Below are 54,627 nucleotides of genomic sequence, written 5' to 3' on the forward strand. Positions count from 1 at the left end.
GGCTGGAAGGTGGCGGCGGCCGGGGGAGGAGGTGGCAGGTGGGTGGGTGGGAAGGTCGCGCTGAACGCGCTCGTCCTCAAACGCCGGACGGGCTGGAGGGTGCCGGTCGGTGCTGAAGGTGCGGCGGGGTGGGTGGGAAGGCGGGGTGAACGCGCTTGTCCTCAAACGCCGGATGGGCTAAAAGGTGCCGGCCTGCGCTTGAGGAGTGGCGTCTGTGCTGTGGAAGTGGTGAGGGTGGGCTTGGGGTCAGGCTGCTGTTGGGCGTACGAGGCCTGACTCGTAGGCGAAGACCACCGCCTGTACGCGTGCGCGTGCGCCGATCTTGGCGAGGATGCGGCTGACGTGGGACTTGACCGTGGTCGGGGAGATCGACAGGCGGGTGGCGATCTCGGTGTTGGACCAACCGGCGGCGACCGCGGTGAGGACGTCGCGTTCGCGTCGGGTGAGGGCGTCGAGTTCCGTCTCGCGGTGGAGTGGGCCGGTGGTGTGTTCGTGGCGGACGGTGTCGATCAGGGCGCGGGTGAGGCTGGGGGTGGTGACGGCGTCTCCGGCGGCCACTATGCGGACGGCCGCCGCCAGTTCCTCGGGGGTGGCGTCCTGGGGGAGGAAACCGCCGGCTCCGGCGCGCAGGGCTGCGTAGGCGTGCCGCTCGTGGTCGGTGGGGGTCAGGAGCAGTACGCGCGGGCGGTGGTGCTTGGTGGTTCTGGCTGACTCCGTGATCGGGAGCAGGGTGGGAGGGCGGGTGATGCGGCTGATGACGTCGACCCCGTCCGTGTCGACCACCGAGGTGTCCATCAGGACGACATCGGGGCTGAGTGCGGCACTCATGCGTACCGCTTCGGCGCCGTTCCTCACCTCGCCCGCGACGGTCAGGTCGGGCTCGGCGGCGAGGAGCATGCGCAGGCCGAGACGCTGCAGGGACTGACGGTGGGCGACGAGTACGGAGGCCATGGCGGGCACTCTCCTTGTACGAAACCGTTTCGTTCACTTCGGTATTCGTCAGCCTAGCTCTCGGCGCTATCGAAACGGCTTCGTTTCGGGTGTGGTCTGGGTCACTTCTTTTTGGGGGTTGTCGTTCGCGCTGTTCCGATATATCGTTGACGCATCGCGACAGATCAACGACAAGACAACGAATGGAGTGGTTGCGATGCGTTCCCATGGAGAGGAATTCGGTCCGGGCTTCGGTTCCGGACGCGCACACGGTCATGGTGGTCCGGGGCGGCGAGCCGCCTTCGGTCCCTTCGGGCCCGGTTTCGGTGGTCCCGGGGGTCCTGGTGGTCCTGGCTTCGGCCCGGGTCCCTGGGGCGGGCGCGGCGGCCGGGGCGGACCGCGGGGCAGGGCGCGGCGCGGTGATGTCCGCGCGTCGATCCTGGCCCTGCTGAAGGACCGGCCCATGCACGGCTACGAGATGATCCAGGAGATCGCCGAGCGCAGCGGAGGGGCGTGGAAGCCCAGCCCCGGCTCGGTCTACCCCACCCTTCAGCTGCTGGAGGACGAGGGCCTGATCGTCAGCGAGACCGAGGGCGGCAAGAAGCTGTTCTCGCTCACCGAGGCCGGCCGTACGGCGGCCGACGAGGGTCCCGACGCACCCTGGGAAGAGGCCGGGCGCGGCGTCGACTGGGAGGCGCTGAACGACATCCGCCAGGCCGGCTTCGGTCTGATGGAGGCCTTCGGCCAGGTCTGGAAGACGGGCAGCAAGGAGCAGCGCGAGAAGGCGCTCACGGTCATCAACGAGGCCCGCAAGAAGCTGTATCTGATCCTCGCCGACGAGGACTGATGGGCCGCCCTCGGAGACATCTCCGCCGTCGGCGGCGTGTCCCCCTGGTGCGTACAGGCGCCCCGCGGAAGTGTCCGCGGGGCGTCTTTGTGCTGTCGTGCGGCGTGCATGGGCGGGCTCAGGACACCAGGCCGGCCAGTTTGCGCAGGGACTCGTTCAGTGCGGCCGTCCCCGAGTCCTTCAGCTTGCCGGCCATCAGGGAGACCGCCGCGCCGGTGAACTCGCCGTCGATCCGGACCGTCGTGGCGTCGCCGTCGGGCGTGAGGGTGTAGCGCGTGGCGACGGTCACGGCCATCGGGCCCTTGCCCCGGATCGACAGGGTGCGGGCGGGCTCCAACTCGTCGATGGTCCACTCGACCTCGGCCGGGAAGCCCATCAGCTTCATGTTCTCCTCGAAGGTGCCGCCGACCTCCAGTGCGGCGGGGCCGCCCTTCGGGAAGCTCGTGTGGGTCGCGTTCCACTCTCCGTACGCCGACCAGTCCGTCAGCTGCGCCCAGACCTTCTCCGCCGGTGCCTGGATGCGTGCCTCCGCGCTTATTTCGGCCATGCGACCACCTCTGTGTCTCGGGCTGCGGTGTCGCGGAACGTAGTCGTAAGGGCCTGAACATTCAATACTGATGAGGTGTCAGGTTCGCATCCGGGGGTCGGGCTCAGCTCACCCGCCGTATCACCGCCGCGTCGAACAGGTCCCACGCGCGCGGGAAGGGGCCTTCCTCGTGGCAGTGCCATGCCTCCCAGAACAGGTCGGCGAGCAGTGCGTCCGCCGGGGCGTAGACCCGGTAGACGTACTGTCTGCCGTCCGTGGCCGGCAGCGCCACCAGCCAGCACCCGCTCTCCATGTTGGAGTGGGACGTGCGAGGGAGTGCCCCGGTTGCGCCCGGGGCGTGCGGCAAGGGCCTGTGCGCCCCTTGCGTCGGCTTCGGGTCGGAGCGGCGTGATGTCATCCGTAAGGAGGAGATTCCGTCCCCGATGCCCACCTTCTGTGGGACGCGGAAATGGTGCGTCACGGGGATGACCGGATCGACTGGGACTGATGGGGTGGGGGATGTGCAACCCCGAATTCCCCGGCAGTCGACCACTGAGCACGGTGCGAACCGCGTGGACAACGATGCCAGGCTCACCGTAGAGCTGGCAGCGGTGGTGGCCGGTGCGCGCAGACGGGCGCTGCGGGACGGGGACCGGCAGATCGACACGGCCCATCTCCTGCACACCCTCCTGGAGTCCGATCCGGAGGTGCGCGCGGTGTTCGAGGGCGACGGCCCGCAGGTCGCGCGGCTGCTCGGCTATCTCGTGCAGCGCAGCATCGGGTACGGACTGCGCTGGCAGGGTTCCGTCGAGGATTCCGGGGCGCTGCCCGTACTCCCAGGGGCGGCGGGTACGGCCGTCGGCTGGTCGCCGGTCGCGGCGGGGGCGCTGGAGGAGGCGTGCGAGCGGGCCGGGCGGCGCGGTGACGCACGCGCGCGTGGCGTCGATCTGCTCGCGGCGATCGTCGGGGAGCCGGAGTCCCGGGCCGTCGAGGTGCTCGGGCGGGGCGGAGTCGACGCGGGGGAGCTGCTGGCCCGGCTGCGGCAGGCCGAATCGACGGTGGTGGTGTGGGAGGAGTACGTCTGGGGCGCTGACGGCGGTGGCTGAGGCGCGGGTGCGCTCGGCGGGCTCCGGCGGGCCGTCCAGCTCGTGAGACAGGTGTCATCGGGGATGACGGTCATGTCGTCGCCTGTCATCATGTGCCGGTGCGTACGTCAGGGAGCGGTGAGGTCGGTCGGGGCAGGGGTGTCGGGCTCGGGCTCGCACTGGTGTCGGCGGTCGCGTTCGGCGGTTCCGGGGTCGCGGCCAAGCCGCTGATCGAGGCGGGACTCGATCCCCTGCACATGGTGTGGCTGCGCGTGACGGGCGCCGCTCTAGTGATGCTGCCGCTGGCCGTGCGGCACCGCGCGCTGGTGCGCCGGCGGCCCGCGCTGCTCGCCGGGTTCGGACTGCTCGCGGTGGCCGGTGTCCAGGCCTTCTACTTCGCCTCGATCTCCCGCATCCCCGTAGGGGTCGCCCTGCTCGTCGAGTACCTCGCGCCCGCGCTCGTGCTCGGCTGGGTGCGGTTCGTGCAGCGGCGGCCCGTGACCCGCGCGGCCGCCCTCGGTGTCGTCCTCGCGGTCGGCGGGCTCGCCTGTGTCGTCGAGGTGTGGTCCGGGCTCAGCTTCGACGCGATGGGGCTGCTGCTCGCGCTCGCCGCCGCCTGCTGTCAGGTCGGCTACTTCGTCCTGTCCGACCAGGGCAGCGACGCGGGCGACGAGGCACCGGACCCGCTCGGCGTCATCGCGTACGGCCTCCTGGTCGGCGCCCTCGTGCTGACCGTCGTGGCGCGTCCGTGGGGCATGGACTGGTCCGTGCTCGGGGGCAGCGCGGACATGGACGGCACACCGGTCGCGGCCGGGCTGCTGCTGGGCTGGATCGTGCTCGTCGCCACCGTCGTCGCGTACGTCACCGGCGTGCTCTCCGTGCGGCGGCTCTCGCCGCAGGTCGCCGGTGTCGTGGCGTGTCTGGAGGCGGTCGTCGCGACCGTGCTGGCGTGGGTGCTGCTGGGCGAGCATCTGTCGGCGCCGCAGATCGTCGGGGGCGCGGTGGTGCTCGTGGGCGCGTTCATCGCGCAGTCGTCGGCGCCCGCCAAGGGGTCGGCCGAGCCCGTCGCCCGCGGACCCGAAAAGGATGTGGCGGCCCGTCGTACCGCCGCGTAGGGTCGCGATCATGCACGCGCGCGCACTCGTCCTTCCGCCTCCGGCCGCCTGAGGCGGGCTTCCCCGAGAACATGTCCGACGCATCGACTCGACGTCGGGCTGAACGGTTCTGCCCGCAGACGAAGTCCGAGGAACCCCGTCGAGCCGTCGCGCCTTGAGGGCCCGGGTCCTTTCGTCATCTTCCGCGCGGTCGTCGCCCTTCGGCCGGTCCCCGCGCGGCTGCGGAGAGACTCTCGTGTCGAACGTGTCGAACGCCGTTTCCGGCCTGCCCATCGGGCGAGGCCTGCTCTTTCTGATCGTCGCCGGTGCCGCCTGGGGCACCGCGGGCGCCGCCGCCTCCCTCGTCTACCGGGTGAGCGACATGGGCCCCGTCGCCCTCTCCTTCTGGCGCTGCGCGGGCGGCTTCGGGCTGCTGCTCATCGTCCGGTCGCTGCGCCGCCGCACGGCTGTCAGGCCCGGGCCGTGGCGCCGCAAGGCCCTGCGCGCCGGGGTCACCGGGCTCTCGCTCGCCGTGTTCCAGACCGCGTACTTCGCGTCCGTCCAAGCCACCGGCCTCGCGGTCGCCACTGTCGTCACCCTGGGCGCCGGGCCCGTCCTCATCGCGCTGGGCGCCCGGCTGACCATGGGCGAGCGGCTGGGCGCCGGCGGGACCGTCGCCGTCACCGGGGCGCTCACCGGGCTTGCCGTGCTGGTGCTGGGCAGTGGTGGCGCCGAGGTCCGGCCCTCGGGTGTCGCCTGGGCCACGCTGTCGGCGGCCGGGTACGCCCTGATGACCCTCCTCACCCGGTGGTGGGGGCGGGACGGAGCGACGGACGCCTTTGGTACGTCCGTCAGGGCCTTCGGCGTCACCACGCTGTGCCTGCTGCCGTTCGCGCTCGCCGAGGGACTCCTGCCGCACACCGGCGACGGCCTGCGGTTCATCGGGTTGGTGGTGTACGTCGCTGCCGTGCCGACCGCCCTCGCGTACGGGCTGTACTTCGCGGGGGCGGCCGTCGTCCGCTCGGCGACCGTTTCCGTGATCATGCTCCTGGAACCGGTGAGCGCGGCGGTCCTCGCCGTCACCCTGCTCGGTGAGCGGCTGACGGCGGCGACCGTCGTGGGCACCCTGCTGATGCTGGGCGCGGTGGCGGGGCTCGCGGTGGCGGAGACGCGCGGTGCCCGTGCCGGTGTGCTGGAGCGTGTGGAGCCCGGAGGGGTGTTCGACTGAGGCTCAGGCGTCCTGTGAGGCGCCCTTCGCGTCGCCGATCGCGTCCAGTTCCGCGATGGCGTCCGCCGGCAGCGTCAGATCCGCCGCCGCGATGTTCTCGCAGAGGTGGGTGCGTGAGGAGGTGCCCGGGATGAGGACGATGCTCGGCGAGCGCTGGAGCAGCCAGGCCAGGGCGACCTGCTGCGGCGAGGCGCCGAGACGGGCTGCGACCTCGGTCAGGGTCCGGGACTGGAGCGGAGTGAAGCCGCCGAGCGGGAAGAACGGCGCGAAGGCGATGTTCTCCGCCGCACACCGCTCGACCAGCGCGTCGTCCTCCCGGTTGGCCAGGTTGTAGAGGTTCTGCACGGTGACGACCGGGGCGATGGCCTGCGCCTCGGTCAACTGGGCGGCGCTGACCGCACTGACCCCGAGATGCCGGATCAGGCCTTCCTTCTGCAACTCGGCCAGGACCCCGAACTGCTCGCTGAGCGGCTGCTCACCGGCCATCTCGTCCGCACCGACCCGCAGGTTCACCACGTCGAGCACGTCCACGCCGAGGTTCCGGAGATTGTCGTGGACGGCCGACCTGAGGCTCTCGGGGTCCAGTGCGGGCAGCCAGCTGGCGTCGCTGCCGCGGCGGGCGCCAACCTTGGTGACGATGCGGAGATCGGCGGGGTAGGGGGACAGAGCCTTCCTGATGAGTTCGTTGACGACCGTGGGTCCGTAGAAGTCGCTGGTGTCGATGTGGGTGATGCCCCGGTCGACGGCCTCGCGCAGCACCGCCACGGCCTCGTCGGGGTCCTTGGGCGGCCCGAACACATGGGGGCCCGCCAGCTGCATGGCGCCGTACCCCATACGGGTCAGGGTCAGGCCCTCGGCCGGAGTGAGGGTTCCGCCGGAGACGGTGTCGGCCATGGTGATGCCTTTCGTCGCGTACCGCTGAAGTCGTCGTCGGACGCTGTGAGGCGTCGTGAGTCGTCGTCAGCCGTTGTCGTTCGTCGTTGTCCGGACCGACTCTGCCGCGATCCGTACCCGGGTGGCAGTACCCCGCTGTTCCTGGGGGCGACAGGGACACCCACATCCCGAGCCGTCCGAACTACGGTGGTGGGTATGGACGCCAACAACGTGCTCGGTGAGTTTCTGCGGGCCCGCCGGGAGCTGGTCCGGCCCGAGGACGTCGGGCTCAGCGGCGGCGGTCTGCGGCGGGTGCCCGGGCTGCGCCGGGAGGAGGTCGCGACCCTCGCCGGCATCAGCTCCGACTACTACCTGCGGCTTGAGCAGGGACGGGACCGCAATCCGTCCGTCCAGGTGCTCGAAGCGCTCGCCCGTGTGCTGCGCCTGGACCCCGACGCGACCCGCCACCTGGTCGGCCTGACGGGAACCGGGCGGCGGCCCGGACCGCGCGGGCGGGCGGCGAAGTCGGCTCAGGTGCCGGTGACCATCCGGAAGCTCATCGACGGCTGGACCACGAACCCCGCCTATGTGCAGAACCGGTACACCGACGTGGTCGTGGCGAACGCGCTGTGCCGCGCGCTGTCCCCGAACTACGTCCCCGGGGTGAACCTGCTGCGGACCGTGTTCCTGGACCCCACCGCGCGCGAACTGCACCGCGACTGGGAGGACCTGACCGCCGGGATCGTCGCGAGCGTGCGCGCGAGAGCCGGCGCCGACGTCGACGATCCGCGCCTGGTCGAACTGGTCGGGGAACTGTCCGTACGCAGCGAACGCTTCCGGGGGCTCTGGGGGCGTCACGACGTCGTCCCTATGCGCTCACGCGTCAGCAAACTGTCCCACCCTCAGGTCGGCGACCTCGACCTGTACTGCGACAAGCTCGACATCGGCGATTCGGACGGCCTCCTTCTCGTCGTATTCCACGCCGAGCCCGGCAGCCGTGACGCGGAGCTGCTGGGCCTGCTGGGGAGCCTCAACGCCCCGGAATTCGCAGGGCGTACGAAGGCCGACGAGCAGCAACCGCAGCAGCGGCGAGGCGATGCGCCGACCGCCGACGAGCCGAGCGCCGACGGGAGTTGAGGCCCGCTACAGCCCCCGCCTGCGTCGCTGAACCGCCAGCGCAGCCGCGTCCCGTGGCCCGCCCCGCGCCGCGAGGCCGGTCGCGATACGGTCCTGGACCTCCACCGGCTTCTTCTCGGCGTACTTGAACTTCGCCCGTACGTCCGTCACTTCGAGCCTGATGCCACGGATACCGGAGAGCATCCGCCCGTACGGCTCCTCGCCCGCCGCCACCCGTGCCGAGCCGCCCTCCGGCTGGAAGTGGCCCATCTGGCGGTTGAGCAGGGCGGTCTTCTCCGCCGGGTCGTCCACGACATGGGCGGTGCAGCGGAGTTGGACGGCCGCGTAGAAGCTCGTCGGGGTGCCGTGCTCGGGCGGGCCGTCCGGTGCGGCCTGCCACGGTCCGGGGATGAACGTGTAGTCGTCGACCACGCTGAGCAGGACGACCGGGTTCGCCTTCAGCGCGGGCCAGAGCGGGTTGGGGCGGGCCAGATGGGTGACCGCCTCGGCGCGCTCGGGGTCGTAGGCGAAGTGCAGCGGCTGGACGTACGGTGCTTCGCCCGGCAGGCCGTTGACCGCGAGCTGGCCGAAGTCGTGGACGGACAGCCACTGTTGCCACTCCGTGTCCTCGCGCGGAGCGTCCCAGGGATGGATCAGCATCGGGATCAGAGAGCCTTGAGATAGTCGGGGAGCTGGGTGCCGGGCGCCAACTCGGCGTCCGCGAGCGGGGTTTCGTATCCCTTGCGCAGCGGGACCACACCGGCCCAGTGGGGGAGGGCGAGGTCCTCGGGTTCGTCGTTCACCCCGCCCGTGCGCACCTTCGCGGAGACCTCGGCGAGGTCGATGCGGATCACGGCGGTGGCGGCCAGTTCCTTGGCGTTGGCGGGCCGTGAGTCCGCCGAGCGGCCGGCCACGACGTTGTCGACCAGGACGTCCAGGGCCAGCCGCTTCTCGTCCGGGTCCGTCACCTGGTGGGCGAGGCCGTGGACGACCACCGAGCGGTAGTTGATCGAGTGGTGGAAGGCGGACCGGGCCAGGATCAGCGCGTCCACGTGCGTGACCGTCAGACAGACCGGCAGCCCCGGGTCCGCCTTGCCCGTCATCCGCAGCGGGCGCGAGCCCGTCGATCCGTGCACGTAGAGGCGCTCGCCGATCCGCCCGTACAGCGTCGGCAGCACGACCGGCGCGCCGTCCCGGACGAAGCCGAGGTGGCAGACGTACCCCTCGTCGAGGATCGCGTGCACCGACTCCTTGTCGTACGAGGCCCGGTTCGCGGAGCGGGTGGGGACCGTGCGGTCGGTGGGGCCGTAGGTGTCGTCGGCCGTGTTCTGTGCTGTGTCCTCTGCGGTGGTCCCCGGCATCGCGGTCTCCTTGCGGTTCATATTGCACTAGTGCATAATCTATGTTGTGCTAGGAGAATATCTGATCGAAGGTCGGGGCGCAGCAGAGATTTCCGCGAGCGTCGAGCGCGCGGTGGGTGCGGGTGAGCTGGAACCCGGTCAACTGCTGCCGCCCATGCGGGAGTTGGCGGAGCGGCTCGGGGTGAATCCCAATACCGTCGCCGCCGCCTATCGCACGCTGCGTGAACGCGGGGTCATCGAGACCCATGGGCGGCGCGGCAGCCGGGTGCGCTCCAAGCCGGCCACCACCGGGCGTGAGTACATCCGGGTGGAGGTGCCGTCCGGTGTGCGGGACGTGGCGCACGGCAATCCCGATCCGGCGCTGCTGCCCTCACTGGCGGGGGCGTTCGCGGCGGCCGGCGAGCTGAGCGACCGGGTGCCGGTGCTCTACGGCGACGCCACCGTGGAACCGGAGCTGGCCCGGATCGCCCGCGCCGACCTCGCCGCCGACGGTGTGCCGGACGGGCCCCTCGCCGTCACCTCCGGTTCGCTGGACAGCATCGAGCGCGTCCTCGCCGTACACCTCAAGCCCGGTGACACCGTCGCCGTCGAGGACCCCGGGTGGGGCGGCCTGCTGGACCTCGTGCCGGCGCTCGGGCTGCGCATGGTCCCGGTGGGCGTCGACGACGAGGGGCCGCTCGCCGAGGACGTACGGCGGGCGCTGGCGGGCGGGGCCCGGGCGCTGATCGTCACGGACCGGGCGCAGAACCCGACCGGGGCCGTGGTGAGCGCCACGCGCGCGCGTGCCCTGCGTTCCGTGCTCCGGGAGCACCCGGAGACCCTGCTCATCGAGGACGACCACGGCTACCGGATCGTCGACCAGCCCCTCCACCCGCTGGCCGGGGTCACCCGGCACTGGGCGTTCGTCCGCTCGGTCGCCAAGGCGTACGGTCCAGATCTGCGCCTCGCCGTCCTCACCGGGGACCCCGTCACCGTCGACCGGGTCCTGGGGCGGCAGCGGCTCGGGCCGGGGTGGGTCAGCAGGCTGCTGCAACGGGCCGTCGTGCGGCTGTGGGCCGACGACGCGCTGGACGCGCGTGCGGTGGCCTCGGCGTACGGGCGGCGCAGGGACGCGCTGATCGACGCGCTCGCGCGGCGCGGGGTCGAGGCGCACGGGCGCAGCGGGCTGAACGTGTGGATCCCGGTCCCTGACGAGACCGGCGCGGTCGCCCGGCTGCTGCACGCCGGCTGGGCCGTCGCCCCCGGCGCCCGCTTCCGGATGAACGCGCCGCCCGGGATCCGGGTGACTGTCGCGACGCTGACGGAGGTGGAGACGGGGTCGTTGGCGGATGCGATTGCTTCGGCGGTGGGGCCGGTGGGGTCGGTGGGTGCGCGGACCTACGTCTAGGACTGGTCCGCTCGCTCGTGGTGGCTCGGCAGGCCGCGGTGCTCCGGTTGGGTGCCGGGTGCCGGGTGCCGGGTGCCGGTGGGCGGGTGGGCGGGTGTGGTGCGTCCGCCTGTCAGGCGGAGGTGGTGTTCGCATCAACCGGTGCCGAGGTTGCGGGCCCCCGGCCGGGCGAAGTCGCGAGTGGGGGAAGCGGCGCCACGGCAACACCGCTGGGCCCTCCTGGGGGAAGGCGCCCGCTGGAGCGGCCGAGGTTGTCGGCACCCGGCGTCTCCGGCGTGAGCCGCCGCAGGCTCCAGGGATCGGCGGCGAGCCGCTCAGGAGTCGGTCAGCGGGCAGGCCGCGCCCGGCGGCCGGTGCCGGCCTGGGTGAGGGCTGCTCCGGCCAGCACTATCACCGCGCCCACCGGTGTCGACCACGTCAGGGTCTCGCCGAGCAGGGTGACGCCCGCGACCGTGGCGATGACCGGGATGAAGTACGTGACCATCTGAGCGGTCGTCGGGCCCGTCTCGGCGACCAGGCCGTACTGCAGCAGCATCGCGAAGCCCGTGCCCAGTGCGCCCAGAGCGACGATCGCGAGCAGCGGGCCGACGGGGAGGCCGTCGGGTATGGAGGTGAACAGCGGTGTCACCACGGCCAGTTGGAGTGTGGCCAGCAGCAACTGGGCGCCGCTGAGTGACAGATGGGAGTGGCTCGAACCCGCCAGGGTGCGGCGGACGTAGATCCAGCCGATCGGGTAGCTGAGCGAGGCCAGCAGAGCCAGCGCCGTGCCCTTCGCGTCCAGGCCGTGGAAGCCCTGCCACGCGCCGAGAACGGTCAGCACACCTATGAAGCCCAGGCCGAGACCGGCCACCCGCACCCGTGTCGGACGGTCCTCGGAGAGCGCGACCAGGGACAGGGCCATGCCCCACAGCGGCGAGGTCGCGTTGCAGATGCCGGCCAGGGTGGACGGGATCGTCAGCTCCGCGTACGCGAACAGGGAGAACGGCAGTGCGTTCAGGAGGAACGCGGCCACCGCCAGGTGTCCCCACGTGCGTGTGCCCCGGGGGAGTCGCTCCCGCTTCACGGCCAGCGCCGCCGCCAGGACCGCCGTACCGAACAGCAGCCGGCCGAAGGTGACCTGGAACGGGGCGAATCCCTGTGTGCCGACCTTGATCAGCAGGAAGCTGAAGCCCCAGATCAGGGAGAGGACGCCGAAGCGGATGCGCCAGTCGAACGCGGGGTTGCGGCGGCGGGCCGCGGAGGTCGTGGGTGTGAGTGCTGGTGTCGTGGGGTTTGCGGTGGTGGGGCGGCTCATGCTCCTACGGTCCCCGAGTTGATCTCGTAGCACAAGCGAGCATTTGTTCGGCTCATCTCGTAGAATCGCTTACATGTTGAATCTGGAGCGCCTGCGTACGCTCGACGCCCTCGCCCGGCACGGCTCGGTCAGTGGGGCGGCCGAGGGGCTGCATGTGACGACGTCGGCCGTCTCTCAGCAGATGTCCAAGCTGGAGCGGGAGGTGGGGCAGCAGCTCCTCGCCAAGAACGGGCGGGGAGTGCGGCTCACCGACGCCGGGCGGCTGCTCGCCGACCATGCCGCGCGCATCCTGTCCCAGGTCGAGCTGGCGCAGTCCGATCTGGAGGCTCAGCGCGGGCAGGTGGTGGGCGAGCTGCGGTTGTCGGCGTTCCCTACCGCCGCGCGCGGGCTGTTCCCGGCCGCGCTCGCGGCCCTGCGGGCGGAGCATCCCGGGTTGCGGGTGCGGTCGTGCGAGCTTGAACCGGAGGCGGGGGTCGCCGGGGTGGTGCGGGGGGATCTCGACCTGGCGGTCGTGCTCGACTGGTACAACAAGCCGATGCCGTTGCCCGACGGGCTGGTGAAGGCGGCGATCCTGGACGATCCGGCGGATGTGGCGATGCCGGTCGGGCATCCGCTCGCGGGTCGGAGCGAGGTGGATCTCGGGGAGTTCGCCGAGGACGAGTGGATCACTTGGGCCGAGGGGGAGTTCTGTCATGAGTGGCTGATGTTCACGCTGCGGTCGAAGGGGGTCGAGCCGTGTATCGGGCATCGTGCGGCGGAGACGCATACGCAGTTGGGGTTGGTCGCGGCGGGGCTTGGTGTGTGCATCGCGCCGCTGCTCGGGCGGCATCCTGTGCCTGACGGGGTTGTCACCGTGCCGCTTCGGCAGCGGGTGCGGCGGCATGTGTACGTGGTGTGGCGGGCGGATGCTGATCGGCGGCCGTCGATTCGGGCGGCGGTGGATGCGTTGCGGGTGGCGGGGCGGGGGGTTGGGTAGGGTTTTCGCCCCCGCCGCCCTTACCCGTCCCATCCCTGGGGGCTGCGCCCCCAGACCCCCCTTTCGGCCTGAACGGCCTCGTCCTCAAACGCCGGACGGGCTGAAATGACTACTGCGCCGGCAGTTTGCGGAAGTCCCAGGAGACGATTTTTTCCGGGGTCAGGCGTATCCAGGCGTGTCTGCCGTCGTGGGGCATTTCGTCCAGGCGGAAGTTCTTGCGGGCGAACAGGGTCTCCGGGACGTCCAGTTCGGCGCGCAGCTCTCCCGTGCGGGGGGACTCGCCCACGAACTCGACCGCGCCTGACAGCTCGACGCCGCGCAGTTCGTCGTACTCCTCGCCCGTATCGACGACGATCGCGACCCGCGGGTCGCGGCACAGGTGGGTCCAGCGCTTGCTGCGGACCACCGAGTACAGCCACATCGAGGTGCCGTCCCAGGCGAACCACAGTGTGCTCACATGCGGAGCGCCCTCCGCCGAGACGGTGGCGACCCGGCAGGTGCGCTGGGTCGTCAGGAACTCGTCCAGCTCGCCCGGCGTCATCATGATCTTCCGGCCTCGGCGCTGAGTGACGGTCATGCGTTCCCCCCTCTTGTTCTCCCACGTCGTGTCAGAGGGGATCCTCTGACATCACGTCAGAAAAGAAAATGGGTCGTCTTCCGCCCATCCGTGACCAGCGTTACTCTCCATCGCCATGCCGTCGTACGAACAGCTCAGCGAACTCCTCGACCCCGCCACCACGGTCCTGCTCACCGTCGAGTGCCAGCAGGGCGTCGTCGGGCCGGACAGCGCCCTGCCCGAACTCGCCGCGGAGGCGCGGTCGTCGGGGGCGCTCGCCCGGGTCGCCCGGTTGGTCGCCGCCGCCCACGAGACCGGTGTCCAGGTCATCCACGCGGTCGCCGAGCGCCGGCCGGACGGGCGCGGCGCCAACCGCAACGCCCGGCTGTTCCGCGCCGCCGAACGGCTCCCCGTCCAGCAGCTCTCCGGTACCACCGCGGTGCGTGTCGCACCACCCATCGAGGTCGCCGACGAGGACTTCGTCGTACCGCGGCTGCACGGCCTGTCGCCGATCCAGGGCACCGACGTCGACGCCCTGCTGCGCAACCTCGGCTGCCGCACGCTGATCGTGACCGGGGTCTCGGCCAACGTCGCGATTCCCAACGCCGTGTTCGACGCCGTGAACCGCGGATACACCGTCGTCGTCCCCAGGGACGCCATCGCGGGGGTGCCCTCCGACTACACCCCCGCGATGATCCGCAACACCCTCGCGCTGGTCGCCACGGTCGCTACCACCGACGAGGTGCTGGCCTGTCTCAGGGGGAGGGTCAGGCGAGTGTGATCGAGTCCCCGGAGACGGTGATCTCCTCGGCGGCCAGCGCCTCGGTCGCGGGGCCCTTCTTCACGCTGCCGTCCGTGACCGAGAACTCGCTGTTGTGGCACGGACAGGTGATGACGCCGTTGGTGACCCCCGTCACCGCACAGCCCGCGTGCGTGCACTTGGAGGAGAAGGCCTTGTAGGTGCCCGCCGTCGGCTGGGTGATCACCACACCCTGGTCCTTGAAGATTTTGCCACCGCCCTCCGGGATGTCGGTGGTCTTCGCGAGGGCGGTGCCGGCGGCGGCGCCCTGTTCGGTGGCGGAGTCGGACGAGTCGTCCTCCGACCCGCAAGCGGTCAGCGCGACGGCGAGCCCCGCCGCGCCGGCCGCCGCCATGACCGTACGACGGGCCGGTCCCGATAGGGGCTGAAGCGAGGCGCTGCTCATGCTGGCGTTTCCTTCCGAAGGCGTTTTCAGGATCTGTGCGGAGATACGAACCCCGTGTGCGCGCCGTTCAGACGCGCGGGCATCCGGCCGGGAACAGCCCCAGTAACCTGGGGCGATGCTCAAGGAAGTCATCGCGACCCGCTACATCACGCCCCTGCGTGAGGGCGGTTCGCTGCCGGGACTCGTCGAGGCCGACGATCTCGGGACGTATGTGCTCAAGTTCAGGGGTGCGGGACAGGGGCGTAAGACGCTCGTCGCCGAAGTCGTGTGTGGCGAGCTGGGGCGGCGGTTGGGGCTGCGGGTGCCGGGGCTGGTTGCCGTCGAGCTCGATCCGGTGCTGGGGCTCGGTGAACCCGACGAACAGGTGCAGGGGCTGCTCAAGGCGAGCGGTGGCACCAATCTCGGCATGGACTTCCTGTCGGGGGCTCTCGGGTTCGATCCGCTCGCCTTCGGAGTGGGCGCCGAGGAGGCCGGGCGGGTGGTGTGGTTCGACGCGCTCGTCAACAACGTCGACCGGTCCTGGCGCAACCCCAACCTGCTCATGTGGCACGGCCGGTTGTGGCTCATCGACCATGGCGCCACGATGATCTGGCATCACCACTGGCCCGGCGCCCGGGCCTCCGCCGCCAAGCCGTACGACGTCTCCGAGCACGCCCTCGCGCGGTTCGGCCCCGACATCGCCTCGGCCGCCGCCGAACTGGCGCCGCTGGTCACCGAGGAACTGCTCGCCGAGGTGACAGCCGAGATCCCCGACGCCTGGCTCGCGGACGAACCCGGGTTCGACTCGCCGGACGCGCTCCGACGGGCCTACGCGGAGCCGCTCCTCGCGCGCGCGGCCGTCATCCACGAGCGGATCACCAATGGGGGGACCGCATGAGCGAGCGGGACGTCTTCGAGTACGCGCTGCTGCGGGTCGTGCCGCGGATCGAGCGCGGCGAATGTTTCAACGCGGGTGTGCTGGTGTACTGCCGCGCCAAGTCCTTCGTCGCCGCGCGAACGCATCTCGATGAGGGGAAGCTGCGGGCGCTGGACCCCGCCGCCGACATCGACGGCGTGCGGGCCGCACTGCGTGCCGTGGAAGGGGTCTGTGCGGGCGGTGACGCCGCGGGCCAGGCCGCACCCGACGATGCCGGGCGGCGCTTCCGCTGGCTGATCGCCCCGCGCTCCACGGTCGTACAGCCGGGGCCCGTGCACACCGGGCTCACCGCCGACCCGCGGGCCGAAGCGGAGCGACTGCTCGACCTGCTGGTCAGGTGATGACAAGCAATGACGGGTAATGGCTCACACCGGCCTGACATGCCGTTGACACGGGGTGCCAGGACTTCTAGCGTCACATGCACCGAAGGTACTAAGCGGTCGCTCACCTGAGGGCGTACCGTGGGCCGCAGGCTTTTCAAGGGCGAGGAGAACCAGCAATGTCCACCACTGAGCAGCGGGTCGCCGTGGTCACGGGCGGTGCGCGTGGCATCGGCGCCGCGACCGCCGTACGACTGGCGGCGGAGGGCCGCGCCGTCGCGGTGATCGACCTCGACGAGGCCGCCTGCAAGGACACCGTGGAGAAGATCACCGCCGCCGGTGGCAGGGCGATCGCCGTCGGCTGCGACGTCTCCGACGAGGCCCAGGTCGAGGCCGCGGTCACGCGTATCGCCGAGGAACTGGGCGGACCCACGATCCTCGTCAACAACGCGGGCGTCCTGCGCGACAACCTGCTCTTCAAGATGAGCGTGTCCGACTGGGACACGGTCATGAACGTGCATCTGCGCGGCGCCTTCCTGATGTCGAGGGCCTGTCAGAAGTACATGGTGGACGCCAAGTTCGGGCGGATCGTCAACCTGTCCTCGTCCTCCGCCCAAGGCAACCGCGGCCAGGTCAACTACTCCGCCGCCAAGGCCGGTCTCCAGGGCTTCACCAAGACCCTCGCCCTCGAACTCGGCAAGTTCGGCGTCACCGCGAACGCCGTCGCCCCCGGCTTCATCGCCACCGACATGACCGCCGCCACCGCCGAGCGTGTCGGTATGGGCTTCGAGGACTTCAAGGCCGCCGCCGCGACCCAGATCCCCGTCCAGCGCGTGGGCAACCCCGACGACATCTCCAACGCGATCGCCTTCTTCACGGGCGAGGCCGCCGGATTCGTCTCCGGCCAGGTGCTGTACGTCGCCGGCGGACCGCTCGACTAGGGCCGGGGGACACGAACATGAGCACTGTGGAACTCTCGGGCAAGGTCGCCCTCGTCACCGGCGCCAGCCGGGGCATCGGCTACGGCATCGCCGAGGCGCTCCTCGCGCGCGGTGACCGGGTCTGCATCACCGGACGCAACGAGGACGCCCTCAAGGAGGCCGTCGAGGCACTCGGTGCCGACCGGGTCATCGGTGTGGCCGGCAAGGCCCACGACGAGGCCCACCAGGCCGTCGCCGTCGAGCGCACCCTGGAGGCGTTCGGACGCGTCGACCACCTCGTCAACAACGCCGGTACGAACCCGGTGTTCGGGCCGATCGCCGACCTCGACCTCAATGTGGCGCGCAAGGTCTTCGAGACCAACGTCGTCTCCGCGCTCGGCTTCGCCCAGAAGACCTGGCACACCTGGCAGAAGGACAACGGCGGCTCGATCGTCAACATCACGTCCGTCGCCGGCCTCTCGGCCTCGCCGTTCATCGGCGCGTACGGCATCAGCAAGGCCGCGATGGACAACCTGACACGGCAACTGGCGCACGAGTACGCGCCGCGGGTGCGGGTCAACTCGATCGCGCCGGCCGTCGTGAAGACCAAGTTCGCGCAGGCGCTCTACGAGGGCCGCGAGGAGGAGGCGGCCGCCGCCTACCCGCTCGGCCGGCTCGGCGTACCCTCGGACATCGGCGGCGCCGCCGCGTTCCTGACCTCGTCGCAGGCCGACTGGATCACCGGCCAGACGCTCGTGGTCGACGGCGGCATCTTCCTGAAGGCCGGACACAGCTGACGTAACCGGATCGGTACGAAGTGGGGCGGGCGCTCGTCGGGAGACGGGCGCCCGCGTCGGTTCCCGGTTCACCCGGGCTCGGACGGGTGTTCGCCCACCGTCGATTTTTACGTCTGCTTTGCCATTTACCGGAAGATGAGCGGCCAAAAGTCCCTATGTCGACCGACGCAAACTTATGCGCCCCGACTGACAGAAAAAGCTTCTGTGTCGACGTGCGAGGTCACGCGGTCCGAGGGCGGCACTGTCCGATACGCGCTGATCAAGTGGCCTACCAGGAAGCTGGACCAGCTACTGGGGCACTGCGGTATGGTCTGCCGACCGTTGGCTTGGTATGGCAGATCGAGGAGCGTGCACGTGTTCAACCGGAACCGGGGCCTGCGGCAGGTTGCGGCAGCCGCGTCCATATCCATGGTCGCCGGATGCGGAGTCTTCTCCTCCGACTCCTCCGGCGACGGGAAGCCCATCGTGGTGGGGACGACCAGTGAGCCCAGCACACTGGATCCGGCGGCGTCCTGGGACAACTCGTGGGAGCTGTTCCGCAACGTCCACCAGACGCTGCTCAACTTCGACACCGGCGGGTCCGAGCCCAAGCCCGACGCCGCCAAGAGCTGCGAGTTCACCGACAGTTCGAGCACGGTGTACAGCTGCGAGCTGCGTGAGGGCCTCACCTTCTCGGACGGGCACAAGCTGGACGCGAAGGCGGTCAAGTACTCGATCGACCGGATCAAGGCGATCAACGTCAACGGTGGCCCCGCCGGTCTGCTTACCAGCCTCGACCGGATCGAGGTGAAGGGTGACCGCGGGCTCGTCTTCCATCTGAACCAGGCCGACGCGACCTTCCCCTTCGTGCTCTCCACGCCCGCCATGTCGATCGTGGACCCCGAGGACTACCCCGCGAAGGCGCTCCGCGAGGACGGCAAGGTCAGCGGCTCCGGGCCGTACACCCTGGAGTCCTACGACGAGGGCGACAAGGCCGTACTCGTCAGGAACGACAGCTACAAGGGCATCGCGGACCCCAAGAACGACGCCGTCACCATCCAGTACTTCCAGCAGTCGTCCGAGATAGCCGACGCGCTGCGGGAGAAGAAGATCGACGTCATCTACCGCGGTCTCGCCGCCGCGGACATCGTGGACATCCAGGACAACGAGAAGGAGGAGGGGCTCCAACTCGTCGAGAACGCCACCACCGAGATCAGCTACCTGGTGTTCAACCCCAAGGACCCGTGGTCCAACAAGCGCTCGGTCCGCAGGGCCATCGCCCAGATCGTCGACCGCCCGGCGCTCGCCCACAACATCTACAAGGACACCGTCGAGCCGCTGTACTCGATGATCCCCAAGGGCCTGGTCGGCCACACCACGGGCTTCTTCGACGACTTCGGCAACCCCAGTGCCGCCAAGGCCAAGCAGATCCTCGTCGCCGACGGCATCACCGAGCGCGTCCCGCTCACGCTCTGGTACACGAGCGACCGTTACGGCTCCCAGACCAAGCCGGCCTTCGAGGAACTGAAGCGGCAGCTGGAGGCCTCCGGCCTGTTCACCGTCACCCTCGAGAGCCGCCCCTGGAAGACCTACGTGGACGGCTACCAGAAGGGCGAGTACCCGGTGTTCGGGCGCGGCTGGTTCCCCGACTTCCCCGACGCCGACAACTTCATCGCACCCTTCGTGGGCGAGCAGAACGCGCTCGGTACGCCGTACACGTCGCCCGAGATCACCGGCCAGCTGCTCCCCGCGTCCCGCAAGGAGAGCGACCGCGGGGCCGTGGGCGAGGAGTTCGAGGAGGCCCAGCAGATCCTCCTGGACGACGCCCGGCTGCTGCCGCTGTGGCAGGGCAAGCAGCATGTGGCGGCGAACGAGGAGATCGGCGGCGCCGAGGTGTCCATCGACCCGGCGACGATGATGGTGATGTGGGAGCTGTACTGGAAGACCAGCTGGTAGCGGAGCCGACGGTTCGAGTACGGCGGACTTCGGGGCCCGTTGTCAGTGGGCGCCGGTAGGTTCTTCGGTGAGTGGAACACACCGCACATCGGAGGAAGTTCACGTGACCGACATCGCCATGCTGCCCGAGTCCTGGCGCGGCGTCCTGGGTGACGAGCTGCAGCAGCCCTACTTCAAGGAGCTGACCGAGTTCGTCGAGGAGGAGCGCGCACGCGGTCCTGTCTTTCCTCCGCGCGACGAGGTGTTCGCCGCGCTCGACGCGACGCCGTACGACAAGGTGAAGGTCCTGATCCTCGGTCAGGACCCCTACCACGGCGAGGGGCAGGGCCACGGCCTGTGCTTCTCCGTCCGGCCCGGGGTGAAGACCCCGCCCTCGCTCCGCAACATCTACAAGGAGATGAAGGAGGAGCTGGGCACGCCCGTCCCCGACAACGGCTATCTGCTGCCGTGGGCCGAGCAGGGCGTGCTGCTGCTCAACGCGGTGCTCACGGTCCGCTCCGGCGAGGCCAACTCGCACAAGGGGAAGGGCTGGGAGAAGTTCACGGACGCGGTGATCCGGTCCGTGGCCGACCGTCCCGACCCGGCGGTCTTCGTCCTGTGGGGCAACTACGCGCAGAAGAAGCTCCCGCTGATCGACGAGGAGCGGCACGTGGTGGTGAAGGGGGCGCACCCGTCGCCGCTGTCGGCCAAGAAGTTCTTCGGCTCGCGTCCGTTCACGCAGATCAACGAGGCGGTCGCCGGCCAGGGGCACGAGCCGATCGACTGGACGATCCCCGACCTGGGCTGATCCGGAAGAGGTGAGGCGGGTCGCCCGGCCGGTGCCGTACCGGCCCGCCTGACCGGGATTGTCAGTGCCTGCCGTTAGCGTCGCCAGGGACAGTGGGCAGCGGACAGGGTGGAGGGCGCGGTGACGGAACGGCAGGAACAGGTGGTGCCGGACGCCATGATGACCCGGATCGGGCAGGCCGTCATGTTGCACCACGGCGGTGACCGCGAGGAGGCCAGGGGGCGCTTCCTGGGGCTGTGGGCGGAGATCGGCGAGGACGGCGACCCGATGCACCGCTGCACCCTGGCGCACTACATGGCCGACACGCAGGACGACCCCTCGGACGAACTGGCGTGGGACCTGCGGGCGTTGTCGGCGGCCGAGGAGCTGTCGGACGAGCGGGTCGCGGAGGTCGTCCAGCACGAGGGGGCGCTCGCGGTGCGCGCCCTGTACCCCTCACTGCATCTGAACCTCGCCGCCGACTACGTCAAGCTGGACCGCCCCGAGGCCGCCCGCACCCACCTCCGCCGGGCCCGCGGCGCGGCCGACGCCCTGGGCGACGACAGCTACGGCGACGGGGTCAGGGCGGCCATCGGGCGGCTGGAGCTCCGGCTGGGGGAGGGGGGATCCTCCGGAGGGGCGGGCGGGGGAGGGGGCGGGGGTTCTGGAGGGGGTACGAGCGGCGGATCCGGAGGGAGACCGGGTGGCGGTTCGGGCGGGGACTCGTGGGGGCCGCCGCGACAGCGGCCCTAGGCGTCCCCGGAACTCCCCGGCCTGAGGTGTCCCGGCACCCCCCGCCCTGGGCGGCCCTGGCACATCCCCGTTCTGAGGCGCCCCCCCACGCCTCGCTGCCCCAGGCGTCCCCGGAACTCCCCGGCCTGAGGCGCCCTCGGCACCTCCCCGCCCTCGGGGCCCCGGACGCCTCAACGCCCGTACGCCTCCTTGCAGATGACCGTCTGGGGGCTGTCCTTGCCCCAGCCGCCGTACTTCCTGCCGAGGGCGCACACGTCCGTGTTCTCGCGTACCGGGCGGGACACGTCGGGGAGTTCGACGCGCGGCTGCGTGTGGCGGCGCTCCGGCTTGGGCGGGCGCTGCTTCGGCTTGGTCCGGCGGGGCGGGGGTGCCGGAGCGGCGGCCGGTGCGGGCGGAGGCGTCGCGGCGGCCGGGCGGTGCGGCTCTTCCGGGGCCCGCGGTGCCCGTACGGCCTGCGTGGGCGTGTGGTCGGGGCCGATGAGCTCCAGGGCTTCCCGGGCGGGCGCCTGCACGATCTGTGGTTCGGCCAGGACGGCCGGGCGGGGCACCGACGGCTGGGACGGCGCCGGGGGCGGGCCGGGAGCGATCGGGTGCTGGACCGTGACGCAGCCGGAGAGAGCCGTGACAGCCACGGTGACAAGGAGCGTTGCGGTGGTCGTCGTTCGATGCACCCGCGCAACTCTGCTGTGTCCGGCCCGATTCGGAACCCGTGGACCAGCGGAGGATGCCCCACACGGGTGATCTCCGGCCCCGTACGGAGGGTGCGGAGCGGCCCCGGCTGACGTCCGTCACCGTCCGGGGCGCGCCCGCCGCAGGCTCGGTTCAGTCGCCGGTCGCTCCGTCGAGCCGTTCGCGGATCAGGTCGGCGTGGCCGTTGTGGCGGGCGTACTCCTCGATCATGTGGGTGTAGAGCCAGCGCAAATTGAACGGCTCGCCGGTGTGTCGGCTCTTGCCACGGGTCAGGTCGTCCAGGCCGAAGTCCGCAGCGTTGCGCCGGGCGATCCCGATCTCGGCCTGCCAGGTGTCGTACGCCTCCTGCCAGCTGTCCGCCTCGGTGAGATGGAACTCGCCGTCCCGGTCCTCCTCGGTGTAGTAGATCGGCCCCGCGTCGTCGCTCACCAGCACCCTGCGGAACCAGCTCCGCTCCACCTCCGCCATGTGCCGCACCAGACCCATGAGGGACAGTTCGGAGGGCTCCACCGAGGCGGTTCTGAGCTGGGCGTCGGTCAGGCCCTCGCACTTCCACGCCAGGGTCTGCCGGTGGTACTCCAGCCAGCCCTCCAGCATGGTGCGTTCGTCGGCGTTGAGGGCGGGTTCACTGCGCTGCGTCTGCGGCTCTGTCATGCAGGCATGGTGCCCTGTCTCGACCGCCCCCACCACGCGTTTTCCGGCGGCCGTATGCTTCCGGCAGGACCCCGGCAGGCAACCGCTGAAGGAGACCCCGTGAAGGTCGGCTGCATCGGACTCGGTGACATCGCGCAGAAGGCGTATCTGCCGGTGCTCGGCAGCCGCCCCGACGTCGAACTGCACCTCCAGACCCGCACACCGGCGACGCTCGCCCGGGTCGCCGACGACCTCCATCTGTCCCAGGAGCGGCGTCACACCGACCTGGACGCCCTCCTCGCCCAGGGCCTCGACGCCGCCTTCGTGCACGCGCCCACCGTCGTGCACCCGGAGATCGTGACCAGGCTGCTGGAGGCGGGCGTACCGACGTACGTCGACAAGCCGCTCGCGTACGAACTCGCCGCGTCGGAGCGGCTGGTGGAGCTGGCGGAGGAGCGCGGGGTCTCGCTCGCCGTCGGGTTCAACCGGCGCTTCGCACCCGGGTACACGCAGTGTGCCGACCATCCGCGCGAGCTGATCCTGATGCAGAAGAACCGCATCGGGCTGCCCGAGGAACCCCGCGCCATGATCCTCGACGACTTCATCCATGTCGTGGACACCCTGCGGTTCCTGGTGCCGGGCCCGGTCGACGACGTGACCGTGCGCGCCCGCACCGAGGGCGGACTGCTGCATCACGTGGTGCTCCAGCTCGCCGGGGACGGGTTCACCGCACTCGGCGTGATGAACCGGCTCAGCGGCTCGGCCGAGGAGATCCTCGAGGTGTCCGGGCAGGACACCAAGCGTCAGGTGGTCAACCTCGCCGAGGTGATCGACCACAAGGGCCAGCCGACGATACGGCGGCGCGGCGACTGGGTGCCGGTGGCACGGCAGCGCGGCATCGAACAGGCCGTGCTGACGTTCCTCGACGCCGTGCGCGCCGGCAAGGTGCTCAGCGCCCGGGACGCACTGGCGACTCATGAACTGTGCGAGCGGGTGGTACGAGCGGTGCGGGAACAGATCGACGCCGCCTGACCCCGCGTACGCCCTCGACGCCGCCCAGGACGAGGAGGACGAGCACGGCTCCGTACACCGGCCAGGCGCCGAAGCGGACGTACGGCGTCTCACCCGTGGCCAGCGGTACGTCGTACACCGCCGCGGTGCTCGCGTCGGTGCCGAGCCAGGAGCCGACGCGCTCGCCGCTCGGGCCGTAGACGGCGGAGACGCCGGTCAGCGTGGCGTGCACCATGGGGCGGCCGGTCTCGGCGGCGCGCAGGGCCGCGATCGAGGCGTGCTGCTCGGGGGCCCAGGTGTGCTGGAACGACGAGGTCGACGACTGGGCGACGAGCACCTGGGCGCCGTCCTGGGCGAGATGGCGGCTCATGTCCGGGAAGGCGGACTCGAAGCAGACCATGGGCCCGATGCGCAGCCCGTCCCCAACGTTCATGATCACCTGCTCGGTGCCCCGCCTGCGGTCCTCGCCCGCCGCCTTGCCGACGGAGGTGGCCCAGCCCAGCAGCGAACGCGCCGGAATGTACTCACCGAAGGGCACGAGCCGCATCTTGTCGTACCGGTCACCGGTGGGGCCGTCCGGACCGACGAGCACCGAACTCTTGTAGATACCGGGCCGGTCGGAGCGGCGTGCGTCCACGTTGACGAGGATGTCGGTGCCGGTCGTGCGGGAGAGCGAGGCGAGCCGTTGTGCCAGGTCGGGGCGGTCGGCGAGGTCGTAGCCGACGCTGCTCTCGCCCCAGACGATCAGGTCCACGTCCTGGCCGGCCAGCCGCCGGGTGAGCGCCTCCTCGCGCGCGAAGCGTTTCTCGGCGCTGGCGGACCCGTCGACGATCCCCGGCTGCACGACCGCGATCCGCACCCGGCCGTCCGCCTCCGGTCGCGGTGACCACACCCAGGCCGCGGAGGTCAGGGCGGCGGTGGCGACGAGCGCGGCCACCGCCGGAACCCGGGACTCGCGCACCGCGACCAGGACGGCGACCGCGACGTTCACGGCCACCACCAGGAAGCTGAGCAGCCACACCCCGCCGACCGAGGCCAGCCGCAGCGCGGGCGCCACCTGCCACTGGCTGGATCCGATCATGCCCCAGGGCCCGCCCAGCCCCTGCCACGAGCGGACCAACTCGACCATGAGCCACCCCGAGGGCAGCACAACGAGCGCGGCGGCGATCCGCCCGGCCGGGGGCCGTCCCGCCAGGAACCGGCGGACGAGGACACCCCAGGGTGCCCACAGCGCGCCCAGCAGCGCCGCGATGACGAGCGTGAACACATGCAGGCTCGGCAGCAGCCAGTGATGCACGGCCAGCATGAACCCGAGTCCGCCGAACCAGCCGTCGTACGCGGCCCGTTTGGCGGTCGGCGCGGACCGGACGAGCAGGATCCAGGGGACGAGCGCGACGTACGCGAACCACCACAGGGCAGGCGCGGGGAAGGCGAACATCGGCAGCGCACCGGCCAGCGCAGCGGCGAAGGAACGGCGCCACGGGGAGGCGATCCAGTGGCCGGGCAGTTTCATACGGCGCCTCCTACCAGTCGGTTCCCCGGACAACTACCCAGTCGGTTACCCAGCCGGTACGCCCAGTGTGCGCGGTGGGGACGATCTCGGGCCAGCAGGACTCCGGCCAGGAGCGGCGGATTCCTCGTATTGGCGTACGGGAGGTCGCCCGGGGGAGGCGAACGGGGCCGGTCGGTCAGTGCTTCGGCGTGCGCCGCCACTTCTCCTGGACGACCACCTCACGCAGCCGCCAGCCGTCCCGCGTACGGATCAGCCCGAAGGAGTACCGGCCGCCGCAGACGAAGTCGGGTGCGGTGGAGCCGGTTTCGCCGTCACGGTCCGCGAGGCGCATGGGGTTGATGTAGTCGGCCTGGACCCGGGCCGTGTCGCCGGTGTCCTGCTCCAGGAGGCCGAAGCCGACCCGGCGGTTGACGATCAGATGCTGCCGCATCGGGAACAGTTCCATGCTCTGCGCGAGCCACCCGGCGACCTGCCGGGCCTCGCCCTCGATACCGCCGGCCGAGCGGTAGTCCGCCCGCCCGTCCGGCGCGAACAGTCCCACGTACGCCTCCCAGTCACCGTCGTCCACCGCCACCGCGTACTCGGTGACGAGTCCGTCCAGGGAGAGCCGGTCCATCACGGTCGCTAGCTCCACACGCTGCGTCATCGGCTCAGTGTTGGGCACGGGGAGGGCGGAGCCAAGAGCATCGTGGATATTCGGTGGCCGACGGGCGTGTCCGCCTCCGAAGCTGGTCACGTGAATGATCAGACAGTCGAATTTTCCGACGAACAGGAATCCGTCGCCTCCGACGAACGGGAACCCAGGTTCCGCGTACGCGCCCGTCATACGGCGTCCACGGTGACCGTCTATCAGGCCTACCGCCCGGAGATCGGGCTCGCCGCGGCACGCGACGGCCGGTTTCCGGGGGCGTGGAAGCGGGACCGGATGACATGGATCAAGCCGTCCTTCACCTGGATGATGTACCGCTGCGGCTGGGGCACGAAGGAGGGGCAGGAGACCGTGCTGGCCGTCGAGATCAGCCGGGAGGGGTTCGTCTGGGCGCTGCGGAACGCGTGTCTCTCGCACTACGTCGCCGACCTGCACGAGGACCATGCCTCCTGGAAGCGGCAGCTGAGGCGGGCCTCGGCGCGGGTGCAGTGGGACCCCGAGCGGGATCTCCGGCTCAACCCGCTGCCGTACCGGTCCTTGCAGTTGGGGCTCTCGGGGGAGGCGGCGGCGCGGTACGCCGACGAGTGGATCGTCGGGATCGAGGATGTGACGGCACTCGCCGCCGAGATTCATGGGCTCGTACGGGTGGGGCAACTGGATCGCGCGGCCGGGCTGTTGCCGGTGGAGCGGCCCTATCCGCTGGACGCGGACGTGCTCGCGCACCTGCGACCGTAGACCCGTCGCTCATCGCTCATCGCCCATTGCGGAAGAAGGAGGTACGTCCTTGAACGGGTCGCTCGTCACGGTGGTCACCGGTGGCAGTCGGGGGATCGGTGCCGCGACCTGTCTGCGGCTCGCGGCGGACGGGCACGACGTCGCCGTGGGGTACGTGCGGGACGCCCGGGCCGCCGAGTCGGTCGCCGAGGGGGTGCGGGCGGCCGGGGTGCGCTGTGTGACCGTCGCGGTGGACACCTCCGTCGAGGCTGATGTGGAGCGGTTGTTCGACACCGTCGAGGAGCGGTTCGGACCGGTCACGGGGCTCGTGAACAACGCCGGGGTGACTGGCCCGTTGGGCAGGCTCGCCGACGCGGATCCCGCCGATCTGCGGCGCGTGGTGGAGGTCAACCTGCTGGGTACGCTGCTGTGTTCGCGTCGGGCCGCGAGGTCCATGACGGCGCGGGGGACCGGCGTGATCGTGAACGTGTCCTCGGCGGCGGCCACCCTCGGTGCCCCCGGCGAGTACGTCCACTACGCGGCGACCAAGGCGGCCGTCGACGCGCTGACCGTGGGTCTGGCGAAGGAGCTCGGCCCGGACGGCATTCGCGTCAACGCGGTGGCCCCGGGCGTCATCGACACCGAGATCCACGCGGCGATGGGCGACCCGGAGCGGGCGAAACGCGCGGCCTCGACGATTCCGCTCCGCCGGGCGGGACTGGCCGAGGAAGTCGCGGCCGCCGTCGCCTGGTTGATGTCGGCGGAGGCCTCCTACGCGACGGGTGCGGTGCTGCGGGTGTCGGGCGGGCGGTGACGCCGGCTGAGCAGGGCGGGGAGTGACTCAGCGTCACCGTCGGGGGTTGCATACGAGCCTGTCGGGCAGGGCGTCCCGGCCTTCTGGCGTCCGCCCCGGCGGTCACGCCGCCTCGATGACCTCGCCGCGTATCGCCGCGGCCCACCTGACCACCAACAGCTCGTACTCCTCCCGCTCTTGGGCCGAGAGGGAACCTCCGGCGCGGAGCCAGAGCGCACGGATCTGCTCGTTCAGCGCGGCAGCGGACCGCACGGAACCAGGGGTCAGGGAGTCGGGGGACATGCGCACCAGCGTAGGGGCAAGGACTGACACTGCGCTACCGGATGGCTACTCGATCGGTATGCGGTTGGTCACGGTCGCCGGAGTCGTACGGATCGTACGGACTCAGCCCGACGACTCCGCCGCGTGCGGGCTCAGCGCGCCCGTCGCCACCAGGGCGATGATCACGATGCCGAGGGCGATGCGGTAGTAGACGAAGGGCATGAACGACTTCGTCGAAATGAACTTCATGAACGGGTTCAAGCGTAGATAGCCTGAGCGGCTTTGACCTGCTGTTTTCCATCAGTCCTCAAGATCGAATGCGAGAGCAGTGGGAGATGATACTTTCCAGTGCTCTCCCTCGCTGGCCACGAAGCGCAGCCACCTGGTTTGCAGCGAATCGGCAATCTCCTGCTCCATGGTCAGGGTGACGTGCGAGTAGAGACCTTTCAGCCGGCGACTTCGTGGCCCATGCGGGTCTCCACGGCGATGCGACTGTGTCGATCTTCGTCCAGTCACTCCTTGCCGCCGTGACGAAGCAGGTACAGCCGCTTCCCGGCGTACGTGGTCGCGGGGACCTCCGGAAGGGGACGGCGGGAGGTGACCAGCTGGGGCTGCGGGAGGCGGTGCGCGCCCACGAGCGGGCGGCGACCGCGCCGGGCCCCGAACGGGACGACGAGGCGCTGTACCTGGATCAGTGGGGGACGAGTCTGCGGCTGAGCGCCCGCCGTCTCGACGACGCGGCCGAGGCGCACCGGGCGGTCGGGCTGCACGAGCGGGCCGTCGCCCTGACCGGCGACGGCTCGCCCGATCTGCCCCTGCGCCGGGGCAACCTCGCCGCGGCGCTGCGGCTGCACGCCGAACTGGCCGGGGACCGCGCCTCCTTGGAGCGGTCGGTGGAGGTCCACGAGCAGGTCCGGCGGACGGTCGGCGAGGAGTCGCCGTACACGGCCGCGGTGTTGACCAACCGCGCCGCGGCACGGCGTGCCTCGGCGCGGCGGACCGGGCAGCGCGCGCCGCTCGACGAGGCGATAGGGACACTGCGCCGTGCCGTCCGCGCCACTGCACCCGACGCTCCCGAACGGGCTGGCAGGCTCAGCGAGTTGGGTCACGCTCTCGCCGACCGCGGACAGGTGGGGGACGCTTCGGAGGCCGTGCGTGCCTACCGGGAGGGCTGCCGACTCGCCGGGAGGCCCACGAGGAGGCCGCGGAGGCCGCGCACGCCCACGCGGCGGCAGGCGCCCCCGCGCGGGCGGTCCTGCGCCTCGAACAAGGACCCTCTGATCATCCCACGTGGCGTCCACTTCCAGAAGGCATTGGTCTGTAGTCGGCGTCTTGTCCCTCATGGCGATCACACCCCGGCAGGGGCTGCTTACCTTGCCTGCGAACTGCATCAGAGCGGGGCCGGTGTGTTCGCAGTCCTGATGGATTTCCCGGCCCAGCAGGATCAGCTTGTACAGGCTCTCAGCCTTGTCGACGATGAGGACCTTGCCCTCAGAGTCTGGTCGGGTCTGCGATTCCTCGCGCGCCATGCCCGGGGCCGAGCGGCGGCAGGCGGCCATGCCGCAGTTCGAGCGAGTATCTGGCCTGTCTCGTACGACAATCCCGCAGGTCTCGTCCAGCTTTGGAGCCTCGGAGGATCTCCCACTCCACTGGGCCGTCAGCTTGTGATCACACGGCCTGTTGCCACAGGGACGTTTGCCCCGGACGACCTCGCTGAAGACGGAACCCCCCTCGTGGCAGCCACCTCGGTCCTCACCCCCGGGTTGATCCAGTACTTCGGATTCTCGGAGACGCTGCAGATCGATTCCGACGGCGTCATCCGGACTCGATACTGGATGTCCCAGCGCTATGGGACGCGAGTTCAGCAGTGGGTGGATGAAGCCGGGGTGAAAACGACCAACGACGTCTTTGACTGAGCCGTCCACTGGCAATGGCACCGGTGACCATCCGCTCGTAGGCTGTTCGCCTTGCACGCCCTGGAGATCGGCTCTGCGCTGTGGGCCCTTCGGTCTTTCACCCAGCTCAGGCGGCGACGCCGAGTTCCTTGCGGGTCCGCTGGACGAACTCGCGCACTGCGGGTTCGCGCCGCCAGGGCGCGAGGGCGGTGTTGAACTCGCGGACGTAGTCCTTGGCGCGGGCGGACTGGACGCGGGCGAGGATGTCGACGGACCGGTGGCCGAGTTCGAGGCCGTGGTCGAGGTCGCGGGTCTGGAGGTGGGCGGTTGCGACGATGGCGAGGCGCATGCCGACGGAGCGGGTGAAGGCGCCGGACGGCATGGCGGCGGCTTGTCTGTTCCAGGCGAGGGCTGCCTTGGGGTTCTTCAGGTCCCGGAAGACCTCGGCGGCGTCGGCGGACAGGCGGGAGTGCGTGTAGAAGTCGATCCACGCGGGCTCGTCACCGCTGTCGGTCTTCGCCTGGCCCAGCAGGTCCTCGGAGGCCGCCAGGGCTCGTGAGGCGGCCCGGGGGTCGTTCCCGCGGGCGTGGGCGCGGGCTTCGATCAGCTTGGTGAACGCCAGCACTCTTGGTGCGGCCTGGCCCTTGGCGCGGTTGTAGGCGCCCTGGGTCATGTCGATGGCTTCGGAGGCAAAGCCGCGCATCAGGGTCTGCATGGCCATGGTGGTGAGTACGTAGCAGCCGAGCTGTACGTCGCCGCCGGCGCGGGCGAGGCGCAGGGCCTGGATGAAGTGCCGCTGGGCGGCTTCGTGCTGGCCGACATCGAATGCTGTCCATCCGGCCAGCCGGGACAACTCGGCGGTGACGGAGAAGAGTTCGCGGCCGATCTCGTCGGAGAAGGTGCCCTGAAGGAGCGGGGCGGCCCGGTGGTCGAGGCAGTCGGTGACCGAGTTGGCCTTCCAGTTCCCGCCGCCGTACTTGGAGTCCCAGCGGCGGGCGTCGTCGGCGGCCTCGCGCAGTTCGTCGAGGTCGGCCCGGCCGACCTGCTTTCCGCCGCTGTGATCGGCGGTCTCGTCGGCGGGGGTGACGAGCCATCGGGTGACGGGCGTGGTGAACGCGGAGGCGGCGAAGCCGGATCCGGCCAGGAAGTCGCGGCGGTTCACAGAGCTCCAGAACATGGTGGCGACGCGGACGGCGTCGGCGGGGTCCCTGGGGAAATCCAACCCCACCGAGGCGTCGATTGTCTCTGCCTCGCCCATACCGATGTCGCCCAGGTCGACGGGCCGTCCCAGTCGCTCGCCGATGGCCTGTGCCAGGAGTTTCGGGACCGGCCACTTCGGCGTCATGCCGCGGCGGCACCAGTTCGCCACGGACGTGTGCGAGTAGTCCGTCTCTATTCCGGAGCCGTGGGCGAGCTGGTTGACGCGCAGAGCCAGGGACTTGTGGCTCGCGCCGCAGGCCTCGATGAGCCGGGCCAGGTCCGTGTTGGGCGGACGGGGCCGGCGGACGGTCGATGCCACGACCTTCTCCCTTGCCGGTGACGGGAACACGAGTCAGGTCCGCTCGAACAGATGGCTGAGCGCGAAGAACCTTACGCATTCCGCGTGTTGGGTCACTGAGGGTATTGCCTCTGGCTGCCGGGTGAACCGTGTCTGCGAGTTGTGAGCCCCCTTGCGAGCCCTCCCGGTACGTCTTTCCGGCGGCTGTGATGAGGGTCCAGGCCGCCGCCGGAACTGGACCGATCTCCTTCCGGCGGCGGCTTCCGTCAAGGCATCACCACACCCGGGGGTGACTCAGAAATGTGCGGAATCGCAGGACTGGCCGGAGCCGACGCCGTCCGCCACGAGCACACGGTGGGCGCCATGGGTGCCTCGCAAGCCCACCGTGGTCCGGACGGCACCATGCACGCAGCGTCATCAGACGGGCGGGCGGTGCTGGCCATGAACACGCTGCTGATTGTCGACCCGCAGGCGGTGCCCGGCCCCTATCTCGACCGCGCCAGCGGCGTACTGCTGGCCTTCAACGGCGAGGTCTACAACTACCGTCAACAGGCGAGTGCTTGGGGCATCCCGCTTGCCGCCCGGGAGACGGACGCGCACTTCGTGCTGCGGGCCTGGGCGAAGATCGGGCCGTCCTGCCTGGACGGGCTGGACGGCATGTTCGCCCTCGCGGTCTACGACCCCCGGGTCGGGAAGCTGTTCCTCGCGCGGGACCGGCTCGGTGAGAAGCCGCTCTACTGGCGTCTGGACGGCGGTCGGCTCGCGTTCGCCTCCGAGGTCACCACCCTGACCGGTTACGGACCGGCCCCGCTGGTCTTGCGGCCGGAGGAGATGGCGCTGGAGACGCCGGTCGGCGTCGACACTCCCTTCCAGGGCATCCAACTGCTGTCCCCTGCAACTCTGTTGGCCTTCGACGTTGCCACCGGTTCCCTCGACCAGCACACTTGGTGGTCGCTAACCGACCGGCAGCCCTTCGCCGGCACCTACGCCGAGGCCCTGGCCGACTTCTCCGTCGTCCTCGCCGAGCAGGTCCCGCTCAGGGCCCCGTCCTGCGACTTCGCGCTCTTACTGTCCGGGGGACTGGACTCGTCGGTGCTGGCCCACCTGCTGCGGCCGCCGGTCTGCATCACCGTCAGCTACCCGGGCCAGGACCGGCTGGACGAGTCGCAGATCGCCACGACGATCGCCCGGGACACCGGCGCAGAGCTGGTCGTCGTCGAGCCGGATCACCTCGACTTCACCAAGGCCCTGCCGCACATGATGGGCGCGCTCGACTACCCGATGGGCAACGCGTCCACGTTCTCCGAATACATGGCCTACCGGAAGGTCGCAGACCTCGGCCTGCGGGTCGTGGTCGGCGGGCTGGGCCCGGACGAATTCCTCATGGGCTACGTCCGTCACGCCCTGGTCCTCTTCGGCCCCGACGCCGTGCTGAACGCCGGGATGGACGCCTACCGGCCACTGGCCGCCAAGCTCATGCACACCGCCGGGGAGAACCTTGATCCGGCGGAGGCGCTCACCCGGCTTGTCCTGCGCGGCCCCGACCCCGACGGGCGAATCCGGGACCTGATCGCGAGCGTGATGGGCCGCACCGATGTTGATCCGACCCGCGCGCTCACCCTCGCGGACCTGGCGACGGCCTGGCGTCCGCTGGTGATGACCAGCGACAAGCTGGCCTCTGCCTTTGCGTTGGAACGTCGGTCCCCCTATCTGGCCCGGGAGTTGGTAGAGCTGTCCTACCGGCTGCCCGCGGAGTACAAGATCTGCCACTCCGCCGAGGGCAAGCGGATCCTGCGGGACGCGGCGAAGGCCCTCGGGCTTCCCCGCGAGGTCTGGGGCAGCCGGGACAAGCTCGGCTTCGCCAGCCCGGTCCCCACCTGGCTGAACGGCCCCCTCGCGGCCTGGGCCGACGCCCAGATCCACACCGCCCTCGCCGAGGCCCCGGCCTCATGGCGGCCCTTGCTGGAGGGCGGCCTCAAGCAGGGAGGCCGGTTCGACCGCACACGGATGCAGGCCTTGATGGCGTCGGCCTGGTTTCACGACCAGACGGTGAGGGCTGCCGCATGATCTGCAACTCCCTTACTACGGTGTCGGGATGCACCAGGACACCACCGCCGAAGTCCCGGCCACCGCCCGCGGCGCGGTCGCGATCATCACCAACGGTCGCGGAGAACTCCTCCTCCATCTGCGGGACGACCTGCCGGGCGTTATCGCCTGGCCGAACCACTGGTCGGTCCTGGGCGGCGGCTGTGACCCCGGCGAAGACCCGCGCGAGGCAATCGTCCGCGAGCTCGACGAAGAAGCCGGCCTGGCCGTCACCGGCCTCACCGCGCTCTTCGAGATCCGCGACGAACACGGCTCCGGACAGTTGATCACCTTCTTCTGCGGCACCTGGGACGGCGACGAGACCGTCCTGCCGCTGGCCGAGGGCGTCAAGCTCCAGTTCTTCGCCCCAGAACACCTCGACATCCTCACGATCCCGCCGTTCATCAGGGACGGGATCCACCGCCATCTGGCCACCCGGCCCGCCTGACCGTGTCCTGCACGGGGCCGCCGGGCGGCGGCCCCCACCAGGAAGGACACGCTTATGAAGCTCACCGTCATCGGCTGCGGATATCTCGGCGCCACCCACGCGGCCTGCATGGCCGAACTCGGCCACGAAGTCCTCGGTATGGACTGCGACATGGACAAGGTCGCGATCCTCAACTCCGGCAAGGCCCCGTTCCACGAACGCGACCTCGACGACCTGCTGGCCAAGCACACCACGAGCGGCCGGTTGCGGTTCACCGCCTCGTACGCGGAGGCCGCCGCATTCGCCGAACTGCACTTCATCGGCGTCGGCACCCCGCAGCAGCCCGGCGAGATGGCCTACGACCTCACCCACCTGTTCAACGCTGTACGCCAGCTCGCACCGCGCCTCCGTGGGCCGGCCGTGGTCGCCGTCAAGTCCACCGTCCCGGTCGGCACCGCACCCCGCGTCCGCGAACTGCTTCACACCTACGCACCCGCAGGGGATTCGGTCGAGGTCGCCTGGAACCCGGAATTCCTGCGCGAGTCCTTCGCCGTCGAGGACACCCTCACCCCGGACCGGCTCGTCCTCGGCTTCGACGCCGAGCACTCCTGGGCCGAGGCGCTGCTGCGCCAGTGCTTCGAGGAGATCATCGAGTCCGGGACACCGACGATCGTCACTGACTGGGCCACCGCCGAACTCGCGAAGGCCTCCGCGAACGCCTTCCTCGCCACGAAGATCTCGTTCATCAACGCGATGGCCGAGGTCTGCGAAGCCTCCGGCGCCGACGTCGGCCAACTTGCCGACATCCTCGGCCACGACGCCCGCATCGGCCGCCGCGGCATGCGGCCCGGCCTCGGCTTCGGCGGCGGCTGCCTGCCCAAGGACCTCCGCGGCTTCATGGCACGCGCCGGCGAACTCGGCGTCGACCAGGCCCTGACCATCCTGCGCGAGGTCGACGCGATCAACAGCCGCCGCCGCGAGCGCATGGTCGACCTGGCCCGCGAACAGTGCGACGGCGACCTCACCGGCAAACGGATCACCGTCTGGGGCGCCGCCTTCAAACCCGAGACCGACGACATCCGCGACTCACCCGCACTCGCCGTCGCCCACAAACTCCACGAACTCGGCGCCACGGTCACCGTCACCGACCCCAAGGCCCTCGACAACGCCCGCAAGCTCCACCCCGAACTCGACTACGTCGACGATCCGATCGCCGCCGTCCAGGACGCCGATCTGCTGCTGCACCTGACCGAGTGGGCGCAGTTCAGCCGCATCGACCCCGACCGGCTCGCCGCCCGAGCGGCGAGCCCGAAGGTGATCGACGGCCGGGGCACCCTCGACTCCGACCGTTGGCGGGCAGCAGGCTGGTCCGTCCGCGCCCTGGGCCGCCTCTGACGCCGGGACGCAAAACGCTGAGCTGTTGCCCTCACACGTCCCACCACATCCAGCGAGGACACTTCTGTGCTGGCGCTCGGTGACCAGACACCACCGGCCTCCAACGCCTGAGGGCAACGGTGTTGCACATCGTGGGACGCCGCCTTCCAACCGCGGTGAGGGGCCCGGATGACCGGGCCCCTCACTGACCTCAGCCGATCTGGATCACCTGTCAGGCTGGGGTGCCTGGAGGGTGATCTGGCCGGGATAGGTGTTCAGCAGCGGATCGGTGACCGAGGCCGGAGCGTCGGTGACCACCACCATCCGGTCGCTCCCGTCGTAGCTGACCGACACCCTGTATGTCTCGTCGGCGTCGGGCGCGATCTGCTCGTAGGCCGCATCAGTGATCTTCTTGACCTGGGCGGCGGTGAAGAGCGGGCTCTTCGCGGTGGTGGGGGTGGGCCAGCTTGTCGGTGTCTGCCCGGTGGAGTCGGTCCAGTCGGTCCGAGTCTGCAGGTTGTCGAGGTCTCCGGCGTAGTCCGACGGGAAGGTGATCACCGGCCCGATGTTGGGGTCATTGAAATACGCGAGCGCGCAGTTGTAGTTGGCCAGCTCCTGCAGTTGCTCCCAGTGCTTCGCGGGCTCGTTGGCCCTGTCCTGGACCTCGGTCAGGGTCAGGGCGTGGTCGTAGACGCGGAAGTCCCGTATCCGGCCCGTGAAGTACTTGTCGTTGGCGTAGAGCGAGCGGCCGATGTAGTCCGCGGTCGTTGTCCCGCCGCCGATCGCGCCGGGGGTGATGGTGACGTTGGTGTTGCGGGCTTTCTCCACGCCGTTCTCGTACAGGATCCCGGTGGTGCCTGTCTGGGTGTACGTCACGTGCTCCCAGGCGCTGCGCGGGAGTTCGTAGGCGGCGCCCGAGGGCTGGATGTCCTGTTTGGCGGTGTAGTCGGTCAGGGAGAGTGAGGTGCGGAAGGTGTTGCCGGTGGTGAACAGGTAGCCGTTGCCGTTGGCACCGCTGCTGTTGCCGAGGCCGTAGAAGAAGTACGGCGTGCCCATGGCGGGGTCGATCCACACGTCGAAGTCGACGCTGATCGAGTTCAGCCCGGTCATGATGTTGTCCGGCATCTTGACGTAGGTGTCGGTGCCGTTGATGGGTGCGATGGTGCCTATGCGGCTGATGGTGACGCTATGAAGTACGTATTTCGTCGGCGTGGCGGACCCGTCACGAATAATTTCGGAACTTGTAGCGAAAACGAGCGTCGTTGATCTTCGCCGAGGTTGTGCTTCTCCATTTGCCCTGGTCGGGGTACCTGCTCGCAGTTCGGTGGGCGGACGTACATCAGGCCGGAGGGCGCGACGGGTCTGTGGAGGCGGGGTGGTGGCCCAGGAGGTCGAGGAGGGCGATCGCGTCGTGGTCGGGGGTGCCGGGCTCAGCGCTGTACGCGAGCAGGTGGTGGCCGGGGGTGCCTTCCAACTGCAGAGACTGGTAGCCGAGGGTGAGGTCGCCTACCTCGGGGTGGTGGAAGGACTTCGTGCCGTACGAGCGGTTCTTGACGTCGTAGCGCTTCCACAGGCGGGCGAACTCAGGGCTCTTCAGCAGGAGTTCACCGACCAGCCGGGTCAGGTCGGGGGCGTCGGGGTCGGTGCCGGCCAGCGCGCGGAGGTGGGCGACGCAGCCCCGCACCTGGGCGTCCCAGTCGGCGAACAGACTGTGGGCGGCGGGGTGCAGGAAGACGAAGCGGGCGATGTTGCGGTCTTTGGCCGGCCACTCCTCGATCCCGGCGAGGAGCCTGAGCCCGGCCGGGTTCGCGGCGAGCAGGTCGTTCGTCCGGCTGACGACGTACGCGGGGGCCGGCCGCAGATTCTCCAGCAGGAGCTTGACCCCGGGCCGTACGGTCCGGCTCGGTGCGGCCGGAGGCTCCGGTACCGTCCGGGCGGCGACGGCGGCCAGGGTGCGCAGGTGCTCGGCCTCGTCCGGTTCCAGCAGGAGCGCACGGGAGAGCGACTCGACGACGGAGGGGCTGGGCCGGGTCTCCTTGCCGCGCTCCAGCCGGATGTAGTAGTCGATGCTGATGCCGGCCAGCATGGCCAGCTCCTCTCGGCGCAGGCCGGGGGTACGGCGCAGACCGGCGCCGGCGGGCAGGCCGGCCTGCCCGGGGGTCACCCGGGCCCGGCGGGCGCGCAGGAAGCGGCCCAGCTCGGTGCCGTACTGCTGCTGAGATGTCATGTCTTCGAGTGTGCGGGGCCTCATGTACTGCCCGGTAGCCGGTTGGGGGGCCCTGTCGTACCCCGGAACAACGCTCCCCGGCACAGCCCGCCCTGCCACGCGGCGAGCCCGGCCAGCAGGCTGGGCCTGACTGAGGAACAGGCTTCTCGCGCGGGGAGACCCGCAGGCACCCGAGCAATCCACGGAGCGGCACGCATGAAGCACATCAAGCTGGGCGACCTGGAGGTCTCCCGCATCGGCCTCGGCGCGATGCCGATGAACGCCTTCTACACCGGGAAGGACACCGACGAGGCCGAGGGGATCCGCACCGTCCACCGGGCGCTCGAGCTGGGCGTCAACCATATCGACACCGCCGAGGTCTACGGCCCCTTCACCAACGAGGAGTTCGTGGCCAAGGCCCTGAAGGGCCGCCGTGACCAGGTGGTGGTGGCGTCGAAGTTCGGGTTCATCTCGCACACCGGTGGCGAGGGCCTCGACAGCAGCCCGGCCAGCATCCGGATCGCGGTCGAGGGCTCGCTGAAGCGTCTCGAGACCGACTACATCGACCTGTACTACCAGCATCGCGTCGACCCGGACACGCCCATCGAGGACACCGTCGGGGCCCTCGCCGAGCTGGTCCAGGCGGGCAAGATCCGCCACATCGGCCTGTCCGAGGCCGCGCCCGACACCATCCGTCGCGCCCATGCCGTACATCCGATCACGGCGCTGCAGACCGAGTACTCCCTGTGGTCGCGCGACCCGGAGGCGGAGATCCTGCCGACCACGCGGGAGCTGGGTATCGGCTTCGTGCCCTGGTCGCCGCTCGGCCATGGCTTCCTGACCGGGGCGATCCGCTCGACCGACTGGCTCGACGAGGACGACTTCCGCAAGAACAACCCGCGGTTCCTCCCCGGCAACTTCGAGCAGAACCTCCGGGTCGCCGACGAGGTCAAGGCGGTCGCCGACGAGGCCGGTGCCACCCCGGCGCAGGTGGCCCTGGCCTGGCTGCTGGCCCAGGGCGACGACATCGCCCCGATCCCCGGCACCAAGCGGGTGGCCCACCTGGAGGACAACACCGCCGCCGACGGCGTGGAACTGACCGCCGCGCAGATCGAGAAGCTGAACAACCTCACTCCGGCGTCGGGCGAACGTCTCGACGAGGCGGCCATGGGGCTGTCCAACCGCTGATTCGCCCCCCGACCCGACCCGCCCCTGCCTCGCCCGTGACACAGGGGGCGCGGCAGAGGTGGGTCCCGGTCTCTCGCCGCCCGGCCCACTCGCCGCCCCGCCGTCGACGTCCGCAGGGCAGCAGATCTGGCCGGCCGGGGCTCGGGTGCGGGCCTCGGCTGGCGTGGCGTCGCGCTTGGTCCGCCGAGGGACGGAGAGATCCTGGCTGTGTACGGGGCGTGCACCCACCAGTAGTCGGTAGGGCGGGCGCTGTCGGGCAGCCGTCGCGTGTGTGCCGTGTCGGCCACAAGGCCGATTCGTCGTGTCACGTGCGGTGCGCAGCGGCGGCTCGGCGGTGCCAGGAGGAGTGCCGGGCGAATGCCGTCCCGGCCGGAACTCCCTTTGACGTACGGGAGTTCGGCCGGGCGGCACGATGATGTCCTGTCCTGTTCGGCTCCGCCTGGTTGGTCAGCGGGGCGGTGCTTCGACGCCCGTCATCGCGAGGGCCTCCGGTGGGAGCCGGTCGCCGTGGATGGTGATGGCGGCGACGGCGGTGTTCAGTTCCTGGAGTTCGGCGGGGGTGAACCTGACCTCCTCCGCGCCGATGTTCTCCAGGAGGTGGGACAGGCGGGTGGTGCTGGGTATGGGCACGATCCACGGCTTCTGGGCGAGCAGCCAGGCGAGGTCGATCTGGGCGGGTGTGGCGCCTTTGCGTACGGCCCACTCCTGGAGCAGCTGGACCAGGGGCATGTTGGCGGCCAGGTTGTCCTGGCTGTTGCGGGGGAACACGGGCCGGCGGTCGTCCGCCGTGAACCGGAAGTACGGGCTCATCGCGCCGGTCGTGAAGCCCATGCCCAGCGGTGCCCAGCACACGAAACCGATGCCGAGTTCCTCGCAGAGCGGCAGGACGTCCTGTTCCGGGCCGCGCCACAGGGTGGAGTACTCGTTCTGGATCGCGGTGAGCGGCAGGATCGCGTGTGCCCGGCGGACGGTCCCCAGGCCCGGCTCGGACAGGCCCCAGTGCAGGACCTTGCCCTGGGCGACGAGGTCCTTCACCGTGTCCGCCACGTCCTCGATCGGGACGGTGGGGTCGACCCGGTGCTGGTAGAGCAGGTCGATGTGATCCGTCCGCAGCCGCTTCAGCATGCCGTCGACGGCTCGACGGATGTGCTCCGGACGGCTGTTGAGGCCGTTGCGGGCGCCGGTGTCCGGGTTGATGTCCCAGCCGAACTTGGACGCGATCACCACGTCGTCGCGCACGGGCCGAAGGGCCTCGCCGACGATCCGCTCCGACTCCCACGGCCCGTACGCCTCGGCCGTGTCGAAGAACGTCACCCCCTGGTCGACCGCCGTCCGGATGAGGGTGACCATGTCCTTGCGGCTGGTGACGGGGCCGTAGAGGTTGCCCGGCATGGTCTGGGTGCCGAGGCCGATGCTGGAGACCTTCAGGGAGCCGAGCCTGCGGCGACCGGTCTGCGTGACGGACGCGGTGACGGGGTTACGGCGGCCTGCCGGGCCCCTGGCCCCTGTGGCGGACGGTGCCGCGGATGCCTGGGAGGCTGCCCCCGACACGGCCACCAGTGAGGTCGCTGCGAGTGCGGCAGCGCTGAGGAAGCCGCGACGGCCGCGGTCTGTGGGGGTGCCGTTCGGTGTGCTGTCCTGTTGATGCATGCGTTATGTACCTCGTGGTCGTCTGTTGAGTGTCCGCCTGGGTGGGTGACCGTCGGCGGCTGAGAATCGAAGCCCTGAGTGGACGCGCGCCCGAGACGAATACCTGGGCATTCGGCCGACTGCGTTCCGTGCACGTCCGTGACTCCGGGCGGTGCCCGTGCTCGTCCGGCGACGGGCGTCCCGACGGTTCGGTAGGCGCCGGGCGGTGAGGCCGAGTCAATCAGCGGGCCCGTCCGGGTGGGAGGGCGCGCTCCGCCGGGTAACGGCAGTACCCCCCAATTCCTCAACCCCGTTCTTGACTTGCCGCCTTTCCGGATGAACTCCGTTACGGGCGTGGAGAGTTCGCCACGCCACTGGATAGTCGGCCGGAGCCTCATGCCTGCCTCGACGCGAGTTCGACGACGGTGATGTCGGACGGATGTTTTGACTTCACGCGCGAGCCTTTCTAGATTTTTTCATCGACATTTCTCCCTGTTGGTGCATTGCGGTGGTGTTGCCAGTGGTGTATGCGTCACCGGCAAAATCTGTGCAGGACTCGGCGATGCCTTGGCGAAGGTGAGCGGATCCGTTCGATGGTCCATGGCTCCGCTGGAGCGCCCGGAGGCTCGGAGTGCAGGCCCAGTAGCCCTTCCGCCGGATGCTGGTTCACACCGGAAGTGGCGTCGGCCAGGTCGCCAATTCGCGTCAGCGCGTCGACGGCGTCTCAACGCCAGCCGGCTCTTCCGAAGGAAGCCGAGCCGAAAATGGGGGAGTAAGCACCCCATGGCGCAGAGAGCGTCGGATCGGCTTTCACATCCGGTTCAACAGCGGAATACCTGAAGTGACGCCAGTGGGTGCGTGGCTGAGGATCTCGACGCAAAATGCGACACCGCGATGCCGCCTGGGGGCAGAGCGGCGAATTCGTACTCCCGGACCCCGCCCACGGAGGGCGCTGCGGCCTGGCGGTGGCGGTCACGTCCCGCCGGCCAGGAGACAGGGTCCACGATCTGCGCGGTGCGGCCACAAGTGGCGGATTCGTCGGCGCGGTCCGGGACGTCCACGCCTGTGGACCATGCCACGGGCGCCGGGTCGGGGCGGGAAGAGCGCCCGGCCATGCTGGGCACCGTCATGCCGATGAACTGTAGAGCTACCAGGAGGGCGGCCAAGGCGAGCACGAACCTGGGTTTCCAGTCTCGCGGCACGTGCCTCCTTCCGGCCGTTCTCGTTCATTCGACTTGGGTGAGGCGGAGCGGGAAAGCCCTGCCCCTGCCGTGCGTGACGGGCGATGCGCCCATCACGGAGAGCACGCTGACCGTGGTCACGCGCGATCTTCACACTGGCCACTCCACCTTGCTCGAAGGTCTCCTCATGTGACAGGCCGTGTCGTGCCAGGGAGCGCTGATCAGGGCAGTGACAGGGCCCCCAATGTTTCCCCCGAACAGGACGCTTGTCTGCTATGGGTGGGCCCTCGATGGGTGACGATTTCGGAATCGGCCGCGCACGACGTTGGCAAAGTGCTGGGAGAAACTGAATGTGGGCGCGCAGGCTTCACCGTTTCGCATCGCTGGTACGCGTCACCCTTGAGGGGGTGTGTGGAGACAGGGAGTGGTACACCCTCCCAGTCGCACAACTTCCTGTTCAGAATGATTTCTGTCAGCCGAGGCCACGTTTGTGTCCGCGAGAAAGAGAGAAGAGCTCATGTCGCTGCAAGATCTAGAGGCCAAGTCCGAGCTGAAGCAGTTGGTGGACACGTTCGCCAACCTGGGCGACGAGAGGCGCATCAAGGACCAGATGGCGTTGTTCGTTCCTGACACCAAGGTCCAGGTGTACATGGGCGAAGAGCTGGTGTTCGACATCTCCGGTGTGGAAGAGCTGGAGAAGACGTTCAGTGGCTTTATCGCGAACGTGAAGAGCCTGTTCCACATGAACGGTCAGCAGGTTGTCGACGTCGACGGCGACTCCGCGACGGGAATCGCCTACTGTCAGGTGAAGCTTGTCGCCGAGGAGGACGGCAAGGAATTCATCACCGACAGCAGCGTTCGGTACACGGATGAATACGTTCTGCGGGACGGTCGATGGCTGTTCAAGACTCGCATCTCGCACTTCACGATCAACGACAAGCGGCCGTTCGGGAACTGACCGTACGGCACTGGCAGTTGTGTCGGAACCGACTGTTTCCACTCTCCAAAAGGGATCGGGAAATTCAGGGATCCCCTTTGACCGCGTCTGATACAGCCCAATAGATCAGCACGCGGCGACTGCAGGGTGTCCACCGGGGGCGCCCTGCAGTGGGTCAGGAGGACTGTTTGTCCGCCACCGCCGCAGACGCGAGGCTCGGCTGGAGGCGGCGGGCGGCGTCGAGGTGGTCGGCGGTCCAGATGATGCGTACGGCGGTGTCGGTGGCCTGCCCGTCGGCGTCGCTCAGATCGCGACGGAGGGATTCGATCAACTCCGCCTCGGCCGCTGGATTGCGCGGCAGCGGATCCCGGACGGGGCTGGCCTGGCCGAGGCCTGCGGCCAGGTCCTGGTACCAGCCGGCGACGCGGCCGACGGCGCCCAGGAGGACGAGGCGGGCACCGGCCCGGTCCGGCTCGGGCTGCGGTTCGCCGGCACGTTGCCACAGTCCCAGCACCGCGTCCGCTGCGAGGCGCAGTCCTACGATGCCGGTGACGAGGGTGGTCATGTCGGCCAGGGGTACCGGTTTCGGGCCGCGTTCGGCCAGGTAGCTGCGGAAGGCGTCGTCGAGTCGGCGTGCGGCGGCTGCGGCTTCGAGGCGTTCTTGCAGCGCGGCCTCGGCGGAGGCAGGCTCGGTGCTGCAACGGCCGACGGCGTACTCCACCGCACTTGCCAGGTACCGGGCACTGTCCCGGTAGGCCTCCGCGAGGGCCCGGTCGACCGCCGCCGTCGCGCCGCGCGGCCAGAAGAAGAGCCCCACCAGCACGCTCACCGCGCAGCCGATGGCGATGTCCTGGATCCGCAGGAGCACGATGTGCCAGTCGGGATCCTGACCGATGTTGAACATGATGACGAGGGTGATGGTGAAGGACGCCTGACCTGCGGCGAAGGAGATCGCGGCGGGGGCAATGCCTGCAAGGAGAACGGCGAGGGGCAGCAGGAACCAGAGCACGGTTCCGTGGTGGCCGATGAGCTGGAGCAGTACGGTTCCGATGATCGACCCCGCGACGGTGCTGGCCAGGGCGCGCACCGCGTTCTGTCCGGTGTTGAGGGCGTTGGAGCGCAGCACCGACAGGGTGCCGAGCAGCACCCAGAAGGAGTGCTGGACGCCCGTCACGTTCGCCAGGGTGACCGCGATTCCGAGGCCGACGGCTCCGCGCAGGCTGTTGTGCAGCCACACGGACTGCGGCGTGAGGTGCGCGGAGGCCCGCTCACGTGCCGCGACCAGCGGTGCGGTCACGGCACCGGGCTCGCCGCCGAGCAGTCGTTCGAACCAGCCCCGGCGTTCGGCGGCTGCGGCCAGGTCGACGTTGTCGGCGATCTGGAGGGTCGCGAACCCCAGTTCCTGCGCGCGGAACGACAGGTCCAGGGCGCCGATGACGGGGTGCACCTGAGACGGTGTGGCGACTCCGCGATGGTTCACGGGCAGCCGGGCGGTGGCGTTGCGTTCCATGTCGGCCATGGCCGTACGCAGCTTTGCCGAAGCGGGGTGCAGATCGTCCGGGGTGCTGTCCGGGGCATCGAGCAAGGTGGCCACTTCGTCGAGCACGGCCGCGGCGGCTCGCCGTACGGACCTGGCGTCGGCGTCGCATGCCGGGTGGCCGTCGGAGGCAGGGGCGCTGTCGGCCAGGATGCCGCTGAGCCAGGTCAGTTCGTCGACGAGCCGGACGAGTGCGCGTGAGCTGGTGGACAGGCCGGTGGGCCGGTAGGGGGTGGCGTCGAAGACGGTACGCAGGTCTGCTGCTGCGGTGGCGGCCTCGTCGGCCGTCGTACGGCACTGTCCGTGGCTCGGTGCGCTCGGACCGCCTGCCAAGTGGGATGCGTCGGTACGGAGTTGTTCGGCGGCGGCGCGGCAGACGCGGGCGGCGGGTGCGCTGAGCGGGTCGGCGGCGGGGCGGGGCCACAGCAGCGTGATGGCGAGCATGGAGGCGATGGCGGCCAGGCCCGCTCCCGCAAGCCGGTCGGGGAGGTCGGAGAAGGGGACGGGTGAGGTCACCGGCAGGACGAAGGCCAGCAGCAGGGCGGTGGACGCGCCCGCGAGGACGGAGCTGACCACGCCGGAGAACAGCACCAGGAAGCCGATGACGACGGTGACGATGACCGCGAGCCAGGTCTCGTCGGCGACGGCGGTGCCCAGGCAGATGAAGGCGGCCCAGGCCACGGCGAGGCCGAGGTGCGCCCGCAGCCGTTGGACCATCGGCCCGGTGAAGTCCACGAGCAGCAACATGGAGAACGACCCGAACGCGGCGAAGGTGGCCATCGTCGGCGAGCCGATGACCTGGCTGCACAGGGCGAACAGGGCGGGCATCACGATGGCCGTCCGCCCGGCGCGCCGGGTGGCCGCCAGTTCGGGATCATGGTCCCGCAGCCATGTGATGGCCCGCCCGGGCCGGAGTCGGCTGAGTTTCTCCATACGACCGGTACCTCCTGTCGACCTCACGTCCGGCACACCGAGCGGGACGTCCTTACCGGAGGACGTCCCGCCCACGCGGTTCCCCGTTCGTGGCTGACCCGTAGGGGCCAGCCATGAACGCACGGGCCGCGCCTGTCACACGTGGCGGACCACGGAGTTCGTGATCCGTCCGGATCAGAGGTGCTTGGCGTAGAAGTCCGTCAGCTTCGCGACCACCTGCGGTACGAATTCCGGCTTGTCGTAGAGGTCGATGTGCGTTGCGCCGTCGATGACGAACACCTCCTTGGGCTCCTTGGCCCGGGCGACGGCCTCCTCGCTGAAGTAACGGGTGTCCGCCTTGGAGCCGGCGATCATCAGGAGCGGCCTCGGAGAGATCGACTCGACGTGGGCGAACGCGTCGAACGCCATCTGCTTGTCCAGGCTGGTGAAGACGTACTCGCCGGGCGCGTTCGGGTGCTGGCCGCGGGGGGTGCAATAGTAGTCGTAACCCTCGCGGTACAGCTCAGGTGTGTCCTCGGTGATGTCCTCGGCGGACTTGGGCACGAAGTTGATCATGCGGAGCGGTTCGCCCGCGGCCTCCTTCGTGCGCTGCTCGCCGATCTCCTTGAGCCGCTGGACGCGGAACTCCTCGGAGAACAGTCCGCGCGGCACGCCCTCCCGGCGGGCCGAGCCGACGTCGAAGGCGCTGACGGTACCGACGGCCTTGATCCGAGCCTCGGTCTGCGCCGCGTTGACGGTGTAGCCGCCGCCGGCGCAGACGCCCAGGGCGCCGATGCGGTCCGGGTCCACCTGGGGGTGGTTGCTGAGGAAGTCGACGGCGCAGCGGATGTCCTCGACACGGTCGCCGGGAACCTCGTACAGGCGCGGCTCACCGCCGCTCTCGCCGTAGTGGGAGGCGTCGTAGGCCAGTGCGATGAACCCCTGCTCGGCGAGCTTCTCGGCGTACAGGCCGGAGGCCTGCTCCTTCACACCGCCGAACGGGTGAGTGGCGACGATGGCGGCGTACCTCTTGCCTTCGTCGAAGCCGGCGGGCAGGAAGAGGTTTCCCACCACCGAGTGGGTGCCGTGCGGGAAGCTGACCTTCTGCTTGGTCACGCCGTCGTTCTGAGTCGTGGAGGTCATCGGGTCAGGCCCTTCTTGGCGAGGAAGTCGGAGATCTGGTCGGCGATCCGGACGTTGTTGAGGTCGGAGAAGAGGAAGTGGGAGTTGCCGGTGATACCGATCTCCGGGAGGTGGACGAGGGTCGCGTCGCCGCCGTGACGGTTGAGGGCGTCGACGAAGAGCCGGGCCATCGCGAGCCGGACGCGCCAGTTGTCCCGGCCGGCGATGTCGGTCGGCTCGGTCGGGATGTTGTCGCCGTAGTAGACGACGATCGGGATCTTCGTCAGCCGCCGGAACTCCTTCAGCGGTACGGACTCGCCCGCGAGGGTGCCGGCGGAGCTGGGCATCGGGTCCGGTACCTCGCCCTCCGGGAAGACGAAGCCGCTCCCGGGTTCGAGCGCGACGACCGCCTTGATGTTGCGGTTCCTCATTGTCGCGTCCCAGCCGAACCCGCCGGCGTGCGAGTGGGTGACGAGGATGCCCTCGCCGATCTCGTCGAAGAGCGCCGAGACCCCGTTCGCCAGGACCTCGCCGTCGATCGGGCCGGTGTCGGGGAGCATCGACCGGAAGAACTGCTCGCGTGCCTCCGCTCCCGTCGGGAACTGGCCGCCGGGGTAGGTGTCGGGCCACAGACCGAACCGGAACTGGTTGTAGAACCACTGGTCGGAGGTCGAGGCGTCGGTGGCGGTGCTCACCGTGGTCTGCCCGGCGCTGCCCCGGCGGGGCTGGTCCAGGGTGTACACGGCGAACCGGCGGCGCAGGAAGATCGTCTGGAAGCCCTCGCGCCCGTCCGGCGTGGTTCCCCAGCCGGCGCCGGACTGCTTGTAGCCGTGCCACAGCACCAGCGGCAGCCTGCGGGCACGCACCGGCTTCTGGAAGAAGACACGGGCGTGGTCGCCGTGCAGCGTCTGGCCGGCCGGGTTGGTCGGGTTGCGGGGGTCGAAGGTCCCGGGACTGGTGATCACGGTCCCGCCAACCGAGAAGCTGCCCTGCTCCTGAATCGTCAGCGGCGCGAAACCGCGTCCGCCGTGTCCGTCCTGTCCGTCGGAGGCTGCTGTCATGTCGTTGGTTCCGCCCTTGCCGGAGGCCTGCGCGCTGGAGGCGAATCCGACCGCCGGTACTGCGGCGGCTGCGGTGAGCCCCATGACGATGTCTCTACGCTTCACTGCTGCTGTTTCCTTCGTACTCGTACTCGGCTTCGCTCACGTGCTCGCTCCACTCGACGTCGGGCACGGCGGGATCTCCCGTGCTCTCCGACAGGGCGAGATGCGTCATGAAGTGGTCGGGGGCGGCACCGTGCCAGTGCCACTCGCCCGGAGGTGTGTGGACGGTGTCGCCGGGACGCATCACCAGGACGTCACCGCCGCGGGACTGGACCAGGCCGATGCCCTCGGTGACGTGCAAGGTCTGTCCGAGGGTGTGCCGGTGCCAGGCGGTGCGGGCGCGGGGCGAGAACCGCACCAGGGCCGCACGCAGCCGTGAGGGCTCCTGGGCCTCCGTGATGGCGTCCACCCATACGTCGCCGGTGAACCGTTCCGGAGGGGCCTTGGCAGAGGGCGTCTTCTCCAGCAACCTCATGAGACCTCGCCTCCGCTACTTCGTCTCGTCGTCGACGATGGCCTTGAGCTGGGTGAGCGCGCCCATGCCGCTGGGCCATCCGGCGTAGAAGGCCAGGTGGGTGAGGGCCTCGACGAGTTCGTCCTTGGTCAGGCCGTTCTCCAGTGCCAGGCGCAGATGGCTGTTCAGCTGATCGGGGCGGTACGTCGCCGCCAGCACGGAGACGGTGATCAGGCTGCGGTCCCGCGGGGACAGGCCGTCGCGCTTCCACACGTCGCCGAACAGCACGTCATCCGTCAGCTGGACCATCTTCGGTGCGAGGTCGCCGAGCAACTGCTGGGCCCGTGAGGGTTCCTGTGCCATGCGGGTGCCGCCTTTCTTCGTGCTTTCCTCGTCGTTCCGTCTCGGGCTCAGGCGTCTCCAGTGCCTCCGTACGGGGGAGGTGTGGCCTGGGCGGAGAGGCGATCTTCGTTTCGTGTCCAGCTTGGTTGCCGGGGATGGTGTGTGGCAGACCGCGTTGTGCCGGGGAGCGGTGTTCAGGGGTGTGACAGGGCCCCTCACCTGCTACCAGGTGGTTGCCACGGAGCGAAGCGCGGTCCAGGTGTCGCCGTCCCGGGCGTAGTCCATGGTGAATTGCAGGGGCCAGTCGGCGTGTGTGCCGTAGACCGTCGCCTCGGTGACGATGCGGCCGACGAGGCGGGCCGTGTCGCCGTCCGCGTCCACGTCGACGGTGACGTTCTTCTCGGTCACGTCGTGATAGATGAACTGCCCGGCTCGCATCTGGGACAGCCACTCGGCCTTGGGCTGCAGATATCCGGTGATGTGGGTGAGGGTGAATCCGTCGTCGAGCAGATTGCCCAAGGCCTCGGTGTCGCCTTCGGCCATCGCCCGCAGATGGGCGCGGTAGGCCGCGATGATCTCTTCGCGATCACTCTCGTCGGGTGTTGCGGGCATGTTGGCTCCTGGCCTGGTGTGGGGGTTATTCGGCCGGCGGGCGTCGGGACAGTCGTACTTCCTCGATGTCGAGATGGCGTTGGACGTGGCGCAGCACGGTGTCGTCGATCTCGTCGTCGTCGCGCAGGCGCACCAACGTGGTGCGTTTGTGGGCGAGGAGGGCCAGGCGCAGGGCGGTGTAGTGCCGGTGGTGGCGCAGGGCGGCTTCGTTGTAGGTGGCGGTCTCGGCGCCGCCCGCGCGGACCACGAGCAGGTGGGTCTCGTACTCCTGGCGCATGCGTTCGGTGACCGCCGGGTCCGTGTCGAGGTCGGCGGCGAGGGAGGGGAGGGCCTTGAGGGCTTGCTCGGTGGCGGTCGTCTCGGCGAGGAGGCGTTCCTCCTCCACCGAGGTGTCCTTGGGCAGCCGGGCCCAGCGCACCACGGCCGGCAGCAGCAGACCCTGCAGGACCAGGGTGGTGACGATGACTCCGGAGGTGACGAAGACGATCGTGTCGCGGTCGGGGAAGGGCGCGCCGGAGTCGAGGGCCGTCGGCACCGACAGGGCCACGGCCAGGGAGACCGCGCCGCGGAAGCCGGCGATCGAAGTGACCACGCGGGCGCGGTAGTTCATCCGGCGCAGGCGCTGCTGCGGACGGCGGTCCAGCAGACGGAGCAGGTACGGGACGGTGAAGTTGAAGGCGAAGCGCGCGGCCACGACCACGGCGGAGACGGCCGCGACGGCGATGAGGGCGTTGGTGAGGTCGTCGCCCTGCAGTTCGCGTACGGCGGCCTGGGCCTGGAGGCCGACGAGGACGAACAGGCAACCGTTGAGCACGAAGGTGGCCAGCGCCCAGGCCTCCTCCGCCTGGCGGCGCATCTCGGCCCCGGCCATGCGCGGTCCGGCCTGGCTCATGATCAGCCCGGCGGCGACGGCCGCGAGGACCCCGGAAGCGTGGATCAGCTCGGCGAGGAGGTAGGCGGTGAAGGGGATGAGGATCATGACCACGTTGCCCAGGAGCGGGTTGCCGAAGACCCGTTGTGCCCTGATCACCAGCCATGCGGTCAACGCACCGGCCGCGGCCCCGCCGACGTAGGAGAGGGCGAACAGCGCGGTGACGTGCGGGAGGGTGAAGTGCTCCTCGCCGACCGTGATGCCGACGGCGAGCCCGAAGACCACCAGCGCGGTGCCGTCGTTGATGAGGCTCTCGGCGCGCAGCAGGGTGACGTTGCGGCGGGGGAGTGCCTTGGCGAGGACGCCGACGGCGGTCGCGTCGGTGGGGGCGACGGCCGCGCCGAGCACCCATGCCGGTCCCCAGGGCAGGCCCAGTTGGTGTGCCACGGCGGCCACGGCTCCGGCGGTGCCGATGACCAGCACGGTGCTCATCAGGATGATGCCGCGCAGATCCTGCCGGATCCCGCGCAGGGAGGTGGTCAGGCTCTCCCAGTACAGGAGCACCGGCAGGAAGATGAGCAGCACCGCCTCCGGCGGCAGCTCCACCTCGCGCAGCGCGGGCACGAAGCCGAGCAGCGCGCCGAGGACGAGGAGCACGACCGGCGGGGCGATGCGGTAGCGGTCACCGGCGGCGTTGCCCAGGAGCACCGCCAGGCCGAGGACGACGACGAGTTCGAGACCGATCATGGCATGGCTCCCGGCAGGGCCAGGAGCGGGACGAACGACCGCGCGACATCGTGAGGGCCGAGATCACGGGGCTCGACGGTGGTCGGGACGAGGGGCTCGCTGGGTGACGTGGCGGTGTGGGTGTTCAGGGTGAACATCGTTCTTCTCCTGCGGCGGTCAGCGCGGCAGGAGCCGCATGGTCGTCGAGCCCGCGGTAGTGCTCGTGATGCGCTGGATGGTGTCGGCGGAGTAGTGGCCGTACTTGGATCGGTACGCGGCGTCGACCGCGTCGTTGATCTCGCCGTCCACGTCCTCGAACACAACGTCCCTCTCGACTCCGCCCGCCTCGACGCGCCCCTCGGGCCGGGCTCTGGTGCCGCGGAACCATGCTGAAGTGGGGCCGTTCACGGAGCGGACGTAGGTGTCGTCGTCCACGCGGACGACCCAGATGGTGCGCGGGCCGCCCAGCTCGCCGTCGCGGCGCCGGGACGCGACTTCCAGTTCCTCGGCCGAGCCGACCCGGTCGAGTTCGTCGTCGGTCCAGGGAGCAGTGGTGGCCATCCGCTCATCTCCTCGGTTCTCGTGCGGCTGTTCTGCGGGGCGGGCAAGGGACACGGAGGAGGCCGACTCCCGTGGGTGCAAGAGGATCTTCAACGAGCATCAAGCCTGGTCACTGTTCCCGCACCACGGCAGACCGTGCCATGCCGCAAGTCGGCCTTCCAGGGTGTGACAGGGCCCCCCACGCCGCCGTCGGCGCTGACCCGACGATGTCGGCCGACGAGGAACCGGCCATGGCCGAATCAGTAGACCGGTCGAGGCACCCGGCGGACGCGGCCGGGCGAGTACGGACGTCTTTGTCGTAGCACTCCACAGCCGTCGACCAGGGTGCGGGAAGGGCCTCGTACGGCTGGCACAGGCGGTTACGGATACGTTCCGAACTCTTGACGACTGTCGTTATGACTGCGTAGACATGACCGCGCAGTCAGACAAGCGGTGTCTGACAGATTTGGGCTCGATCGTGTGGCTGTCAGGAGACGCGTCACGCTGCACGCCATCGAGAATCCGCAGGCAGAGGCTCTGTCGGCGAGCGGCCTACCGGTCGGCCTCGTCGTCTGTGCCTCGACCCGGCACCCGCCGCCCCGGACGTTCCTGGGGCGTCGACGGCACAGCGCTTCCCCGTCCGAGCGGAGAGGCGTCCAGCACCCCGCTCCCGAAGGGAGATCCGTCCACCCGCCACTGACCAGTGCCGATCAGTCCGGGCCGCAGAGCCTCAATCCGGCACGTGTTTCACAGGGCTGGCCTCCGTACCGGCCATAGTTCAGCCCTGTCCCCCCGACCGCGTCCCCGCTGCTGCGGACGACCCCGTCACACGACGACGCGCGCATTCCCCTTCACCCAGTGGCTCCCGATCCGTATGGCCGCAACGCACCGCGGCCCGTCTCGCACCCACCCGCGTGCCGTACACCGGTCGCAGCCTGCGCAGTCGTCCTTCCCGAACCGTCGGTTCCGACGTCCAGATCGTCGCGCCCACGCCTGCCTTCTCCGTCGTCATCTTCTTTCCGCACGCCCTCCCCTCTTTCCGCTCCCTTTCGTCCTGGCCGGAGTCCACCATGCCCAGAATCCCCGTCTCCTCCTCTGCCCTCAGCCGCCGCCTCCTGCTCACCGCGGCCGGTGCCGCCTCGCTCGGCGCGGCCCTGTCCGCCTGTGGCGGGGGCGGGTCCGACGGCGGCTCGACCTCGTCGAAGCCGGTCAGCCAGGCAGACATCGACAAGGCGATGACGACCCCGACCGAGCTGACGTTCTGGACGTGGGTCCCGGAGATCGCCGCCGAGATCGCCCTCTTCGAGAAGAAGTACCCGGCGATCAAGGTCAAGGCCGTCAACGCCGGTCAGGGCACCCCGGAGTACACCAAGCTGCGCACCGCCCTCAAGGCCGGCAGCGGCGCCCCCGACCTGGTGCAGATCGAGTTCCAGGCCATCCCGACCTTCACGATCACCGACAGCCTGCTGGACCTGCGCCCGTACGGCGCCTCCGCCCTCAAGTCCCAGTTCGTCGACTGGACCTGGAGCCAGGTCAGCGGCAGCGACGGCGAGGTGTGGGCGATCCCGCAGGACACCGGCCCGATGGGCATGCTGTACCGGCAGGACATCTTCGACAAGCACGGCATCGAAGTCCCCAAGACCTGGGACGAGTTCGCCGAGGCCGCGCGCAAGCTGCACAAGGCCGACCCGGACGTGTACCTCACCAACCTCGCCGCGAACCAAGTGGCCGCCTGGCACGGCCTGTTGTGGCAGGCGGGCGCCAAGCCGTACGTCACCTCCGGCAAGAGCGACATCACCATCAGCGTCGACGACGCGGTCTCCAAGAAGCTCGGCGCGTTCTGGGGCGCGCTCGCCCAGGAGGGCGTCATCGGCGTGGAGCCGGACTTCACGGACTCCTGGTACGCCGCGCTCAACAAGGGCAAGTACGCCACCTGGATCGTCGGCGCCTGGGGCCCGGCCTTCCTCTCCGGTTCGGCCAAGGACACCGCGGGCAAGTGGCGGGCGGCCCCGCTGCCGCAGTGGGACGCCGCCAAGCCGAGCGCCGGGAACTGGGGCGGCTCGACGACCGCCGTGATCCGCTCCACCAAGAACCCCATCGCGGCAGCCGAGTTCGCCAAGTTCCTCAACAGCGACCCCGAGAGCGCGAAGCTGTTCGCGACGAAGCAGTTCTTCTTCCCCGCCACCAAGGCGCTGCTCGCGGACGCGAGTTTCAGCGGCGCCACCCCCGCCTTCTACGGCGGCCAGAAGGTCAACGAGGTCTTCGCCGGCATCAGCGCCCAGGTCGACCCCTCCTTCCAGTGGCCGCCCTTCCTCGACCAGGTGGCCACCGACTGGACGGAGACCGTCGGCCTGTCTCTGGCCCGGAAGACCGACACGGTCGCCGCGCTGGCGGGCTGGCAATCGCGACTCACCACCTTCGCCAAGAAGCAGGGCTTCACGGTCAAGGGGAGCTGAGGTGACTGCCACCACGGTCTCCGCCGAAGGGAAGCGCAGTGCGGCAGCGCACAGCTGCCCGGCCGCACGCGGCGTCAACCAGTAGGCCACGCAGCGCCCGTACCACCACCCCCGTCCTTCCCCGGAGGTTCATTCATGGCGGCTCTGCCTGCCCGCGTCCTGTTCGGCGCCGCGTACTACCACGAGTACCAGCCTTACGAACGCCCCGACGAACGCCTCAGGACAGACCTCGATCTGATGGCCGACGCCCATGTCACGGTCATCCGGGTCGGCGAGTCCGTCTGGTCCACCTGGGAGCCCGAGAACGGGCGCTTCGATCTCGACTGGCTCCAGCCCGTGCTGGACGGCGCCCACGAACGCGGCATCTCCGTCATCCTCGGCACCCCGACCTACGCGGTGCCGCCGTGGCTGGCCCGCCAGTACCCGGAGATCGCGGGCGAACGGCGTACCGGCGAGCGCATCGGCTGGGGCGCCCGGCAGGAGGTCGACTTCACCCACCCCGCCTTCCGGTTCCACGCCGAGCGAATCATCCGCAAGGTCGTCGGCCGGTACGCCGGTCACCCGGCGGTCATCGGCTTCCAGGTCGACAACGAACCGGGCCTGGAGCTCTTCCACAACCACGGTGTCTTCCAGCGCTTCACCGACCACCTGCGTGCCAGGTACGGCGACGTCGAGACCCTCAACCGCGAGTGGGGCCTGGTCTACTGGTCGCACCGCCTGTCCACCTGGGCCGACCTCTGGACCCCGGACGGCAACGCCCAGCCGCAGTACGACGTCGCCTGGCGGGAGTTCCAGGCCCGGCAGGTCACCGAGTTCATCGGCTGGCAGGCCGACATCGTGCGGGAGTACGCCGGTCTCGAGCACTTCGTCACCACCTGCCTCTCCTACAAGCGCCCGGGGGTGGAGGACGACGAGCTGACCGAGCGGCTCGACATCGCCACAGGCAACGCGTACTACGGCATGCAGGACGATCTGCTGCTGCCCGACGCCACGCCCGACGACCACCAGCAGGTCTGGAAGACCACCGGCGTCTGGGCCCTGTGCCAGAACGCCGACTGGATGTTCTCCTCCAGCCAGGAGCCCTTCCTGGTCACCGAGACCAACGCCGGCTCCATCGGTCTGCCGTGGGACAACCGCCCGGCCTACGACGGCCAGTGGCGCCAGGCCGCCTGGGCACTGGTCTCTCGCGGTGCCCGCATGATCGAGTACTGGCACTGGCACACGCTGCACTTCGGCGCGGAGACCTACTGGGGCGGCATCCTGCCCCACACCGGACAGCCCGGCCGCACCTATGCCGAACTGGCCACACTGGGCGCCGAGTTCGACACCGCGGGCCCGCTCGTCGCCGGACTCGAACCGGACGCCGACATCACGATGGTGTACTCGGCGCCGAGCAAGTGGCTCATGCAGAAGTACCCACCGCTGGCCAAGCCGGACGGTGCGCCCGACCCGGCCGCCTACAACCGCATCTTCGACCCCTTCTACCGCGGCGCCTTCGACGCCGGCCGCCAGGTCCGCATCGTCCACGCCCGCCAGTTGCACGACCCGCGCGGTGAACGGGAAGGTCTGACACCGCAGGAGGCCGTCCGCCGTCACCCCGTCCTCGTCGTCCCCGCGCTGTACATCGCCGCCGACTCGACGCTCGACTGGTTCGCGGCCTACGCGGAAGCGGGCGGCCACCTGGTCCTCGGCCCGCGCACCGGCTACGCCGACCACGAGGCGCGAGCGCGTCATGAGCCGGCCCCCGGGCGGCTGGTCGAGGCCGCCGGTGTCCAGTACGACGAGTTCAGCAACCTCGTACGAGAGATACCGGTGCTGCCCGCGCCCGGGGGGCCGCTCGACCTGCCCGAGGGAGCGACAGCGACACGCTGGGCGGACGGCCTGACCGTCAATGACGCCGACGTACTCGTCACCTACGACCACCCCCACTTCGGGCGCTGGCCTGCGGTCACCACCCGCCGCCACGGCGCCGGCCGTGTCACCACCGTCGGCACCGTCCCCGGCCGCGACCTCGCACGGTCGCTGGCCGCCTGGATGACACCGGACTCCCGCAACGAGTGGCGGGACCTCCCGGAATCCGTCACCGCCACGACCGGCACGTCCCCCGACGGCCGCCGCGTCCACATCGTCCACAACTGGAGCTGGGAGCCGACCGGCATCCCTGCTCCGGTGGATCTATCCGACGCCCTGACCGGCACGTCCCTCCCTGAGGGCACGGCGCTGGACCTCGGCGCCTGGGACGTCCGCGTGTTCGTCTCCTGATCCGACCGTTCACCGGCACCACAGTGACCATCCCTGAGGAGGGGCTATGCAGAGAAGAAGAGCAGGCAGAGCACTGGGAACCTTCGTCGTGGCATCAGCG

At 69.9% G+C, this 54,627-nt stretch carries 54 protein-coding genes and 1 pseudogene (1 of these 55 only partly in view); 27 read left to right on the forward strand and 28 right to left on the reverse strand.

Annotated elements, in window-relative coordinates; genetic code table 11:
• Positions 1-246: 246 nt before the first annotated feature.
• Positions 247-951, reverse strand: coding sequence for a LuxR C-terminal-related transcriptional regulator (locus ACFYXF_RS46245; protein WP_389359327.1), 705 nt, complete (start codon positions 949-951; stop codon positions 247-249).
• Positions 952-1,147: 196 nt separating this feature from the next.
• Between ACFYXF_RS46245 and ACFYXF_RS46250 the strand changes: the two genes are divergently transcribed.
• Positions 1,148-1,777, forward strand: a complete 630-nt coding sequence (locus ACFYXF_RS46250) for a PadR family transcriptional regulator (protein ID WP_389359329.1) — start codon at positions 1,148-1,150, stop codon at positions 1,775-1,777.
• Between the two features lie 118 nt (positions 1,778-1,895).
• Here ACFYXF_RS46250 and ACFYXF_RS46255 read toward each other — a convergent pair whose 3' ends face one another.
• Both ACFYXF_RS46255 and ACFYXF_RS46260 read right to left on the reverse strand, forming a co-directional pair.
• Positions 1,896-2,324: an SRPBCC family protein gene (locus ACFYXF_RS46255; protein ID WP_389359331.1), complete on the reverse strand. Its 429-nt coding sequence runs from the start codon at positions 2,322-2,324 to the stop codon at positions 1,896-1,898.
• A 103-nt stretch (positions 2,325-2,427) separates the two neighbouring features.
• Positions 2,428-2,616, reverse strand: coding sequence for a hypothetical protein (locus ACFYXF_RS46260; RefSeq protein ID WP_389359334.1), 189 nt, complete (start codon positions 2,614-2,616; stop codon positions 2,428-2,430).
• A gap of 172 nt (positions 2,617-2,788) precedes the next feature.
• Between ACFYXF_RS46260 and ACFYXF_RS46265 the strand changes: the two genes are divergently transcribed.
• From ACFYXF_RS46265 to ACFYXF_RS46275, 3 genes are all read left to right on the forward strand, one after another.
• Complete coding sequence (locus ACFYXF_RS46265) at positions 2,789-3,409, forward strand: Clp protease N-terminal domain-containing protein (protein WP_389359336.1); 621 nt, start codon at positions 2,789-2,791, stop codon at positions 3,407-3,409.
• A gap of 92 nt (positions 3,410-3,501) precedes the next feature.
• Positions 3,502-4,503 (forward strand): DMT family transporter, encoded by a 1,002-nt coding sequence (locus ACFYXF_RS46270; protein ID WP_389359338.1) that lies wholly within the window; start codon positions 3,502-3,504, stop codon positions 4,501-4,503.
• Between the two features lie 244 nt (positions 4,504-4,747).
• The gene (locus ACFYXF_RS46275) at positions 4,748-5,710 is read left to right on the forward strand and encodes a DMT family transporter (RefSeq protein WP_389359577.1); all 963 of its coding nucleotides are present in this window, start codon (positions 4,748-4,750) and stop codon (positions 5,708-5,710) included.
• Positions 5,711-5,713: 3 nt separating this feature from the next.
• Here the strand turns inward: ACFYXF_RS46275 and ACFYXF_RS46280 are convergent, their stop codons facing one another.
• Positions 5,714-6,604, reverse strand: coding sequence for an oxidoreductase (locus ACFYXF_RS46280; protein ID WP_389359340.1), 891 nt, complete (start codon positions 6,602-6,604; stop codon positions 5,714-5,716).
• A 195-nt stretch (positions 6,605-6,799) separates the two neighbouring features.
• On the opposite strand from ACFYXF_RS46280, the gene ACFYXF_RS46285 reads away from it, so the two are divergent.
• Positions 6,800-7,720, forward strand: coding sequence for a helix-turn-helix domain-containing protein (locus tag ACFYXF_RS46285; protein ID WP_389359342.1), 921 nt, complete (start codon positions 6,800-6,802; stop codon positions 7,718-7,720).
• 6 nt (positions 7,721-7,726) lie between these two features.
• On the opposite strand, the gene ACFYXF_RS46290 is transcribed toward ACFYXF_RS46285, so the two are convergent.
• Both ACFYXF_RS46290 and ACFYXF_RS46295 read right to left on the reverse strand, forming a co-directional pair.
• Entirely contained in the window at positions 7,727-8,359 is a 633-nt protein-coding gene (locus ACFYXF_RS46290) for an FMN-binding negative transcriptional regulator (protein ID WP_389359344.1), read from the reverse strand.
• A 5-nt stretch (positions 8,360-8,364) separates the two neighbouring features.
• Positions 8,365-9,060, reverse strand: a complete 696-nt coding sequence (locus tag ACFYXF_RS46295; protein WP_389359346.1) for a pyridoxamine 5'-phosphate oxidase family protein — start codon at positions 9,058-9,060, stop codon at positions 8,365-8,367.
• Positions 9,061-9,106: 46 nt separating this feature from the next.
• Between ACFYXF_RS46295 and ACFYXF_RS46300 the strand changes: the two genes are divergently transcribed.
• Positions 9,107-10,447 carry an aminotransferase class I/II-fold pyridoxal phosphate-dependent enzyme gene (locus ACFYXF_RS46300; protein ID WP_389359348.1) on the forward strand — a complete coding sequence of 447 codons (1,341 nt, stop codon included), beginning with the start codon at positions 9,107-9,109 and terminating at the stop codon, positions 10,445-10,447.
• A 325-nt stretch (positions 10,448-10,772) separates the two neighbouring features.
• Here ACFYXF_RS46300 and ACFYXF_RS46305 read toward each other — a convergent pair whose 3' ends face one another.
• A complete protein-coding gene (locus tag ACFYXF_RS46305) occupies positions 10,773-11,741 on the reverse strand; it encodes a DMT family transporter (RefSeq protein WP_389359350.1) in 969 nt (322 codons plus the stop codon).
• Positions 11,742-11,814: 73 nt separating this feature from the next.
• Here ACFYXF_RS46305 and ACFYXF_RS46310 point away from each other — a divergent pair, with 73 nt between their 5' ends.
• Positions 11,815-12,717 carry a LysR family transcriptional regulator gene (locus tag ACFYXF_RS46310; RefSeq protein ID WP_389359352.1) on the forward strand — a complete coding sequence of 301 codons (903 nt, stop codon included), beginning with the start codon at positions 11,815-11,817 and terminating at the stop codon, positions 12,715-12,717.
• A gap of 109 nt (positions 12,718-12,826) precedes the next feature.
• Here the strand turns inward: ACFYXF_RS46310 and ACFYXF_RS46315 are convergent, their stop codons facing one another.
• Complete coding sequence (locus ACFYXF_RS46315; RefSeq protein ID WP_389359354.1) at positions 12,827-13,294, reverse strand: pyridoxamine 5'-phosphate oxidase family protein; 468 nt, start codon at positions 13,292-13,294, stop codon at positions 12,827-12,829.
• Positions 13,295-13,409: 115 nt separating this feature from the next.
• On the opposite strand from ACFYXF_RS46315, the gene ACFYXF_RS46320 reads away from it, so the two are divergent.
• The gene (locus ACFYXF_RS46320) at positions 13,410-14,054 is read left to right on the forward strand and encodes an isochorismatase family protein (RefSeq protein ID WP_389359356.1); all 645 of its coding nucleotides are present in this window, start codon (positions 13,410-13,412) and stop codon (positions 14,052-14,054) included.
• Here ACFYXF_RS46320 and ACFYXF_RS46325 read toward each other — a convergent pair.
• Complete coding sequence (locus ACFYXF_RS46325; protein ID WP_389359358.1) at positions 14,041-14,478, reverse strand: Rieske (2Fe-2S) protein; 438 nt, start codon at positions 14,476-14,478, stop codon at positions 14,041-14,043. The genes ACFYXF_RS46320 and ACFYXF_RS46325 overlap by 14 nt on opposite strands.
• A gap of 115 nt (positions 14,479-14,593) precedes the next feature.
• Between ACFYXF_RS46325 and ACFYXF_RS46330 the strand changes: the two genes are divergently transcribed.
• The 7 genes from ACFYXF_RS46330 (at position 14,594) to ACFYXF_RS46360 (ending at position 20,885) form a co-directional block, all read left to right on the forward strand.
• Complete coding sequence (locus tag ACFYXF_RS46330; RefSeq protein WP_389359360.1) at positions 14,594-15,355, forward strand: HipA family kinase; 762 nt, start codon at positions 14,594-14,596, stop codon at positions 15,353-15,355.
• On the forward strand, positions 15,352-15,735 hold the full coding sequence (locus ACFYXF_RS46335; protein ID WP_389359362.1) for a DUF3037 domain-containing protein: 384 nt from the start codon (positions 15,352-15,354) through the stop codon (positions 15,733-15,735). Before ACFYXF_RS46330 ends, ACFYXF_RS46335 begins: the two co-directional genes overlap by 4 nt.
• Before the next feature lie 158 nt (positions 15,736-15,893).
• Positions 15,894-16,655, forward strand: coding sequence for a 3-oxoacyl-ACP reductase FabG (gene fabG / locus ACFYXF_RS46340; RefSeq protein ID WP_389359364.1), 762 nt, complete (start codon positions 15,894-15,896; stop codon positions 16,653-16,655).
• Positions 16,656-16,672: 17 nt separating this feature from the next.
• Complete coding sequence (locus ACFYXF_RS46345; protein ID WP_389359366.1) at positions 16,673-17,431, forward strand: SDR family oxidoreductase; 759 nt, start codon at positions 16,673-16,675, stop codon at positions 17,429-17,431.
• Between the two features lie 354 nt (positions 17,432-17,785).
• Positions 17,786-19,366 carry an ABC transporter substrate-binding protein gene (locus tag ACFYXF_RS46350; RefSeq protein ID WP_389359368.1) on the forward strand — a complete coding sequence of 527 codons (1,581 nt, stop codon included), beginning with the start codon at positions 17,786-17,788 and terminating at the stop codon, positions 19,364-19,366.
• Positions 19,367-19,469: 103 nt separating this feature from the next.
• A complete protein-coding gene (locus ACFYXF_RS46355) occupies positions 19,470-20,153 on the forward strand; it encodes a uracil-DNA glycosylase (protein WP_389359370.1) in 684 nt (227 codons plus the stop codon).
• A gap of 120 nt (positions 20,154-20,273) precedes the next feature.
• On the forward strand, positions 20,274-20,885 hold the full coding sequence (locus tag ACFYXF_RS46360; protein WP_389359372.1) for a hypothetical protein: 612 nt from the start codon (positions 20,274-20,276) through the stop codon (positions 20,883-20,885).
• 170 nt (positions 20,886-21,055) lie between these two features.
• Here ACFYXF_RS46360 and ACFYXF_RS46365 read toward each other — a convergent pair whose 3' ends face one another.
• Together ACFYXF_RS46365 and ACFYXF_RS46370 are read right to left on the reverse strand one after the other, a co-directional pair.
• A complete protein-coding gene (locus ACFYXF_RS46365; protein WP_389359374.1) occupies positions 21,056-21,556 on the reverse strand; it encodes a hypothetical protein in 501 nt (166 codons plus the stop codon).
• A gap of 151 nt (positions 21,557-21,707) precedes the next feature.
• Positions 21,708-22,229, reverse strand: coding sequence for a DinB family protein (locus ACFYXF_RS46370; protein WP_389359376.1), 522 nt, complete (start codon positions 22,227-22,229; stop codon positions 21,708-21,710).
• Positions 22,230-22,328: 99 nt separating this feature from the next.
• On the opposite strand from ACFYXF_RS46370, the gene ACFYXF_RS46375 reads away from it, so the two are divergent.
• On the forward strand, positions 22,329-23,240 hold the full coding sequence (locus ACFYXF_RS46375) for a Gfo/Idh/MocA family protein (protein WP_389359378.1): 912 nt from the start codon (positions 22,329-22,331) through the stop codon (positions 23,238-23,240).
• Here the strand turns inward: ACFYXF_RS46375 and lnt are convergent.
• Both lnt and ACFYXF_RS46385 read right to left on the reverse strand, forming a co-directional pair.
• Positions 23,158-24,732 (reverse strand): apolipoprotein N-acyltransferase, encoded by a 1,575-nt coding sequence (gene lnt / locus ACFYXF_RS46380; RefSeq protein WP_389359380.1) that lies wholly within the window; start codon positions 24,730-24,732, stop codon positions 23,158-23,160. The genes ACFYXF_RS46375 and lnt overlap by 83 nt on opposite strands.
• 175 nt (positions 24,733-24,907) lie before the next feature.
• Complete coding sequence (locus tag ACFYXF_RS46385) at positions 24,908-25,378, reverse strand: nuclear transport factor 2 family protein (RefSeq protein ID WP_389359382.1); 471 nt, start codon at positions 25,376-25,378, stop codon at positions 24,908-24,910.
• A gap of 90 nt (positions 25,379-25,468) precedes the next feature.
• Here ACFYXF_RS46385 and ACFYXF_RS46390 point away from each other — a divergent pair, with 90 nt between their 5' ends.
• Positions 25,469-26,116 carry a DUF4291 domain-containing protein gene (locus tag ACFYXF_RS46390; RefSeq protein ID WP_389359384.1) on the forward strand — a complete coding sequence of 216 codons (648 nt, stop codon included), beginning with the start codon at positions 25,469-25,471 and terminating at the stop codon, positions 26,114-26,116.
• Between the two features lie 49 nt (positions 26,117-26,165).
• The gene (locus tag ACFYXF_RS46395; RefSeq protein ID WP_389359386.1) at positions 26,166-26,909 is read left to right on the forward strand and encodes an SDR family oxidoreductase; all 744 of its coding nucleotides are present in this window, start codon (positions 26,166-26,168) and stop codon (positions 26,907-26,909) included.
• 102 nt (positions 26,910-27,011) lie between these two features.
• On the opposite strand, the gene ACFYXF_RS46400 is transcribed toward ACFYXF_RS46395, so the two are convergent.
• On the reverse strand, positions 27,012-27,191 hold the full coding sequence (locus tag ACFYXF_RS46400; RefSeq protein WP_369032603.1) for a hypothetical protein: 180 nt from the start codon (positions 27,189-27,191) through the stop codon (positions 27,012-27,014).
• A gap of 102 nt (positions 27,192-27,293) precedes the next feature.
• A pseudogene (locus ACFYXF_RS46405) lies at positions 27,294-27,425 on the reverse strand (UDP pyrophosphate phosphatase); the annotation flags it as partial.
• 272 nt (positions 27,426-27,697) lie between these two features.
• On the opposite strand from ACFYXF_RS46405, the gene ACFYXF_RS46410 reads away from it, so the two are divergent.
• Positions 27,698-29,086 (forward strand): hypothetical protein, encoded by a 1,389-nt coding sequence (locus ACFYXF_RS46410; protein WP_389359388.1) that lies wholly within the window; start codon positions 27,698-27,700, stop codon positions 29,084-29,086.
• Between the two features lie 106 nt (positions 29,087-29,192).
• Here ACFYXF_RS46410 and ACFYXF_RS46415 read toward each other — a convergent pair whose 3' ends face one another.
• Entirely contained in the window at positions 29,193-30,584 is a 1,392-nt protein-coding gene (locus ACFYXF_RS46415; RefSeq protein WP_389359390.1) for a sporulation protein, read from the reverse strand.
• 279 nt (positions 30,585-30,863) lie between these two features.
• Between ACFYXF_RS46415 and ACFYXF_RS46420 the strand changes: the two genes are divergently transcribed.
• Genes ACFYXF_RS46420 through ACFYXF_RS46430 form a run of 3 tightly spaced genes read left to right on the forward strand, consistent with a single transcriptional unit; the run spans position 30,864 to position 34,470 of the window.
• On the forward strand, positions 30,864-32,630 hold the full coding sequence (locus ACFYXF_RS46420; protein ID WP_389359392.1) for an asparagine synthetase B family protein: 1,767 nt from the start codon (positions 30,864-30,866) through the stop codon (positions 32,628-32,630).
• Between the two features lie 28 nt (positions 32,631-32,658).
• Positions 32,659-33,096, forward strand: a complete 438-nt coding sequence (locus ACFYXF_RS46425; protein WP_389359394.1) for an NUDIX domain-containing protein — start codon at positions 32,659-32,661, stop codon at positions 33,094-33,096.
• Positions 33,097-33,150: 54 nt separating this feature from the next.
• On the forward strand, positions 33,151-34,470 hold the full coding sequence (locus ACFYXF_RS46430) for a UDP-glucose dehydrogenase family protein (RefSeq protein WP_389359396.1): 1,320 nt from the start codon (positions 33,151-33,153) through the stop codon (positions 34,468-34,470).
• A 204-nt stretch (positions 34,471-34,674) separates the two neighbouring features.
• On the opposite strand, the gene ACFYXF_RS46435 is transcribed toward ACFYXF_RS46430, so the two are convergent.
• Positions 34,675-35,574, reverse strand: a complete 900-nt coding sequence (locus ACFYXF_RS46435; RefSeq protein WP_389359398.1) for a LamG domain-containing protein — start codon at positions 35,572-35,574, stop codon at positions 34,675-34,677.
• 214 nt (positions 35,575-35,788) lie between these two features.
• Positions 35,789-36,676 carry a helix-turn-helix transcriptional regulator gene (locus tag ACFYXF_RS46440; RefSeq protein WP_389359400.1) on the reverse strand — a complete coding sequence of 296 codons (888 nt, stop codon included), beginning with the start codon at positions 36,674-36,676 and terminating at the stop codon, positions 35,789-35,791.
• Between the two features lie 195 nt (positions 36,677-36,871).
• Between ACFYXF_RS46440 and ACFYXF_RS46445 the strand changes: the two genes are divergently transcribed.
• On the forward strand, positions 36,872-37,843 hold the full coding sequence (locus ACFYXF_RS46445) for an aldo/keto reductase (RefSeq protein ID WP_389359402.1): 972 nt from the start codon (positions 36,872-36,874) through the stop codon (positions 37,841-37,843).
• Between the two features lie 447 nt (positions 37,844-38,290).
• Here the strand turns inward: ACFYXF_RS46445 and ACFYXF_RS46450 are convergent, their stop codons facing one another.
• On the reverse strand, positions 38,291-39,493 hold the full coding sequence (locus tag ACFYXF_RS46450; protein WP_389359404.1) for an aldo/keto reductase: 1,203 nt from the start codon (positions 39,491-39,493) through the stop codon (positions 38,291-38,293).
• A gap of 1,677 nt (positions 39,494-41,170) precedes the next feature.
• Here ACFYXF_RS46450 and ACFYXF_RS46455 point away from each other — a divergent pair.
• On the forward strand, positions 41,171-41,611 hold the full coding sequence (locus tag ACFYXF_RS46455; RefSeq protein ID WP_389359406.1) for a nuclear transport factor 2 family protein: 441 nt from the start codon (positions 41,171-41,173) through the stop codon (positions 41,609-41,611).
• A gap of 154 nt (positions 41,612-41,765) precedes the next feature.
• Here ACFYXF_RS46455 and ACFYXF_RS46460 read toward each other — a convergent pair whose 3' ends face one another.
• The 9 genes from ACFYXF_RS46460 to ACFYXF_RS46500 form a co-directional block, all read right to left on the reverse strand.
• On the reverse strand, positions 41,766-44,060 hold the full coding sequence (locus ACFYXF_RS46460; RefSeq protein ID WP_389359408.1) for an FUSC family protein: 2,295 nt from the start codon (positions 44,058-44,060) through the stop codon (positions 41,766-41,768).
• 174 nt (positions 44,061-44,234) lie between these two features.
• On the reverse strand, positions 44,235-45,182 hold the full coding sequence (locus ACFYXF_RS46465) for an alpha/beta hydrolase (protein ID WP_389359410.1): 948 nt from the start codon (positions 45,180-45,182) through the stop codon (positions 44,235-44,237).
• Positions 45,179-46,327, reverse strand: coding sequence for an alpha/beta fold hydrolase (locus tag ACFYXF_RS46470; protein ID WP_389359412.1), 1,149 nt, complete (start codon positions 46,325-46,327; stop codon positions 45,179-45,181). Before ACFYXF_RS46470 ends, ACFYXF_RS46465 begins: the two co-directional genes overlap by 4 nt.
• Positions 46,317-46,739: a cupin domain-containing protein gene (locus tag ACFYXF_RS46475; protein WP_389359414.1), complete on the reverse strand. Its 423-nt coding sequence runs from the start codon at positions 46,737-46,739 to the stop codon at positions 46,317-46,319. The genes ACFYXF_RS46470 and ACFYXF_RS46475 overlap by 11 nt, the downstream gene beginning before the upstream one ends.
• Positions 46,740-46,754: 15 nt before the next feature.
• Entirely contained in the window at positions 46,755-47,081 is a 327-nt protein-coding gene (locus ACFYXF_RS46480; RefSeq protein ID WP_389359416.1) for a carboxymuconolactone decarboxylase family protein, read from the reverse strand.
• A gap of 201 nt (positions 47,082-47,282) precedes the next feature.
• Complete coding sequence (locus ACFYXF_RS46485) at positions 47,283-47,672, reverse strand: nuclear transport factor 2 family protein (protein WP_389359418.1); 390 nt, start codon at positions 47,670-47,672, stop codon at positions 47,283-47,285.
• 25 nt (positions 47,673-47,697) lie between these two features.
• The gene (locus ACFYXF_RS46490) at positions 47,698-49,290 is read right to left on the reverse strand and encodes a Na+/H+ antiporter (protein ID WP_389359420.1); all 1,593 of its coding nucleotides are present in this window, start codon (positions 49,288-49,290) and stop codon (positions 47,698-47,700) included.
• A complete protein-coding gene (locus ACFYXF_RS46495; protein WP_389359422.1) occupies positions 49,287-49,427 on the reverse strand; it encodes a hypothetical protein in 141 nt (46 codons plus the stop codon). Before ACFYXF_RS46495 ends, ACFYXF_RS46490 begins: the two co-directional genes overlap by 4 nt.
• Positions 49,428-49,446: 19 nt before the next feature.
• The gene (locus ACFYXF_RS46500; RefSeq protein WP_389359424.1) at positions 49,447-49,830 is read right to left on the reverse strand and encodes a DUF2255 family protein; all 384 of its coding nucleotides are present in this window, start codon (positions 49,828-49,830) and stop codon (positions 49,447-49,449) included.
• Positions 49,831-50,879: 1,049 nt separating this feature from the next.
• Here ACFYXF_RS46500 and ACFYXF_RS46505 point away from each other — a divergent pair.
• From ACFYXF_RS46505 to ACFYXF_RS46515, 3 genes are all read left to right on the forward strand, one after another.
• The gene (locus ACFYXF_RS46505; protein ID WP_389359426.1) at positions 50,880-52,265 is read left to right on the forward strand and encodes an ABC transporter substrate-binding protein; all 1,386 of its coding nucleotides are present in this window, start codon (positions 50,880-50,882) and stop codon (positions 52,263-52,265) included.
• 135 nt (positions 52,266-52,400) lie between these two features.
• The gene (locus ACFYXF_RS46510; RefSeq protein WP_389359428.1) at positions 52,401-54,527 is read left to right on the forward strand and encodes a beta-galactosidase; all 2,127 of its coding nucleotides are present in this window, start codon (positions 52,401-52,403) and stop codon (positions 54,525-54,527) included.
• Between the two features lie 46 nt (positions 54,528-54,573).
• Positions 54,574-54,627 carry the start of an RICIN domain-containing protein gene (locus ACFYXF_RS46515; protein WP_389359430.1) on the forward strand. The gene runs 1,752 nt beyond the window's last position, so the window shows 54 of its 1,806 coding nt (coding positions 1-54); it begins with the start codon at positions 54,574-54,576; its stop codon lies off the right edge, out of view.

This window comes from Streptomyces sp. NPDC002680 (assembly GCF_042889145.1).
GTDB lineage: Bacteria > Actinomycetota > Actinomycetes > Streptomycetales > Streptomycetaceae > Streptomyces > Streptomyces adonidis.

What these genes read in the sequence shown, in the direction of transcription:
- ACFYXF_RS46245 (WP_389359327.1), bottom strand. Translation starts at nt 951, where the DNA reads ATGGCCTCCGTACTCGTCGCCCACCGTCAGTCCCTGCAGCGTCTCGGC.
- ACFYXF_RS46250 (WP_389359329.1), top strand. Translation starts at nt 1,148, where the DNA reads ATGCGTTCCCATGGAGAGGAATTCGGTCCGGGCTTCGGTTCCGGACGC.
- ACFYXF_RS46255 (WP_389359331.1), bottom strand. Translation starts at nt 2,324, where the DNA reads ATGGCCGAAATAAGCGCGGAGGCACGCATCCAGGCACCGGCGGAGAAG.
- ACFYXF_RS46260 (WP_389359334.1), bottom strand. Translation starts at nt 2,616, where the DNA reads ATGGAGAGCGGGTGCTGGCTGGTGGCGCTGCCGGCCACGGACGGCAGA.
- ACFYXF_RS46265 (WP_389359336.1), top strand. Translation starts at nt 2,789, where the DNA reads ATGACCGGATCGACTGGGACTGATGGGGTGGGGGATGTGCAACCCCGA.
- ACFYXF_RS46280 (WP_389359340.1), bottom strand. Translation starts at nt 6,604, where the DNA reads ATGGCCGACACCGTCTCCGGCGGAACCCTCACTCCGGCCGAGGGCCTG.
- ACFYXF_RS46285 (WP_389359342.1), top strand. Translation starts at nt 6,800, where the DNA reads ATGGACGCCAACAACGTGCTCGGTGAGTTTCTGCGGGCCCGCCGGGAG.
- ACFYXF_RS46290 (WP_389359344.1), bottom strand. Translation starts at nt 8,359, where the DNA reads ATGCTGATCCATCCCTGGGACGCTCCGCGCGAGGACACGGAGTGGCAA.
- ACFYXF_RS46295 (WP_389359346.1), bottom strand. Translation starts at nt 9,060, where the DNA reads ATGCCGGGGACCACCGCAGAGGACACAGCACAGAACACGGCCGACGAC.
- ACFYXF_RS46305 (WP_389359350.1), bottom strand. Translation starts at nt 11,741, where the DNA reads ATGAGCCGCCCCACCACCGCAAACCCCACGACACCAGCACTCACACCC.
- ACFYXF_RS46310 (WP_389359352.1), top strand. Translation starts at nt 11,815, where the DNA reads ATGTTGAATCTGGAGCGCCTGCGTACGCTCGACGCCCTCGCCCGGCAC.
- ACFYXF_RS46315 (WP_389359354.1), bottom strand. Translation starts at nt 13,294, where the DNA reads ATGACCGTCACTCAGCGCCGAGGCCGGAAGATCATGATGACGCCGGGC.
- ACFYXF_RS46320 (WP_389359356.1), top strand. Translation starts at nt 13,410, where the DNA reads ATGCCGTCGTACGAACAGCTCAGCGAACTCCTCGACCCCGCCACCACG.
- ACFYXF_RS46325 (WP_389359358.1), bottom strand. Translation starts at nt 14,478, where the DNA reads ATGAGCAGCGCCTCGCTTCAGCCCCTATCGGGACCGGCCCGTCGTACG.
- ACFYXF_RS46330 (WP_389359360.1), top strand. Translation starts at nt 14,594, where the DNA reads ATGCTCAAGGAAGTCATCGCGACCCGCTACATCACGCCCCTGCGTGAG.
- ACFYXF_RS46335 (WP_389359362.1), top strand. Translation starts at nt 15,352, where the DNA reads ATGAGCGAGCGGGACGTCTTCGAGTACGCGCTGCTGCGGGTCGTGCCG.
- fabG (WP_389359364.1), top strand. Translation starts at nt 15,894, where the DNA reads ATGTCCACCACTGAGCAGCGGGTCGCCGTGGTCACGGGCGGTGCGCGT.
- ACFYXF_RS46345 (WP_389359366.1), top strand. Translation starts at nt 16,673, where the DNA reads ATGAGCACTGTGGAACTCTCGGGCAAGGTCGCCCTCGTCACCGGCGCC.
- ACFYXF_RS46370 (WP_389359376.1), bottom strand. Translation starts at nt 22,229, where the DNA reads ATGACAGAGCCGCAGACGCAGCGCAGTGAACCCGCCCTCAACGCCGAC.
- lnt (WP_389359380.1), bottom strand. Translation starts at nt 24,732, where the DNA reads ATGAAACTGCCCGGCCACTGGATCGCCTCCCCGTGGCGCCGTTCCTTC.
- ACFYXF_RS46385 (WP_389359382.1), bottom strand. Translation starts at nt 25,378, where the DNA reads ATGACGCAGCGTGTGGAGCTAGCGACCGTGATGGACCGGCTCTCCCTG.
- ACFYXF_RS46400 (WP_369032603.1), bottom strand. Translation starts at nt 27,191, where the DNA reads ATGTCCCCCGACTCCCTGACCCCTGGTTCCGTGCGGTCCGCTGCCGCG.
- ACFYXF_RS46420 (WP_389359392.1), top strand. Translation starts at nt 30,864, where the DNA reads ATGTGCGGAATCGCAGGACTGGCCGGAGCCGACGCCGTCCGCCACGAG.
- ACFYXF_RS46425 (WP_389359394.1), top strand. Translation starts at nt 32,659, where the DNA reads ATGCACCAGGACACCACCGCCGAAGTCCCGGCCACCGCCCGCGGCGCG.
- ACFYXF_RS46430 (WP_389359396.1), top strand. Translation starts at nt 33,151, where the DNA reads ATGAAGCTCACCGTCATCGGCTGCGGATATCTCGGCGCCACCCACGCG.
- ACFYXF_RS46435 (WP_389359398.1), bottom strand. Translation starts at nt 35,574, where the DNA reads ATGCCGGACAACATCATGACCGGGCTGAACTCGATCAGCGTCGACTTC.
- ACFYXF_RS46440 (WP_389359400.1), bottom strand. Translation starts at nt 36,676, where the DNA reads ATGACATCTCAGCAGCAGTACGGCACCGAGCTGGGCCGCTTCCTGCGC.
- ACFYXF_RS46445 (WP_389359402.1), top strand. Translation starts at nt 36,872, where the DNA reads ATGAAGCACATCAAGCTGGGCGACCTGGAGGTCTCCCGCATCGGCCTC.
- ACFYXF_RS46450 (WP_389359404.1), bottom strand. Translation starts at nt 39,493, where the DNA reads ATGCATCAACAGGACAGCACACCGAACGGCACCCCCACAGACCGCGGC.
- ACFYXF_RS46455 (WP_389359406.1), top strand. Translation starts at nt 41,171, where the DNA reads ATGTCGCTGCAAGATCTAGAGGCCAAGTCCGAGCTGAAGCAGTTGGTG.
- ACFYXF_RS46460 (WP_389359408.1), bottom strand. Translation starts at nt 44,060, where the DNA reads ATGGAGAAACTCAGCCGACTCCGGCCCGGGCGGGCCATCACATGGCTG.
- ACFYXF_RS46465 (WP_389359410.1), bottom strand. Translation starts at nt 45,182, where the DNA reads ATGACCTCCACGACTCAGAACGACGGCGTGACCAAGCAGAAGGTCAGC.
- ACFYXF_RS46475 (WP_389359414.1), bottom strand. Translation starts at nt 46,739, where the DNA reads ATGAGGTTGCTGGAGAAGACGCCCTCTGCCAAGGCCCCTCCGGAACGG.
- ACFYXF_RS46480 (WP_389359416.1), bottom strand. Translation starts at nt 47,081, where the DNA reads ATGGCACAGGAACCCTCACGGGCCCAGCAGTTGCTCGGCGACCTCGCA.
- ACFYXF_RS46485 (WP_389359418.1), bottom strand. Translation starts at nt 47,672, where the DNA reads ATGCCCGCAACACCCGACGAGAGTGATCGCGAAGAGATCATCGCGGCC.
- ACFYXF_RS46490 (WP_389359420.1), bottom strand. Translation starts at nt 49,290, where the DNA reads ATGATCGGTCTCGAACTCGTCGTCGTCCTCGGCCTGGCGGTGCTCCTG.
- ACFYXF_RS46495 (WP_389359422.1), bottom strand. Translation starts at nt 49,427, where the DNA reads ATGTTCACCCTGAACACCCACACCGCCACGTCACCCAGCGAGCCCCTC.
- ACFYXF_RS46500 (WP_389359424.1), bottom strand. Translation starts at nt 49,830, where the DNA reads ATGGCCACCACTGCTCCCTGGACCGACGACGAACTCGACCGGGTCGGC.
- ACFYXF_RS46505 (WP_389359426.1), top strand. Translation starts at nt 50,880, where the DNA reads ATGCCCAGAATCCCCGTCTCCTCCTCTGCCCTCAGCCGCCGCCTCCTG.
- ACFYXF_RS46510 (WP_389359428.1), top strand. Translation starts at nt 52,401, where the DNA reads ATGGCGGCTCTGCCTGCCCGCGTCCTGTTCGGCGCCGCGTACTACCAC.